General features: G+C 69.4%; 48 protein-coding genes and 5 pseudogenes. 24 read left to right on the forward strand and 29 right to left on the reverse strand.

Annotation, left to right across the window (positions count from 1 at the left end):
* Positions 1-216: 216 nt before the first annotated feature.
* Positions 217-1,515, forward strand: coding sequence for a HEAT repeat domain-containing protein (locus NGF19_RS27665; RefSeq protein ID WP_252428304.1), 1,299 nt, complete (start codon positions 217-219; stop codon positions 1,513-1,515).
* 264 nt (positions 1,516-1,779) lie between these two features.
* Here NGF19_RS27665 and NGF19_RS27670 read toward each other — a convergent pair whose 3' ends face one another.
* Positions 1,780-2,232, reverse strand: coding sequence for a hypothetical protein (locus NGF19_RS27670; protein ID WP_252428305.1), 453 nt, complete (start codon positions 2,230-2,232; stop codon positions 1,780-1,782).
* Between the two features lie 678 nt (positions 2,233-2,910).
* On the opposite strand from NGF19_RS27670, the gene NGF19_RS27675 reads away from it, so the two are divergent.
* The gene (locus tag NGF19_RS27675) at positions 2,911-3,603 is read left to right on the forward strand and encodes a maleylpyruvate isomerase family mycothiol-dependent enzyme (RefSeq protein WP_252428306.1); all 693 of its coding nucleotides are present in this window, start codon (positions 2,911-2,913) and stop codon (positions 3,601-3,603) included.
* 497 nt (positions 3,604-4,100) lie between these two features.
* On the opposite strand, the gene NGF19_RS27680 is transcribed toward NGF19_RS27675, so the two are convergent.
* Together NGF19_RS27680 and NGF19_RS27685 are read right to left on the reverse strand one after the other, a co-directional pair.
* Positions 4,101-5,060 (reverse strand): NAD-dependent epimerase/dehydratase family protein, encoded by a 960-nt coding sequence (locus tag NGF19_RS27680; protein WP_372505939.1) that lies wholly within the window; start codon positions 5,058-5,060, stop codon positions 4,101-4,103.
* 400 nt (positions 5,061-5,460) lie between these two features.
* Positions 5,461-6,108: a TetR/AcrR family transcriptional regulator gene (locus tag NGF19_RS27685; RefSeq protein ID WP_252428308.1), complete on the reverse strand. Its 648-nt coding sequence runs from the start codon at positions 6,106-6,108 to the stop codon at positions 5,461-5,463.
* Positions 6,109-6,261: 153 nt separating this feature from the next.
* Here NGF19_RS27685 and abc-f point away from each other — a divergent pair, with 153 nt between their 5' ends.
* The 4 genes from abc-f to NGF19_RS31215 all read left to right on the forward strand — a co-directional run bounded on the left by abc-f (position 6,262) and on the right by NGF19_RS31215 (position 10,772).
* The gene (abc-f, locus tag NGF19_RS27690) at positions 6,262-7,881 is read left to right on the forward strand and encodes a ribosomal protection-like ABC-F family protein (RefSeq protein WP_252428309.1); all 1,620 of its coding nucleotides are present in this window, start codon (positions 6,262-6,264) and stop codon (positions 7,879-7,881) included.
* A gap of 150 nt (positions 7,882-8,031) precedes the next feature.
* Positions 8,032-8,685: a CatB-related O-acetyltransferase gene (locus NGF19_RS27695; protein WP_372505941.1), complete on the forward strand. Its 654-nt coding sequence runs from the start codon at positions 8,032-8,034 to the stop codon at positions 8,683-8,685.
* Positions 8,686-8,778: 93 nt separating this feature from the next.
* Entirely contained in the window at positions 8,779-10,077 is a 1,299-nt protein-coding gene (locus tag NGF19_RS27700) for an erythromycin esterase family protein (RefSeq protein ID WP_252428310.1), read from the forward strand.
* Between the two features lie 500 nt (positions 10,078-10,577).
* A complete protein-coding gene (locus tag NGF19_RS31215; RefSeq protein WP_372505950.1) occupies positions 10,578-10,772 on the forward strand; it encodes a hypothetical protein in 195 nt (64 codons plus the stop codon).
* A gap of 10 nt (positions 10,773-10,782) precedes the next feature.
* Here the strand turns inward: NGF19_RS31215 and NGF19_RS27705 are convergent, their stop codons facing one another.
* The 3 genes from NGF19_RS27705 to NGF19_RS31220 are packed head-to-tail and all read right to left on the reverse strand — an operon-like array spanning position 10,783 to position 11,385.
* Entirely contained in the window at positions 10,783-10,998 is a 216-nt protein-coding gene (locus NGF19_RS27705) for a DUF2625 family protein (protein WP_252428311.1), read from the reverse strand.
* Positions 10,979-11,236 (reverse strand): hypothetical protein, encoded by a 258-nt coding sequence (locus tag NGF19_RS27710; protein WP_252428312.1) that lies wholly within the window; start codon positions 11,234-11,236, stop codon positions 10,979-10,981. The genes NGF19_RS27705 and NGF19_RS27710 overlap by 20 nt, the downstream gene beginning before the upstream one ends.
* Complete coding sequence (locus NGF19_RS31220; RefSeq protein WP_372505952.1) at positions 11,191-11,385, reverse strand: transposase family protein; 195 nt, start codon at positions 11,383-11,385, stop codon at positions 11,191-11,193. Before NGF19_RS31220 ends, NGF19_RS27710 begins: the two co-directional genes overlap by 46 nt.
* A gap of 270 nt (positions 11,386-11,655) precedes the next feature.
* Here NGF19_RS31220 and NGF19_RS27715 point away from each other — a divergent pair, with 270 nt between their 5' ends.
* Entirely contained in the window at positions 11,656-12,279 is a 624-nt protein-coding gene (locus NGF19_RS27715) for a DinB family protein (protein WP_252428313.1), read from the forward strand.
* A gap of 482 nt (positions 12,280-12,761) precedes the next feature.
* On the opposite strand, the gene NGF19_RS27725 is transcribed toward NGF19_RS27715, so the two are convergent.
* The 3 genes from NGF19_RS27725 to NGF19_RS27735 form a co-directional block, all read right to left on the reverse strand.
* The gene (locus NGF19_RS27725; RefSeq protein ID WP_252428314.1) at positions 12,762-13,517 is read right to left on the reverse strand and encodes an MgtC/SapB family protein; all 756 of its coding nucleotides are present in this window, start codon (positions 13,515-13,517) and stop codon (positions 12,762-12,764) included.
* A 507-nt stretch (positions 13,518-14,024) separates the two neighbouring features.
* On the reverse strand, positions 14,025-14,690 hold the full coding sequence (locus tag NGF19_RS27730) for a response regulator transcription factor (RefSeq protein WP_252428315.1): 666 nt from the start codon (positions 14,688-14,690) through the stop codon (positions 14,025-14,027).
* Entirely contained in the window at positions 14,687-15,571 is an 885-nt protein-coding gene (locus NGF19_RS27735; RefSeq protein WP_252428316.1) for a sensor histidine kinase, read from the reverse strand. Before NGF19_RS27735 ends, NGF19_RS27730 begins: the two co-directional genes overlap by 4 nt.
* 135 nt (positions 15,572-15,706) lie before the next feature.
* On the opposite strand from NGF19_RS27735, the gene NGF19_RS27740 reads away from it, so the two are divergent.
* From NGF19_RS27740 to NGF19_RS27750, 3 genes are read left to right on the forward strand one after another with little or no spacing between them, the layout of a single operon-like run.
* On the forward strand, positions 15,707-16,414 hold the full coding sequence (locus NGF19_RS27740; RefSeq protein WP_252428317.1) for an ABC transporter ATP-binding protein: 708 nt from the start codon (positions 15,707-15,709) through the stop codon (positions 16,412-16,414).
* Positions 16,411-17,154: a hypothetical protein gene (locus NGF19_RS27745; RefSeq protein WP_252428318.1), complete on the forward strand. Its 744-nt coding sequence runs from the start codon at positions 16,411-16,413 to the stop codon at positions 17,152-17,154. Before NGF19_RS27740 ends, NGF19_RS27745 begins: the two co-directional genes overlap by 4 nt.
* On the forward strand, positions 17,151-17,762 hold the full coding sequence (locus NGF19_RS27750; protein ID WP_252428319.1) for a hypothetical protein: 612 nt from the start codon (positions 17,151-17,153) through the stop codon (positions 17,760-17,762). Before NGF19_RS27745 ends, NGF19_RS27750 begins: the two co-directional genes overlap by 4 nt.
* A 133-nt stretch (positions 17,763-17,895) precedes the next feature.
* Here the strand turns inward: NGF19_RS27750 and NGF19_RS27755 are convergent, their stop codons facing one another.
* Both NGF19_RS27755 and NGF19_RS27760 read right to left on the reverse strand, forming a co-directional pair.
* A complete protein-coding gene (locus NGF19_RS27755) occupies positions 17,896-18,207 on the reverse strand; it encodes a hypothetical protein (protein ID WP_372505943.1) in 312 nt (103 codons plus the stop codon).
* A gap of 426 nt (positions 18,208-18,633) precedes the next feature.
* Positions 18,634-19,845, reverse strand: coding sequence for an MFS transporter (locus NGF19_RS27760; protein WP_252428321.1), 1,212 nt, complete (start codon positions 19,843-19,845; stop codon positions 18,634-18,636).
* A 74-nt stretch (positions 19,846-19,919) separates the two neighbouring features.
* Here NGF19_RS27760 and NGF19_RS27765 point away from each other — a divergent pair, with 74 nt between their 5' ends.
* On the forward strand, positions 19,920-20,489 hold the full coding sequence (locus tag NGF19_RS27765; RefSeq protein ID WP_252428322.1) for a CGNR zinc finger domain-containing protein: 570 nt from the start codon (positions 19,920-19,922) through the stop codon (positions 20,487-20,489).
* A 148-nt stretch (positions 20,490-20,637) separates the two neighbouring features.
* On the opposite strand, the gene NGF19_RS27770 is transcribed toward NGF19_RS27765, so the two are convergent.
* On the reverse strand, positions 20,638-20,829 hold the full coding sequence (locus NGF19_RS27770; protein ID WP_252428323.1) for a hypothetical protein: 192 nt from the start codon (positions 20,827-20,829) through the stop codon (positions 20,638-20,640).
* A 207-nt stretch (positions 20,830-21,036) separates the two neighbouring features.
* Complete coding sequence (locus tag NGF19_RS27775) at positions 21,037-21,360, reverse strand: putative quinol monooxygenase (protein ID WP_252428324.1); 324 nt, start codon at positions 21,358-21,360, stop codon at positions 21,037-21,039.
* Positions 21,361-21,452: 92 nt separating this feature from the next.
* On the opposite strand from NGF19_RS27775, the pseudogene NGF19_RS31225 reads away from it, so the two are divergent.
* Positions 21,453-22,003 (forward strand): annotated as a pseudogene (locus NGF19_RS31225) (imine reductase family protein).
* A 375-nt stretch (positions 22,004-22,378) separates the two neighbouring features.
* Here the strand turns inward: NGF19_RS31225 and NGF19_RS27785 are convergent.
* Positions 22,379-23,929: a M20/M25/M40 family metallo-hydrolase gene (locus NGF19_RS27785; RefSeq protein ID WP_252428325.1), complete on the reverse strand. Its 1,551-nt coding sequence runs from the start codon at positions 23,927-23,929 to the stop codon at positions 22,379-22,381.
* 393 nt (positions 23,930-24,322) lie between these two features.
* Here NGF19_RS27785 and NGF19_RS31230 point away from each other — a divergent pair, with 393 nt between their 5' ends.
* Positions 24,323-24,571, forward strand: coding sequence for a hypothetical protein (locus tag NGF19_RS31230; RefSeq protein WP_372505944.1), 249 nt, complete (start codon positions 24,323-24,325; stop codon positions 24,569-24,571).
* 64 nt (positions 24,572-24,635) lie between these two features.
* Here the strand turns inward: NGF19_RS31230 and NGF19_RS27790 are convergent, their stop codons facing one another.
* Complete coding sequence (locus tag NGF19_RS27790) at positions 24,636-25,400, reverse strand: transposase family protein (RefSeq protein WP_252428326.1); 765 nt, start codon at positions 25,398-25,400, stop codon at positions 24,636-24,638.
* Between the two features lie 655 nt (positions 25,401-26,055).
* Positions 26,056-26,910 (reverse strand): class I SAM-dependent methyltransferase, encoded by an 855-nt coding sequence (locus NGF19_RS27795; RefSeq protein WP_252428327.1) that lies wholly within the window; start codon positions 26,908-26,910, stop codon positions 26,056-26,058.
* Positions 26,911-26,972: 62 nt separating this feature from the next.
* Here NGF19_RS27795 and NGF19_RS27800 point away from each other — a divergent pair, with 62 nt between their 5' ends.
* The 5 genes from NGF19_RS27800 (at position 26,973) to NGF19_RS27820 (ending at position 31,483) form a co-directional block, all read left to right on the forward strand.
* Positions 26,973-27,608 carry a TetR/AcrR family transcriptional regulator gene (locus tag NGF19_RS27800; protein ID WP_252428328.1) on the forward strand — a complete coding sequence of 212 codons (636 nt, stop codon included), beginning with the start codon at positions 26,973-26,975 and terminating at the stop codon, positions 27,606-27,608.
* 204 nt (positions 27,609-27,812) lie between these two features.
* The gene (locus NGF19_RS27805; protein ID WP_252428329.1) at positions 27,813-28,445 is read left to right on the forward strand and encodes an HAD family hydrolase; all 633 of its coding nucleotides are present in this window, start codon (positions 27,813-27,815) and stop codon (positions 28,443-28,445) included.
* A complete protein-coding gene (locus NGF19_RS27810) occupies positions 28,409-29,644 on the forward strand; it encodes a PAS domain-containing protein (RefSeq protein WP_252428330.1) in 1,236 nt (411 codons plus the stop codon). Before NGF19_RS27805 ends, NGF19_RS27810 begins: the two co-directional genes overlap by 37 nt.
* 555 nt (positions 29,645-30,199) lie before the next feature.
* The gene (locus NGF19_RS27815) at positions 30,200-30,436 is read left to right on the forward strand and encodes a CsbD family protein (RefSeq protein WP_252428331.1); all 237 of its coding nucleotides are present in this window, start codon (positions 30,200-30,202) and stop codon (positions 30,434-30,436) included.
* 891 nt (positions 30,437-31,327) lie between these two features.
* Complete coding sequence (locus NGF19_RS27820; RefSeq protein ID WP_252428346.1) at positions 31,328-31,483, forward strand: DUF6131 family protein; 156 nt, start codon at positions 31,328-31,330, stop codon at positions 31,481-31,483.
* Between the two features lie 486 nt (positions 31,484-31,969).
* On the opposite strand, the pseudogene NGF19_RS27825 reads toward NGF19_RS27820, so the two are convergent.
* Together NGF19_RS27825 and NGF19_RS27830 are read right to left on the reverse strand one after the other, a co-directional pair.
* A pseudogene (locus tag NGF19_RS27825) lies at positions 31,970-32,289 on the reverse strand (IS110 family transposase); the annotation flags it as partial.
* 211 nt (positions 32,290-32,500) lie between these two features.
* Positions 32,501-32,767 (reverse strand): annotated as a pseudogene (locus NGF19_RS27830) (gfo/Idh/MocA family oxidoreductase); the annotation flags it as partial.
* A 93-nt stretch (positions 32,768-32,860) separates the two neighbouring features.
* Here NGF19_RS27830 and NGF19_RS27835 point away from each other — a divergent pair.
* Positions 32,861-33,142, forward strand: coding sequence for a hypothetical protein (locus NGF19_RS27835; protein ID WP_252428332.1), 282 nt, complete (start codon positions 32,861-32,863; stop codon positions 33,140-33,142).
* Between the two features lie 51 nt (positions 33,143-33,193).
* On the opposite strand, the gene NGF19_RS27840 is transcribed toward NGF19_RS27835, so the two are convergent.
* Together NGF19_RS27840 and NGF19_RS27845 are read right to left on the reverse strand one after the other, a co-directional pair.
* A complete protein-coding gene (locus NGF19_RS27840; RefSeq protein WP_252428333.1) occupies positions 33,194-33,958 on the reverse strand; it encodes an SDR family oxidoreductase in 765 nt (254 codons plus the stop codon).
* Between the two features lie 437 nt (positions 33,959-34,395).
* On the reverse strand, positions 34,396-34,680 hold the full coding sequence (locus tag NGF19_RS27845; RefSeq protein ID WP_252428334.1) for a response regulator transcription factor: 285 nt from the start codon (positions 34,678-34,680) through the stop codon (positions 34,396-34,398).
* 26 nt (positions 34,681-34,706) lie between these two features.
* Between NGF19_RS27845 and NGF19_RS27850 the strand changes: the two genes are divergently transcribed.
* Positions 34,707-35,108 carry a hypothetical protein gene (locus NGF19_RS27850; protein ID WP_252428335.1) on the forward strand — a complete coding sequence of 134 codons (402 nt, stop codon included), beginning with the start codon at positions 34,707-34,709 and terminating at the stop codon, positions 35,106-35,108.
* A 111-nt stretch (positions 35,109-35,219) separates the two neighbouring features.
* Here the strand turns inward: NGF19_RS27850 and NGF19_RS27855 are convergent, their stop codons facing one another.
* A complete protein-coding gene (locus tag NGF19_RS27855; RefSeq protein WP_252428347.1) occupies positions 35,220-36,518 on the reverse strand; it encodes a M20 metallopeptidase family protein in 1,299 nt (432 codons plus the stop codon).
* A 1,060-nt stretch (positions 36,519-37,578) separates the two neighbouring features.
* On the opposite strand from NGF19_RS27855, the gene NGF19_RS27860 reads away from it, so the two are divergent.
* The 3 genes and pseudogenes from NGF19_RS27860 to NGF19_RS27870 all read left to right on the forward strand — a co-directional run bounded on the left by NGF19_RS27860 (position 37,579) and on the right by NGF19_RS27870 (position 40,106).
* Positions 37,579-38,601 carry an NAD(P)H-dependent flavin oxidoreductase gene (locus tag NGF19_RS27860; RefSeq protein WP_252428336.1) on the forward strand — a complete coding sequence of 341 codons (1,023 nt, stop codon included), beginning with the start codon at positions 37,579-37,581 and terminating at the stop codon, positions 38,599-38,601.
* Between the two features lie 64 nt (positions 38,602-38,665).
* Positions 38,666-38,815: pseudogene (locus tag NGF19_RS27865) on the forward strand (RNA-guided endonuclease TnpB family protein); the annotation flags it as partial.
* Positions 38,816-39,344: 529 nt separating this feature from the next.
* Positions 39,345-40,106, forward strand: a complete 762-nt coding sequence (locus tag NGF19_RS27870; protein WP_252428337.1) for a pirin family protein — start codon at positions 39,345-39,347, stop codon at positions 40,104-40,106.
* 217 nt (positions 40,107-40,323) lie between these two features.
* On the opposite strand, the gene NGF19_RS27875 is transcribed toward NGF19_RS27870, so the two are convergent.
* The 3 genes from NGF19_RS27875 to NGF19_RS27885 form a co-directional block, all read right to left on the reverse strand.
* Positions 40,324-41,139, reverse strand: coding sequence for an SAM-dependent methyltransferase (locus NGF19_RS27875; protein WP_252428338.1), 816 nt, complete (start codon positions 41,137-41,139; stop codon positions 40,324-40,326).
* Between the two features lie 88 nt (positions 41,140-41,227).
* Positions 41,228-41,479 (reverse strand): DUF397 domain-containing protein, encoded by a 252-nt coding sequence (locus tag NGF19_RS27880; protein WP_252428339.1) that lies wholly within the window; start codon positions 41,477-41,479, stop codon positions 41,228-41,230.
* A complete protein-coding gene (locus tag NGF19_RS27885; protein WP_252428340.1) occupies positions 41,476-42,342 on the reverse strand; it encodes a Sco1979 family transcriptional regulator in 867 nt (288 codons plus the stop codon). The genes NGF19_RS27880 and NGF19_RS27885 overlap by 4 nt, the downstream gene beginning before the upstream one ends.
* A 316-nt stretch (positions 42,343-42,658) precedes the next feature.
* Here NGF19_RS27885 and NGF19_RS27890 point away from each other — a divergent pair, with 316 nt between their 5' ends.
* The gene (locus NGF19_RS27890; RefSeq protein WP_252428341.1) at positions 42,659-43,117 is read left to right on the forward strand and encodes an ATP-binding protein; all 459 of its coding nucleotides are present in this window, start codon (positions 42,659-42,661) and stop codon (positions 43,115-43,117) included.
* Between the two features lie 495 nt (positions 43,118-43,612).
* Here the strand turns inward: NGF19_RS27890 and NGF19_RS31055 are convergent, their stop codons facing one another.
* The 5 genes and pseudogenes from NGF19_RS31055 to NGF19_RS27910 form a co-directional block, all read right to left on the reverse strand.
* Positions 43,613-45,544, reverse strand: a complete 1,932-nt coding sequence (locus NGF19_RS31055) for a FlgD immunoglobulin-like domain containing protein (protein WP_252428342.1) — start codon at positions 45,542-45,544, stop codon at positions 43,613-43,615.
* On the reverse strand, positions 45,534-46,007 hold the full coding sequence (locus NGF19_RS27900) for a hypothetical protein (protein ID WP_252428343.1): 474 nt from the start codon (positions 46,005-46,007) through the stop codon (positions 45,534-45,536). Before NGF19_RS27900 ends, NGF19_RS31055 begins: the two co-directional genes overlap by 11 nt.
* 139 nt (positions 46,008-46,146) lie before the next feature.
* Positions 46,147-46,815, reverse strand: a complete 669-nt coding sequence (locus NGF19_RS27905; RefSeq protein WP_252428344.1) for an alpha/beta fold hydrolase — start codon at positions 46,813-46,815, stop codon at positions 46,147-46,149.
* On the reverse strand, positions 46,787-46,978 hold the full coding sequence (locus NGF19_RS31240; protein WP_372505949.1) for an alpha/beta fold hydrolase: 192 nt from the start codon (positions 46,976-46,978) through the stop codon (positions 46,787-46,789). The genes NGF19_RS27905 and NGF19_RS31240 overlap by 29 nt, the downstream gene beginning before the upstream one ends.
* A gap of 19 nt (positions 46,979-46,997) precedes the next feature.
* A pseudogene (locus NGF19_RS27910) lies at positions 46,998-47,981 on the reverse strand (thiolase family protein); the annotation flags it as partial.

Raw genomic sequence — 47,981 nt, forward strand, 5'->3', positions numbered from 1 at the left:
CTCCCGCCACTGCCCACGGGTCTTGAACCGCCAGGTCATGCCCTCGGACTGCTGCCGCAGCCGCTCGGAATACGGGCGGTACGCGCCGATCGGCAGGTACAGCCCGATCGGCGGCATCTTGTGCGCCTACGACGGCGCCGTGCCGGCCAGGGGCGGTGTCAGTGGGGGAGTGGTGCTGGGCCGCGGGTGTCTCGGGCCTCGGCTATCGTCGGCCGAATGGATCAAGAAGCGCTGATCGCCGAACTCGAACGCGTCGCGGACGACAAGGAGTTGACGACGCAGACCGCGCACCGCCTGGCCGAGCCAGGCGGTGCTGCCGCGCCCGAACTGGTCGCGGCGCTGGGCACGGTGAGCCGACAGGCGATGCGAGGCGTAAGCGATGCCCTGCACCTGATAGGACCCGCTGCCTTCGACGCCGTGGTGGCAGCCCGCGCCAGGGCAGCGGAGGTGCCCGAACGGCGGGAACTGGGCCAGGTACTGCGCGGCTTCGACGAACGCTGCCTTCCGCAATACGTGGCAGCCCTGTCGCACCCCACGAAGGAGATACGGTACGAGGCGCTGGGAGGCCTGCAGAACCTCGGCGAGGCCGCCGCCTGCACCATCACGGACGTCATCCCGCTCCTGAAGAACCAGGACGGCTACACGAGTCTTCAGGCAGAGACGACGGTCCGGGCCATCGGCCGCCAGACGGTCCCCCTCCTGCGGGACATCCGCCGCCGCGGCCCCGCCCACCTGCGCAGGCCCGCACTGAGAGCCCTGCTCCTCATCGGTGGCGAAGCCGAACTCGACGAACGGGACCAGCACACCCTGGAACGACTCGTCCGCCTGAAGACCGCCCAGGACGCACCCCAACGCCTCCCCGACCAGCGCTGGCTCGCCGTCCCCGGCGCCACCTACGAACGCCTCTTCGACGCCCTGGGCCTCCACGACAGAAGACCCTGCACGATCTCCATGGGACTCTCTGCCATGGAACACGACGAAACCCTGGTAAAAGGAACCGACGGTAACTACCGCTCGGTATACCGGGTGTTCATCACACCTGAACTCGACGGCTGGCGCCTCGTCTACGCCGACACACCACTGTGGAAGATGCACTGGGGCGTCGACGAACTCATCTCCCGTATCAGCGCCGCCTGCGGCGAGGCCCACTACTTCCTCCAGGACGACCACACCGACTCCACGATCTGGGCACTCGCCCTCAACGGCACGGTACGCCGCAGCTACACGCGCTACGGGAATCCGGAGTGGAGGGGCGAACCCCTGGACTGGGAGAGGCCACTCAACGAGGGCCCGGGCGAGGACGACCCGGACTTCGACCTCGACTTTGACGTTGATTTCGACGACGGTTCGGAACCGAACGCGACCCAGGAGTCCAGCATCGACCGGGTCGCCGGGATACTGTCCACCGACCCGGCCGCGGTCGGAGCCCACACCATCATGCGCGGCCATGGCTGGCTCGCCATCACAGAAGAGGGCATCGGCCACGGGCCGTTCAGCAGCGTACTGGACATCTAGGACTTGTCCGGCCGGTCATGCTCGGCCTCAGGGCGGTCGTTGGACGGCATGCACTCCAGCCTGCCGTGACGCGGCACAGTTCGCGTGAGTGTGTGCACTCTCTTGGCGTGTGCAGCCTCAACCGTTACCGGCCTCGTTCATGTCGGGTTGCCCAGTGTGGTCATCACGCACCTCGAACACTTCGATGCTGGTGGCTCCGAAGTCACGCAGATGCTCCTTGCGCTCGTTGAACTCCCGCTCGTGAAGGCCGCGACCAGCAGCAACTCAGTTCATCCGCTTCAGATCCCGGGTGCTCATGCCGAACAGCACGTTCGGCTGCGCGTACTTGAAGGTGTAGCCAGTGAGAAGAGCGGCGGCGATGCACTCGCCATTGGTGACGTACCTGCCGGTCACCCGCTCCATCACGTGTTTCACGGTGTAGCTGCTGACGGTGGGCGTCTTGATCGGCGTGATGCTCTCGCGCAGCCACGCGGCCGTTTCCATCACCATGGCCACGCGCCCGACCAACTCCTCGCGACCGGCGGCGAGTTCAGTCCGGCGCTGCTCGGCCGTCTTGCGTCGAGGGTCGAAGACGCCGATACCGAAGGAGGTGAGCTGCGGATGCTGCTGCATCACCTCGTCCAAGGCAACGATCTGTCGACGGGCCACCAGATACGTGGCTCCGGTGGCTGCCTGGAGGGCGCGAATCTCAGCCTTGCGGCGACGGTCCGTGGTCATCGTGTGCTCCATTTCGCGGGACGCCCCACGTCCACCCCGCCGCGGATACTCGAATGACCTGGCGGAACACTGCTGCGCGATTCGGGGAACCTTGTCTTCGCCGTCAGGGTGGACGTGGGCCACCATGACTCGGAGCCGGCAGGCGCAATCTGCCATGCACAGTATACGCCCCAACCCAGCCCAGCCCCTCCAACTGTCCATCTTCGCAAGCTTGTTGGCTTGGTTTGGGTGTCCGCCGTGTCGGCCGCTTCCAGACCCGACCCACCAGGCTTCGGACACGCCACTGCTCAGGTGCCCGGCGAGAGCCGCGCGGGACTCGATCCTCGGCGGGGTCCGGATCGCGCAGGGGCGCATTCCGCCAGGTAGGTCGGGGAGTTGGAAGGAGTACCGGCAGAGCACGTTGATGTGGTGACACACGAACGGGAAGCAGCGGGTGTTGAACAGCACGAGCGCATACCCGGAGTGCCCGGCACGTTCTCAGAGGACGGCCGGATGAGACCCCTGTCGGATATCGGTAACCGCACCGCAGACGGACGGCAAGATCTGAACATCCCGTGGCCCCAGGGGAGTTCGCGCCGCAGCTCACCCCTGGAGAGACAGCCGACTGGTGATCTGAGGGGCGAGGGTGCAAGCAGGGTGTGTGCGCGTCGGACACGGGAAGCTGGGTAATGTGAGCCCATGGCTTCGCTTCCCTACCTCCAGTTGCTGCGCCAGGAGTCTGCTGCATTCAGCGCCTGTCTCGAGCACGACCTGAGTGTGCCCGTGCCCCACTGCGGGGACTGGACGCTTCGCGACCTGGCCGAGCACATGGGCCAGGGCAACCGCTGGGCTGCCGCGGCGGTCACCGACCAGCGCAGCGACTACGAGGCTCCGCCCGCACCGCGCGTCGATACCGAGGTGCGGCGTTGGTTCGACGCTTCGGCAGACGAGTTGCTGGCCGTGCTGGACACCGATCCGGCCGTCGAGGCGTGGACCTTCTACCCGCCACACACCGTGGGCTTCTGGCAGCGGCGACGCGCTCAGGAGACGCTGATCCACCGGTGGGACGCGCAGAACGCCATGGGAGAGGCTCTCCCCCTTGGACCGGAGCTCGCGGCAGATGGCGTGGCGGAGGTCTTCGACACCATGGCTCCGCGTCAGATCGCACGCGGGCGGGCTGAACCACCGCGCCATGCACTTCGGTTCCGCGCCACGGACATCGGCCAGTCCTGGACTTACGGTCCAGGCGAGCCTGTGGCCGAGATCTCCGGCACGGCGGAGCGACTACTGCTCTTGCTCTGGGGCCGACTGTCCGCCGACGACCCGACAGTCTCGTGGTCCGGAGACCGCGCGGCGGGAGCCGCGACTCTCTCCGGCCCGCTGACACCTTGACGGGGGTTGGTACTGGTTGGGCCGCCTTGTTCAACTCCTCAGTGCGCGGCAACGGGGTCGACGTGCACCCGCGCTGCGGCGAGCACCGCTAGGCGGCCGTCTCCTGGCGGGCTCTCGTATTCAACTTCCCTGAATCGCCGAGGAGTTCGACCGGTTGGAGACACTGAGTGACCTCCAGCAGCGTACGGCTCCAGGGCCCGTTTGCCCTCCGTCATCGACCACGGCCGGGTGCCTTCGACTCCGCTGACAGATTCACGGATGCCGCCGCTCTGGTGCAGGAACTGACACCAGTGCCTCCACGATCACGAGATCATCCGTGGGAGGCGCGTTGATCACGTGAGGGTGTCAACTCCGGGCGGTAGGCCGGCCGACACGCCTATTGCCGAGCGGCGAAACCTGGGCACCGAGAAGAGCGGGGACCGATCCCGGGTGGGCTGCTTGTGGCATTGCCCGCCCGGGACCGTCCCGTTCTCAATGTGGGATCACACCGTGCCAGTTCATGTCAGCTCGCTCAGCAGCCGCTGCTCCTCCGCTGCGGTGAGTCCTTCGTCGTCGACGGCCGGTCCACCGCGGGCGGTGTCCCAGGCGAGTGTGTCGGCAATGGTCTCGGCGAGTGGACGGTGTGTCAGACCGGCGGCCAGGGCGCGAGAGATGTCCACGCGGTTGATCGCTCCGCAGTCGGGGTCACCGATCCACAGGGGGACGCCCATCCACGGGTCGACGCCGGCCCTGAGCAGCTTCTCGGTGCTGACCCGGACCGGTTCCGCACCGGGGTTCACCAGTGCCTGGCAGGCGGCGAAGAACTCGCCGAACGGCAGGGTGCGGCCCGTGGTGTTGTAGACGCCGCCGCGCTGTCCCGTGATGCACCGCAGGATCCAGGCCGCGACATCGCGGACGTCGATGAACTGGGCTGCGTCGGCCGGGTCGCCGGGCAGCAGTACCCGGCCGCCCCGCTGGAAGCGCCGTGGCCAGTAGGGGAAGCGGTCGGTCGGGTCGTGCGGTCCGTCGATCATGCCGGGGCGGATGATGCCGGCGCGGTCGCCGTACGCGTCGAGAACGATCCGTTCGCAGGCGGCTTTGCGGGCACCGTAGAGCTGGTGTGGCGGCAGGTCTTCGCTGAGGACGAGCAGGGTGCCGTCCTCGTTCTGCACGGTCGCCTGGTCGGCGAGAACGGACAAGGAGGAGACGAAGACGTACCGGCCCACGCGCTCGCCCAGGGCCGTGACTGAACGGCGGACCACCTCGGGCTCGTAGCCCGCGACATCGACCACGGCGTCCCAGCAGCGGTCACCGAGCGCGGACAGGTCGGTGGTGCGGTCGCCGATGACGGTCTCGGCCTCGGTGAAGAGCTCGGGCGCGGTCCGGCCGCGGTTGAACAGCGTCACGTGGTGCCCCTCGGCCAGTGCGGCCTCGACAAGGGTGCGGCCCAGGAAACGCGTGCCACCCAGTACGAGCAAGCTCAGTGGGCGGGGGTCATGCTTTGCATGGTTGACGAACTCCGGAGTTGTGAAGCGGTCCGGGCCGCCGGCGGCAGAAGCCGGCTCAGTCGGCGACCCGGTCAGGGACGTGACGGAACTCGCTCCCGGCAGCCATAACCTCGCCCCTCGGTGACGCGTTGACATGGCACTGCTCTGGCGCAGGCGAACCTAGCAGAAGACGATCACGGGCGTCGACAGCAGTGAGGCACCACATGTCCGGTCCAGGGCAAGCGAGATCACGGTCTACGGCCGCAGTACCGGGCCACCGCGCGCTGGCGATGCCTCCCACACCCTCCCGCCGCCCCCAGGAGTGCCGCACCAAGTACAGAGATATGTGCACCACCACCGCTCACGCAGCGCGGAGCCGATGAAGTCTCGCTCAGGCACCGCGTGTTGACGGGGGCTCGGTGAAGGCGCCGGCGGCTGCGGCGAGGGCGGCGGTTCTGGCCGCCTGGCCGGGCATGTGGGGGTCGGGGGTCGTGCGGAGGAGCACGAGTTGGTGGTACAGCGGTGCGGTGGCCGCGACGAGCAGTCGCCTGGCGTCGGTACGCGGTGGTAGTTCGCCGCGCCGGACAGCCCGGCTGACGATGACCTCGCAGCGTGCGTACCGGTCCTCCCAGAGTCGCTGTTGGGCCTGGGCGGCCTTCTCGGAGCGGAACGAGGCGGCGATCAGCGCTGTCACGACCGACGGCCGTGCGGTCAGGGCTGCGTGGATCTCCTGGTTCAGTGCTGCCAGGTCACTCTCCAGTGAGCCGGTGTCCGGTGGCTGCCAGTCGTCGTCGGACGCCGCGTCGAAGACGTCGGCGAGCAGGCCACCGACATCTCCCCAGCGCCGGTACACCGTGGTGCGGTGCACGCCCGCGCGGGCGGCGACGGCGTCGGTGGTGAGCCCGTCATAACCGTGCTCGCCGAGCTCGGCGACGACCGCGTCGAGCACCTGCTGACGGATACGGGCGGTGCGGCCACCGGGCCGGCGGCGGGTCGGTGGCGGACGGGTGCCTTCCGGTCCTAGGTCTGCGGCAGTCACGGAATTCCTTTGCTCGGGGTGTCGTCGTTATGGCAGGCTGTTTAAAGCAACGATTGTCGCACTAGTGGAGTGATCGATGGCTCTCCCAAGCGTTCGCCTGGCCGCGCGACCTTCGACGGCCGCCTCGTTCTCGAATCGCTTTGGAGCTCCCGTATGCCTACACAGATCACTGCGCTCGCCGTCAGCAAGTCCTTCAACGGCAGGCTCGTTCTCGACTCGGTGACCTGCTCGCTCGCCGTGGGCGAGCGCACCGGCATCATCGGTGAGAACGGATCGGGCAAGACCACCTTGCTGCGCCTGCTGGCCGGGCGTGAACGGCCCGATCAGGGCGAGGTCGTCGTCCAGGCGGCCGGCGGGGTCGGCTATCTCGCCCAGGACGAGCAACTGCCGTCGCAGGCGACGGTCCAGCAGGTCATCGACCGGGGGCTGAGCGATCTGCGTGCGGTCGAGCAGCGCATGCGCCGGCTGGAGACCGCCATGGCCGACGGTGACGAAGCGGGCATGGACGAGTACGGCGAGCTGATGACGGTCTTCGAACTGCGTGGCGGCTATGACGCCGACGCCCGCGTGGAACGCGCTCTGCACGGACTGGGCCTGGGGCTGGTGGGCCGTGACCGTACGGTGGGCAGCCTGTCCGGTGGAGAACGGGTCAGGTTACGACTGGCGGCCTGCCTGGCGGCGGCGCCCGAGGTGCTCCTGCTGGACGAGCCGACCAACCATCTCGACGACAGTGCCCTGAGCTGGCTGGAAGAACACCTCCGCGCACGGCGGGGCACCACCGTGGCGGTCTCCCACGACCGGGTCTTCCTCGAACGGATTGCCACCAGCCTGTTGGAGGTGGACGCCGATACGCATCGCGTCGTGCGGTACGGCAACGGCTACGCCGGTTACCTCGCCGAGCAGGCGGCTGCCCGGCAGCGCTGGGCCCAGGAGTACGACCAGTGGCGGGCCGACGTCGACCGGCTCCGCGAGGCCGCCGCGACCACCGCCCGCCAGGTGGCCCCGGGCCGTCCGATGAAGGACGGCAACAAGTTGGCCTACGACCGGGCGGGCGGGCGCGTGCAGCAATCGCTGGCCAGCCGGGTACGCAACGCCGAGGAACGCCTGCGCCGCCTCCTGGCCGACCCGGTCCCGCCTCCGCCGGAGCCGCTGCGCTTCACCCCCGTCCTGCGGACCCGCCGCCTGCAAGGCGTCGTACTCGACGCCGCCGACATCGCCGTCACGGACCGGCTCGCCCCCACCGGCCTGTCCGTCACGGCGGGCGAACGCCTGCTGATCACAGGGCCGAACGGAGCGGGCAAGAGTACGCTGCTGCGTGTCCTGGCCGGGGACGTCACTCCCGACAGCGGGAGCGTCACCTGCCGCGGCAGGATCGGCTACCTCCCCCAGGAACCACGACCCGGGCAACCGGCCGAGACCGTGCTGGCCGCCTTCGCCCGCGGCCGGACAGGAGAGGCCGCCGAACACGCCGAACAACTGCTGTCCCTCGGCCTGTTCGACCACGACCAGCTCACGATGCCGGTGGGCCGACTGTCCACCGGGCAGTTGCAGCGTCTGGCCCTGGCACGACTGCTCAGTGCGCCATCGGACATCCTGTTGCTCGACGAACCCACCAACCATCTCTCGCCCGCCCTCGTCGAGGAGCTGGAAACCGCTCTGACCGGGTACGACGGCACGCTCGTCATCGTCAGCCATGACCGTCGGCTGCGTCGGCACTGGCAGGGCGCCCAACTCGCCTTGCAGACGACTGAGACGGCCGCCGCCACGTGCTGAGGTCCACCGGACCCGCAGACATCCCGCAGACATCCCGGAGACGTGCCGTAGACATTCGTTAGACATTCCGTAGACGTGCCGTAGACATTCCGCAGGAAGGACGAATTCGTGCTGCCGCCTGTTCCCGCCGATCCGACCGTGGTGCACCCGATGCCAGAACAGCCGCGGGTGGTGCTGCTGAAACCACTGATCACCTCGCCTCTGATCGAGGTCGGAGACTTCTCCTACTACGACGACCCCGATGACCCGACCGCCTTCGAGACCCGCAACGTGCTGTACCACTACGGGCCGGAGAAGCTGGTCATCGGGAAGTTCTGCGCGCTGGGCGAGGGCGTGCGGTTCATCATGAACGGCGCCAACCACCGCATGGACGGCCCCTCCACATTCCCCTTCCCGATTATGGGCGGCTCCTGGTCCGAGCACTTCGATCTCATCACCGGCCTGACCGGACGAGGCGACACCGTGGTGGGCCATGACGTCTGGTTCGGCTACCGGTCCATGGTGATGCCCGGGGTCCGCATCGGCCACGGCGCTATCATCGCTTCCGGCTCCGTCGTCGTCGACGACGTCCCCGACTACGGCATCGTCGGCGGCAACCCCGCCCGGCTCATCCGCCGCCGCTACAGCGATGCCGACATCGACCGCCTCCTCGCCCTGGCCTGGTGGGACTGGCCGCTCCAGCACATCACCGAACACATCCGCACGATCATGTCCGGCAGCATCGACGACCTGGAGAACGCGGCGCCCAGGCACGTCGAGAAGACACCTCCGGCCCCAACACCCCTCAGCGACACGGGCCGTTGAACGAACCCGGTCCAGAACTCCCCGCGCGCCAACCCGCTCTCCTGTCCCCGATCCCCGATCCCCGATCCCGGCACCGAGAATCGAGCTGTCAGCATGCCTGCTTCACCCCACCACAACCCGTTCGCCGACTGGCTCCGCACCCACGCCGTCCCCTTGGACCACCTCGATCCCGAGGCACCACTCGACGATCTGGAGCCGTTGCGCGCCATCATCGGCGACGCACGTGTCGTCGCGATCGGTGAGAGTTCCCACTTCATCAATGAGTTCGCAGCCATGCGCGAGCGCATCCTGCGGTTCCTGGCCGAGCGCTGCGGATTCACCGTCCTGGCCTTCGAGTACGGCTTCAGCGAGGGCTTCGCCCTTGACGCGTGGGCCCAGGGCGAGGGGACGGACGACGACCTGTCCGCGCACCTCGCCGGGACGGTACCCGTGGGAGTCGACGAGCCGCTGCGCTGGATACGCCGGCACAACCGCACCGCCTCAACGCCCGTGCGGTTCGCGGGCGTCGACATCCCGGCGGCCGGTGGGTCCTTGCTTCCCGCCCTGGCCCCGGTCGCCGACTACCTGCGCCGGATCGACCCCGAAACCCTGCCGCTCATTCAGGAGGCGATGCGGATCGCGGAATCGTTCGCAGGTGGCTCCGGGGCCGTCGCCGCGCCCGCGTGGGCCCGCCTGGCCACCGCCGAACAGGACGCCCTCAGCGCGACCCTGACGCGCCTGCTCATCCGGTTCCGCTCCGTCGAACCGCTGTACGTCTCCCGTGGCGACCAGCGCAGTTACGACATTGCCGTGCGCCGACTCGAAGGCGCCTGCCGCGCCGACTACACCTTCCGCGCCATGGCCGACCTCTTCGCAGGCAAGGGGCTGACCGCAGACACCTCGGCCCGTGATGTCTACATGGCCGAGTCGGTCCTGTGGCACCTGGACCGCTTCGAACCCGGGACCCGCGTCGTACTGGCGGCTCACAACGCCCATATCCAGAAGACACCGGTGTCCTTCGACGGCCACCTCACGGGACTCCCCATGGGACAGCACCTGCACCGCGCGCTCGGTGATGAGTACGTCGCCCTCGGCCTGGCAAGCACCACCGGACATACCGCGGACATGCCCCGCGACGAGAACACACCCTTCGGCTTCACCATCGACGCCACCGCGCTGGAGCCGGCCGAGCCGGGAAGCATCGAAGCCGCCTTCGCCGACGCCGAACTCGGGCTCAGCATCGCCGATCTCCACCAGGCACGTCCGCGGGCAGCCCAAGAGAACGCCGACCTTGCCCCGGGCCCCGACCGCATCCGGATCCAGAGCGCCTACCTCCACACCCCCATCCTCGAGGCGTTCGACGCCATCCTCCACACCCCGACCTCCACCGTTGCCGACCTCAAGAACATGTGAGACAGGGCAATGACCCGGGCGGTGAGGCCGAGTAATCAGCCCCGGACCCACACCCTCACCGTCCCGGGTACCGAGCCCGCCGCCGACTGATCGGCAACGTGTCACCATGGCCAGCCCTGGCGCCCGCACGTCGACCTCTTCATCGGCCCCGGTCTGAGCCGCCGCCCATCGCACACCGGGAGGCCCGCTCGCACGCGGTGTGGAGGGGGCGGCACGCTGCGAAGAACCACCGCGAAGTGGGCGACCAGCAGGGCCGCTTCGAGGAAGGGGCGCTACATCGTGGGGCGGGAGCAGCATGATCCGGGCCAGGGAGAAGGACAGGAGCGCCGCGACGCAGGTCCCAGATCCACAAGACACACCGGGAAGTCATCGGCGAACGAGCCGGCCGGGACCACGGGCCCTCAAGTCCCTTCCCCCGACTCCGCATTTGGTGGCCGAGCGGCACCTGCGGGCCGGTCGGCAAGGACTGCCTGGTCGCCTTGGGCGGCAACCTCTACTCAGTGCCCGCTCGCCAGGTCCGTCCCCGCCGGCTCGTCGAGATCCGGGCCACGAAGTCGCAGGTCGTGCTGCACTCCACCGTTGCCGATGCCCGCGGCGAGACCCTGCTGGCCATGCATCCGCGGGCGATCGGCCGCAGGGTCCGCGTCGTCGAAGGATGGATCTCACTCGTTTCTGATCGGGATTGTGGACAGTGATGCGGTCCGGCTACACGGACCCCAGGAAGCCCGGACCGGGCAGTCCCATCTGGGCGCAGAAGTCCCCGTTCAAGCCGAGGAGTTCCGCCATCGGTACCGGCTTTCGGCTCGTGGCCGCGAGATCCGCTTGGGATTCCTTCGACCAGAGAAACGGGAAGACGGAGATCCCTTGGCCTGGCGTCAGCCGGGATGCCTCGCCCTGCCAGTCATGCCAGCGCAGCCCCACGTAGAACTCCGAGGACGCGGATCTGTCCGACGGGTTCTTCCGGTGCGGCGCGGACCAGACGTAACAGGGTGTCCTTGGCGACGTGCAGGCCCAGCACTTCAGCGAGCCGGGCTCCCGCGCGGCCGGCCAGCGCGAGAGCGATCGAGGTCAACTGCTCACGCACCGGTGGCGTGTAGCGGGCATACGCGCTGGTCAGTGCTTGGCGAACGTCACCGCCTGGCACGATGGGTTCGGGCACTTGAACCGTCGAACCAGCAGCTCGATCACCACGTCGGCGCCACCGGCCGCGGCATCCGCGAGCCGTCGTATGTACCGGCCGTGCACCCGGCTCGACGCACTGTCGCAGTGCGGACAATCCGCACCGGCCGAGTGGGCCCGCACATGCATCGTGACCACTCAGCCGTGACCTGTTCGACCAACTCCACCACGACATTGGCCAGATGAGGGAACAAAACCTCGAATCTCGGCGAAGGACACGCGAGCCATGATCACAGCCGCCGCTGACACCGGCAGCATCACGAGATCAGCGCCAGAGCCGAGTTTCGTGGTTGTGGCGGGTCAGGGTGGTGGCCATGGCCGGGGCTCGGCTCTGCCGGTCGTTGCGGTCCATGTACGGAACCTTGAGGCCATGAGTAGCCCATGGCAGGCTCATGCCGCATGATCGATGAATTCGCGAAGGACAACCTGCACGGGAGACTGCGGCGGGACCGCGAGGCGCTGCTCTGGAAACTCGACGGCTTGTCCGAATACGACGTCCGTCGGCCGTTGACGGCGACCGGGACCAACCTCCTCGGCCTGGTCAAGCACGTGGCCAGCGTCGAGGCCAGGTACTTCGGCGAGGTCTTCGACCGTCCTTCCCCGGAACCGTTGCCTCGGTGGCAGGACTCCAACGGAAGCGATCTGTGGGCGACCGAGGACGAGACCCGCGATCAGATCATCGGGTTCTACCGGCGCACATGGGAGCACTCGGACGCGACGATCAACGAGCTTCCCCTCGACGCCCCAGGCCACGTGTCGTGGTGGTCGGAGGGCTATGCCGACACGAACTTGTTCGCTGTCATGGTTCATGTTCTTGGCGAGACCGTCCGGCATGCCGGGCACGCCGATATCCTGCGCGAGGGTCTCGATGGCCGGACCGGGTTGCGCGCGGAATTCGAGAAGCAGATCGACGAGGAAGCCCGTGCGGCCTACTGCGCGAGGATCGAGCAGGCCGCCAGGTCAGCCGTATCGATCAGGGCTTGGAAGTCACGCAGATCGGCGGCAGGTGAGGCTGGTCGGTAAGAGAGACCGGCATGGTTTCGCGGTTATGGCATGGCAATGCCCTGTGATCATCGGAGAGTCCTGTGCCTGCGCTGCCATCGTGGTCAGTTGCGTGTGAGACTCCGCGGACGACGGGTTCGTAAAGAGATTCGGGGCGTGACGGCAAGGGCGCCCTCTGGCCGGCCGAGACCGGCATCACGGTGCTCACCGGCTCACCCCGGCCACCGATGCGCGCATGCCTCGACTGGACCGAGCGCCGTCCCTACCTGGCCGAAGCAGTGGGCACCGCCCTGTGCGCCCACGCACTCCCCACCGGATGGATGACGCGCATCGGCACCACCCGCGCACTCCTCGTGACGCCCGCCAAACGCAAGGCATGGCACGACCGTACCGCCTCGGCCTGCCGTCAACTGTTGTCCGGTGCGGCACCAAGCACGAGCGCAATGCTCGTACTGATCACGGGCCGTACCCACACCCTGGATCAAGTCGGGTCGGCGGGGCTTTCAGTAGGGGCCTTCGGGTTCGGGGCCTCCGAGGCGGAGGACTCCGTCGAGTTCGGCGAGTTCGGCCAGGAGGTGGTGCACGTTGCCGGTGCCTTCGATGAACAGGTGTACCTCGGTGGTGCCGGCGTCGAGCGCGGTCTCTTCGGTGCCTTCCTGCCAGGGTGCGCGGTCGATCCGGACGTTGAGTACGCGGAATCCTTCGGTGGTGCAGCGTTCCAGGATGCGGGGGAGGGCTCCGTAGCCGGGCAGGTAGGACAGTTGCAGATCGGTCTGTTCGGGGGCGGAGATGGCCGGGAAGCGGCGGGTGAGCAGCGGGTAGCCGCGCACGATGAGGAAGTGTGCTGCGGCGACGGCGAGGGCGAGCAGCCACAGCCCGCCGCCGCATGCCATTCCAACGGCCGCGGTCAGCCAGATCGTCGCGGCTGTGGTCAGCCCGCGCACGATGTCCCGCCGTACGAAGATCAGCCCGCCGCCGATGAAACCGATGCCGGTGACGATCTGCGCCGCCACCCGGGAAGGGTCAAGGACGACGTTCGGCAGGCCCAGCACATTGGCGAAGCCGTGCTGGGAGACCTCCATGAACAGCGCCGCGCCGACGCCTACCAGCGCGTGGGTGCGCAGACCGGCGCTCTTTTGCTGGAACGCCCGCTCCAGGCCGATCAGGGTCGACAGCAGCAGGGCCAGGCCGAGCTCGGCGAGTTGCCGCAGGCCCTGGCCGCTGCTCGGGTTCCACAGCTGCGATGCACTCGAATGCACAGTCCCCTCCCGTCAGTTCCTCGCACGGCTCGCGGCGCTGACCGGCGACCAGCCACGGCCGCCTGATGCCATGTCAACCCGCTGCTCGCCATCGTAGGGGGGCCATACCCGGAACAGCCTGACAAGGGACGTTCCTCACCCCTGGGATCTGGACGCGTCCACCCGGCAAGATTGTGAAACGGCCCGAAACACGAACCGGACACGTCCGCCTGGAACAGCAGCGAGGACGAGTTTGCCGCCTTGCCGATCACGCGGCACCGCTTCCACGGCGACTGGAATTGCATCCTCCACCCCCAGCACCCGCTGGTCGCGACGCACACCGCTGCGCCGCGGCGGACGACGAGCCATTCCTGGAAGCCGGAGTGGTGACACGACTCGACCTGGCCCCTCCTCGTCCGCCAGGGGTCTTCCGGGACTACCAGTCGGTTGGCCCGCGTGCCGGGCCGAGGCGCGCCGCGCGGCCCCCGGGCCCGGCCGTCGCTCGGCGCAAGGGGCCGGTCTGGAGCGTCACGGCACGACGAGTCCGCCCCGGTACGCGGCGATCACCAACTGGGCCCGGTCGCGTGCCTGCAGCTTGGCCAGCAGATTGCCGATGTGGGTCTTCACGGTCTTCACGGACAGCACGAGGTCCTGGGCGATCTCGTCGTTGGAGCGCCCCTGGGCGACGAGCAGCAGGATGTCGGTCTCGCGCGGCGTCAGGTGCCCGAGCCCTGCGGTGCACGGAGGTCCTGGCGGAGGCCGATCGAGATAGTGCTCGACCAGGCGCGTCAGAATGCTCGGCGCGAACAGCGAGTCACCGGCGTGTGTGCGGCGCACCGCGTCCAGGAGTTCGGCGGGCCGCGCGTCCTTGAGGAGGAAGCCGCTGGCTCCTGCCCGCAGCGCCGAGTAGACGTACTCGTCGAGCTCGAACATGGACAGCACGAGCACCCGCGTGCCCGCCAGACCCGGCTCGGCGGAGATGCGCCGGGTTGCCTCGATGCCGTCGCCGCCGGGCATGCGGATGTCCATCAGGACCACATCGGGCCGTTGGGCCACCGTCTGCACGAAGGCGTCCTCGCCGGTGGTGGCCTCGGCCACGACCGTCAGGCCCTGGCCGGAGTTGATCAGCAGCGCCAGGCTCTCCCGGAACAGGTGCTGGTCGTCGGCGACGAGTACGCGTACGGCGCCGCTCATCGGGCCATCTCCCGCGGGAAGCGGGCCTCTACGCGAAAGCCGGGGCCACAGGGTGCGGCGGTCAGGGCGCCGCCGACGGCCTGCACCCGGTCGCGCAGCACGCTCAGTCCGTGCCCCGCACCGGTGCCTGCCCGCCGACCCGGCACCGGTCCTTCGTCCTCGACCCTGACCAGCAGGTCATCGCCGTCGGCGCGGACCGTGAGCGTCGTGATGGTGGGGCCGGCGTGCCGCAGCGCGTTGTGCAGCGCCTCGCGGGCCACCGCGCAGGTGGCCAGCTGGACCCCGGCGGAGACCCGGGCGGGCTCGACGCAGTCGAGGCGCACTCGCACGGTCAGACCGGTGCGTTCGGCCGCCGCGACGATGGCGGGCAGATCGGCGAAACTCTCGGCGGGCCGCAGCGGAGCGGCATCGCCGGTGGCGGCGGGCTCGCGGAGCACGGTGAGCATACGACGCAACTCGGTGGTGGTCTGCCGGCTGACATCCTCGATATCACCGAGCGCAGTGGCCAGTTCCTCCCGCTCCTGGCCGGTCGCCTGGGCGGTGGCGGCCCGTACGGTGATCAACCCGATCCCGTGCGAGACCAAGTCGTGCAAGTCACGGGCGATGCGCAGGCGTTCGGCCTGGGCCGCCCGCTCGGCCGCCCAGGTGGTCAGGCGCCGCTCGTACTCCGTGCGCTGGGTCCGGGTGCGAGCCATCGCCCAGACCGAGACGGCGACCGCGGCACAAGGCACCAAGACCAGGGTGATCTGCGCCCCACGCGCCGACGAGCCGACGGCGACCAGGCTCAGGAGCAGGACGACCACCACCGCCGTGGCGAGGGCGCCCGTACGGGATGTCCACCGTGGGCGCTCGTGGGATATCTCGGGGCGTTCGCGAGTCATGGGCCCTCGATCTTAGGCGGTCGCCGGCGAGCAGTCCTCGGACCCAGGTCCGAAAGACCTGGGTCGCAGCCGAGGTCGCGGATCTCGGTTCCGGGTCCGATCCGCCGTGCCTTCCCTGCGTGATGACGTACCGCCATGATTACTTTCGACTCGGTGGTCAAACGCCGCGGGGAACGCCACGTCCTGGCCGGCATCAGCTGTGAGGCCCGCCCCGGCCGCGTCACCGGATTCCTCGGAGCGAACGGCGCCGGCAAGTCCTCGGCCCTGCGCATCCTGCTCGGCCTGGACCGCGCCACCTCGGGCAGGGCCCTGATCGACGGCGTCCCCTACGCCCGCCTGCGCGACCCGATGCGCACGGTCGGCGCCGTACTCGACGGGTCGGGCGCCCACCGTTGCCGCACCGGCCGTGCCCACCTGCGCTGGCTGGCGCACGCGGCGGGGATTCCCCTCGCCCGCGTCGCGGAGGTGATGGCGGACGTCGGGCTCACCGAGGCCGCCGGGCAGCGCGTCGGCTCGTACTCCCTGGGCATGGGCCGCCGGCTCGGCGTGGCCGCGGCACTCCTCGGCGACCCGCCGGTCCTGGTTCTGGACGAGCCGGTCAACGGCCTGGATCCGCAGGGCATCCGCTGGATGCGTACCATGGTCCGCTCGCGGGCCGCCCAGGGCCACACGGTGCTCCTCTCCAGCCATCTCATGGCCGAACTGGAAGAGACCGTCGACGACATCGTGATCATCGACCGTGGCCGCATCGTCGCCCAGGGCACGCTCACGGAGGTCACCGGCGCCCACCGCACCCTGGAGTCCGCCTTCTTCCACCTCACCCGGACGGAGGACGGACGGTGACCACAGCGTTCAGGGCCCTGCGCGCGGAGGGGCACAAGCTGCTCACCCTGCCGTCGGCGCGGCTCGCCATCGCGCTCGGTGTCCTGCTTCCGGCCGGGATCGCCGCGCTCAACGCCCGCTCGCCGCACTGGTCCGGCGGGGTCGACGCCGGATTCACCGAGCTCGGCGTGGGCGGCGCGATCGGTGCCATCCTGCTCGGCGTCGTCGCCGTCAGCAGCGAATACACCACCGAAGGCGAGGAATCCGCGGCGACACGGCAGATCGCCGCCACTCTGACCGCCACACCGGCACGGCTCGTGGCCCTGGCCGCGAAGCTGACCGCCGTCGGCCTGCTCGCACTCGCACTCGCGGCGGCGGCCGGCGTGGCGACCTTCACCGCCGTACATCTCGTACGAGGCGAGCCGGCTTCGGCCGTCACAGCGGGACGGGTTCTCGGGGTGCAGGTCTACCTGTTGTGCACGGCCTGGCTGGCCCTGGCCCTCACCGTCCTGACCCGCAACGGCGTCGTGCCGATGGCCGTGATGATCGCCAACGCGTCGGTGATGTCGGTGACGTATCTGCTGTCCAAGGTCACGGACGCGGCGCACTACTTCCCTGATGCGGCCGGCCCACACATGTTCCTGCGCGGCGTGGCCACGGGAGCGCACGTCGCGCCGGTCACGGCAGGGCTCGTCATGGTGGCCTGGGTGACGGCGGTCCTCGCCCCGGCCGCCGTGGTGTTCTGCCGGAGGGACGCGTGAGGCTGCCACTGGCGTACCGTGCCGAGCTGTCCAAGCTCCTGAGTCTGCCTGCCGTGTGGATCACCCTGGCCGTGCTCTTCGCCCTCTCGCCCGCACTCGGCGCGGTCGCCGGACCGCGATCCGCCCCGTACACCGGCATCGGCTTCCTGGTACTCGGCGTCCTCGCGGTGACCTCGGAACACGACGGAGGACAGGCCCGGACCACCGCGATGGCGACGCCCCGGCGCCTGCCGCACCGCATCGCGTCAACGGCCGCCCTGCTCACCCTGGCGTTCCCGGCCGCGGCCGGCTGTGCCTCCGCCACACACCTGGCATCCGGACACCCGACCGCCGCGACCACGCTTCCCGCCCTGACCGGGGGACTGACCCTGGCCGCCCTCCTGGCCTCGGCGGCCGGCCTCCTGCTGCGCCACGCACACGGCACGGTCGCCCTGCTCGTCGGGTACTTCACGTTCGTCGGGCCCGTGCTGCGCGCGCGGTTCACCGGCGTGGCGGATGTGCTGCCCGACCTCGCCCCGGTGTCGGCGCGGCCCTTGCCGGTCATGCTGGCGTGGACGCTGGCCGCCCTGGCCGCCGCGTTCGTGACGTACCGGCACCGGGACATCTGACAGCACAAGCCACCGGGTGCCCCCCTGCGCGGCCACCGACGTTCGCAGGGACCACGCGACCGCCCCCATAGGTCCTGGGTGAGCTCGGGCCCCGCGGCGGGCGTTGGGTGTCACATGCTCGGTGCTCACCGGCTCAGGTGGTGAAGATCCGCTGGTGGAGGGTCCGTTCGACGGCATCGGCGGTGGCCTGCTCGCGCGGCGGGTGAGTGCCGAGACGCAGGTCCTTGACGAGGTCGGCGTCGGGGCGTCGTTCGGCCGTCTGCGGACCAGTGACCAGGAGGGGTACGCCGTGGGCGAGGGCTTCCATCACGCTGCCCATGCCGCCGTGGGTGATGAACACGGGGGGCGTGGCGCAGGTTGTCGAGGCGGGGCAGGGAGGTGTGAACCTCGACGTGGCCGGGGACCGGTCCCAGACTCGGGGCCGAGGATGGTGCCGATGGACCACTCTCTCCGCCCCGACGGCGAGCAGACGTTGCGCGGAGGGCTAGTTGATCCAGCGAGCCCGGGTCGTACCAGCCGTCAATCGCACCGCGCCACAGCCTTCGCAGCAGCACAAGTCGCGCAAGCTGCGCAGCAGGGTCCGGCGTCGTTCCTGCCCCCGAGGCCGGGTGGACGGAGGTGAACAGGACGCCGTCGGCACGGTTCACCACGCCGAGGGCGGGGCGGTAGACGCCGTTGATGGCGAGGGGTTGTACGCGCCCGTCCACCGGTCCGGACCCGCCTGCATGTTCCAGGTCGCCGCCACATGGCTGTCAGGGTTCGCGGACCGGTATTGGAGCAGTCGGCCAGGGGGGGTCACGATGGCGGTGGCTCCACGCCGACCCTTGCCGCTCTCTGACAGTGCCGGTCTGTGGACCGGCCGGGACCGCCTCTACGCAGGGTCCGAAACCCGGTGGCGTACCGCCTTTGCGACCGTGCCGGGACCGGGCGACCGCGGCGTCACCCGGAGGTGGAGCGTGGCGAGCGCAAGGCAGAGCGCGGCCATCGTGGACCACAGCGTGGTCGTTCCCGCGCGGGCCAGCAGTTGGGTGCCGAGGAGGGGAGCGAGCGTCGCGGCGATTCCCCAGCCGGTGCCGAAGACGGCCAGGTAACGGCCGCTTCCACCAGGCGGTGCGAGGTCGGTGACGAGCGCGTAGACGCGCCCCATGACCAGGAGGTCGCCGAGGCTCCACACAACCGCCGAGGCGAGCAGCGCCGGCAGGGTGCCCGAGAGGGCGTAGCCGACCAGCCCGGCGGCCAGGAGGAGATGGGCGAGGGCGAGCGCAACCGGCGTCGTGAGCCGACTCGTCCAGGGCAGCCGGATCAGCGGTTGGGCGAGCACGGTGGTGGCCGCGGTGGCGGTGAACAGCAGCCCGGCGTCGGCGGCGGGCAGGCCCTGCCGTGCGAGCGCGAGCGGCAGGGTCATCACGGTCTGCTGGTTGATCAGGGCGTAGGCGGTTCCGGTGGCCAGAACGTTCAGCAGACGCCGGTCTCGCAACGGGCGTACGGCGCTGTCGTCTTGTCTCGCTCCGGGCGGTGCCGGACGGTCGTGGGGAAGGGCCGAGCGGATCAGCAGGGCGCAGGCCAGGCAGGTCGCGGCGTCGGTGACGAAGAGCCAGCGCAGGTCCCAGCGCCCGAGCAGGGCGGCGAGCAGCCCGCCGCCCATGGCGCCCGCCGCCAGTGCGGCGCTGAACAAGCTGAACGCGCGCACCCGTTGCGGCTCCGGCACGGATTCGCCGATGATCGCCTGACTCGGCGGCTCGTGGAGCTCGAAGGCCAGCCCGAGCACCACCGCCCCGGCGACCGCGCAGGTGAGCGACGGGGAAGCAGCGATCGCGAGTTGGGCCACGGCGCATCCGCAGAGCCCGAGCACGATGGTCGTACGCGGGCCGATCCGGTCGGCCAGTCCGCCTCCGGCCAGCCGGGAGGGGATCGTCGTGAGCCCGAAGACGGCGGTGACCAGCCCGGCGGTGGTCAGGCTCGCCCCGTGATCGGTACAGATCAGCGCGGTGAGGAAGGGGAGCGAGAAGGCGCCGAGTTGGTTCACGACTCGGGCGAGCAGCAGCAGGCGGACCGTGAGGGGCAGTGGTTCCAGGCGCGACACACCGCCTCCTGTCACCGGTGAAGTGTGTAATGTCAGTGACGGGAAGCGTAGGAGAATGGAAGGTAACCGGTCAAGTGTTGTTCGACAGTCACATGAGAGCCCTGCTCGATGCTTCGGTGGCGCTCGTCAACGCGCTGACCGACGGCGAGGCACGCGGTCGCCCCTACATCGCTCCCGAGGGCGCCGAGCGGGTCGGCGCGGTCCGCGCGGCACTCTCCGCCGGAGCAGACCTGGAACCCGGCGAGGCCGACTACTTGGCCGACACCGCCCGCGCCCTGCGGACCGTGTTCGAAGCCGTGGCTGCCGACAACCTCGACGGCGCGGCCCCCGCCCTCAACACGTTGCTGCGCGAGACCGGTGCCCGCCCCCAACTCGACCGGGCTCCCGGAGAACCGTGGCAGGTCCACTTCCATGGTGCCGACGACTCCTATGCCGTCGGTTGGAGCGCCGGCTGCGCCACCGGCCTCGCCATGGCCCTCGGCGGGGACTACGCCGGACGCCTCGGAGTCTGCGCGGCACCGCGCTGCGACCGGGTCTATGTGGACACCTCCCGCAACGCCGGCCGCCAGTTCTGCTCGACGGCCTGCCAGAACCGGGTCAAGGCAGCGGCGTTCCGTGCGCGGCGCGCGAGCGACGACACATGAGCCCGGGGCGGCATCGAAGATCGGCAGGCCTGCGGGGCAGGCGACCTCGTGTGGCCGGGGCAGGGGCTGAGGCCGGGGCCGGGGGCAAGGTCGGGGCCAGTTGCCGGTGCGTCCCGGACCGACCGGCAGGAACGGCTTGTCCGTCGGCTCAACGGTCCCTGATTCCCTTGCGGTTGAGCAGGATCGATCGCGTCGCGGACCCTGGTCGCAGGTGCTGATTGAGGAAGAAGAGCGAACTCATCGTGTCGATCCGGTTGAAGAGCTTCGGCTCGTTGGCGAGGACGACGACGGCGATCCTGATGGCTGCCTGCCACTTCACATGCATTGGCCTGGTGGGCACCCGCCGCGCCGCCGAGATCGTTTGCCCACTGGGTCGCCGATCACGCCGACGCGTTCGAGCAAGGCGCGATCCCGGCAACCTGATCGCCGCCTGAGGCGCTGCCCGGGTGACCGCGGAAGCTGCCGCGCATGAGAGCAGGACCTCCCGGCGGCTCGGGTGTTTCCACCAACAAGCTGTCCGGGAGGCCCTGTTGACTCCTCTGGTGCGTCAGTCGATGGCGAGCTCGCCCATCGCGCTCCAGCCGTCCGCTCCCTCGATGGTGGTGCTCACGATGTCGGGGGTGTGGCGCAGCAGGGGGCGCATCGCTTCGAGGCCGGCGCGGAAGTGGTCGGAGTTGACGTGCGCCTCGCCGGTGCCGTCCTGGAAGGCCTCGACAAGAACGTAGGTGTGGGGGTCCTCGAGGCTGCGGGACCACTCGAACCACAGGTTGCCGGGTTCGGCGCGGGTGGCCTGGGTGAAGGCTTCGACGTGCTTCGGCCACTCTTCGACATGCTCGGGCTTTACGGGGAACTTGACAACGATGAAGATCATCCGTCGATGATAGGCCATCCAGGCTGATTTGCCGCGAGACGGGGCATACCTGGGGGCGGTCGGACCGGTATGCGTGGGAATCGGTGGCCGGGATGTTCATCTGTGGGAGGCCCCGGTCACGTCACCGATGCGTGATCGGGCTCGGCCCGATGGGCCGAGCGATGCCCCGCAGCCTCCTCACCGCAGGCCACCCGGTCACCGTCTGGAACCGCACCGTCGGCCGGGCCGACGGCGTCGTCACCGACGGAGCAACGCTCGCGGCGACTCCGGTGGAGCGGTCGAATAGAGCGGCCGTAGCCAGGTGATGGAGCGCGGGCTGACGCACGCCACCGCGATGCTGGGCACCGCAGGAATGAAGGCCAGGGAAGCGCTGCCGGAGCTGCTCTCCTCCGCCGGCTCGATCGGCGACATCCTCAGGGCAGGGGAAGAGAACCCCGGCACCGCGCTTGACGCCCGAGGACACCCCGGCGACCTCAGCACAGTCACCATGATGGGCGCGACGGCCGACCACATCGTCGAGACCAGCGCATCACTCGGCCTCGACCTCGCGCTCCCTCTGGCCGTGCAGGCCCACTACCGGCGTGCGATCGAGAGCGGACACGGCAGCCCTCGATCTCTGCCGTGCGCTTGGCTCTCCCGGTGATCTTGGCCGACACCAGGTTCCCAGGCCTCCCTCACTCGATCCGCGCCAGGGGCTCGTCAAAGAGAGACTTGACCACATGATCTCCGAGTGGGGTCATGACGGCAGCCACCACGGCGCCGACGATTGCCACGACGCAGGCCGGTGTCGTCGCGCTGTTGCGTCTGCCTCACCTGCCTGCGCGCGGTCATGGCTCGGGTACCGGGGACGATGGGGAGTTGCCGCTGCTGCTTGTCGTCACGGGAACCTCCTGGCGGCCAGCGACCAGCGACCAGCGACCAGCGACCACGGGCCGGTCGAAGGCGCCTACGCAGCCGCGGCTCGGTCCTCGTTCTCACCGGCGGGCACGCGGTCGCATGCCCGCCGGTGAGCGACCCGTCAGCTCAGGAAGCGGGAGAACATCCGGTACATGAACGTGGTCCCCTGTCGCAGCGCCTCGACGTAGATCCGCTCGTCGTTTCCGTGCATGGTGATGAGCTGGTCGTTGTCGAGTACGTACGGGTAGACCCCGTATCCGGGGATGCCGCGCTCGCGCCATGGCGCCAGGCTGGTGCCCGCTTCGAACAGGGCCGGCGCGAACACCGCGCCGGGGTAGGCCTCGCGGGAGGCGCCGGCCAGCGCGCGGAACAGGGGAGTGTCGATGTCGGCCGGCGGCGTCGCCCATGTCTTGTCGAGCTCGTCGAGGTACTCCTCCTCGGTCTTGCCTTCCGGGGCGGCGAGCGTGACGTGGATGCCGCGGCGGGCCGTCATCTCGCGGATCTGGGCGAGGAACTCGCGGGGCTTCTGCCCGCCGGGGATGCCACGGCAGTTGAGCCGGACATGTGCCGAGGACGGGATCACGTTCTCCTTGTAGCCGGAGTCCTCGATGACGAACGCATGCGTCGTGCGCAGCAGGGCGCGGTGCAGCCACGGGTAGGAGGACTTCGAGACGACGACGCTCGCGGCCCGTTCCCGTGCGTTCTGGTTGCGTGCGGAGAGCATGAGCTTGATGGCGCGGGCGAACTCCGCGTCGTCGGTCGCCTTAGCGAGCGCCGTGAAGTACTCGCGCGTCACCTCGGTGAGGTGTACCGGCGCGAGCCAACCGTCCAGTTCGGTGACCGCCCGGGACAGCGTCACGATCGCGGCGTCGGGGTTGGGCTTGGAGGAGTGGGTGGCGGTGCCGTCGGCGGTCAGGTCCAGATTGAAGTAGACCTTGTCCTGCCGGGTGGCAGTGATGAGCATCGGGGTGGTCTTGTCCTTCTGTGCCAGGAACCAGCCGCCCTCGGTGAGGACCATGCCGGCGTCGACCTTGTCCCAGTGGTGGGCCGCCAGCCACTTCGACCCGTACGAGCCGGCCTCCTCGTCACAGTCGGTGAGCACGATGATGTCGCGCTCGAACCGGGACCCCTCGGATATGTGCCGTAACAGGGCACTGATCGTCGCGGAGTTCGCCCCTTTCATGTCGAGAGCGCCGCGGCCGTACACCTCCCCGTTGCGCACCGTGCCGGAGAACGGATCGACGGACCACTTCTCCCGTTCGACCGGCACCACGTCGGAGTGGCCGAGCATCAGCAGCGGCGCGGCGGAGCTGGTTCCGGGGATTCGCGCGATCAGGTGCACGTTGTCCGGCTGCGGAGTGTCGATGATCTCCGCGGGCACGCCCGCGTTCTCCCATACCGCCTTGAGCATCTCCGCGTGCGGGCGCGTGTTCGCGCCGGTCCCGTGGTTCTGTGAGTCGTAGGACAGCATCCGCAGGAGCAGATTGAGCGGGTCCTTGTCCGCTTCCGGCACCGCGGTCGCTGCCGCCGCCGGACTCAGGGCGGTGCCGGTGAACAGGCCGATGCCCACGAGACCGGTGGCGCCGAGGGCGGCGGCGCCGACTCCGCCAAGGAAGGCGCGTCTGCCGAGGGGGGTGCGGGTCACCGCGGTCACGTCACGTGAATCGTTCATGCTTTCCTCCTTGTTGCGCGGGTGGTGATGGACGTTCGAGCGTCGCGATCACGCTGGTTCAGGGTCAATCGGTGAGGGGCGGCGGAGTCGATGAGCGGTATCTAATCTGCGACGAACGGCACTCCCGAACCTGTGGCCGCTGCCCCGTGGTCTTCACCACCACGCGACAGAACAACTGATCGGCATCGGTTCGGCGACACGACCTGACCCCCACACTCCGCCGAGTGACGGCGCCGACGCCCCTTCAGTATCTGCACCCCGTACGGTGGTGCCCCCGGAGACGTTCCGCGGGGTACCCTCCCCACCCTCCCGCACGAGCCACCGCGGCGCGCCTTCGGGCTGAAGCGCCACTGGGATCGCCTGCTCGAGAAATACGGCGACGCCTGCACCGCGATGGTGAACAAGTTCGGCAAGAGCAAAGCCCAAAGCGCGATCAAGGACTTCTCCCGCGTTCTCGGCCACCCGTCCTCCCACGGTGAGCGCATCACGAAGGTGCTACGGCGAGGCCGGAGAGATCCGGCAGAGATACGAGAACGAGCCGGATGTGAAGACGGTCATGGACACTGCCACGGAGGCGAGGGCCCGACCCGCGGAACCGGTGGACACACGGCGGCGGTCATCCTGTATCCAAGGCCAGGCTGACAGAGCGATCCCGCTGCACACGCGGGTCTCCGACGGTGCGAACATCACTGAGCCGTTTCCATCCTCACTCTGGGCTGGTCAGATGAAGGGTGAGGACGGCCTGGACGAGTTTGGTGGTCCGGGTGGTCGAGCCGCCCAGTTTGCGCAGGAGCCGCCAGGACTTGAGGGTGGCGATGGCCTGCTCGACGAGTGCTCGGATCTTCGCGTGAGACTGGTTCACCGCCTTCCGGCCTGCGGAAAGGGTCTCCCATCGGCCCCAGCACGGGATGCGGACCGTGCCACCGGCGCCCCGGTCGCCCTTGTCTGCCCAGCACCTGATGCCGGCCTCGGCGAGAGCGTCGACGATGCCGTGTTCACGGGCTGCACGGACATCGTGCACGGCGCCGGGCAACGCCGGTGAAGCCCACAGCAGCCGACCGAAGGGGGCGGCAATGACCTGCACATTCATCCCGTGCTTCTTGTGCTTGCCAGAGTAGAACGGGCGGTCCGCGGCGATGCGGTCGATCGGCAAGAGTGTGCCGTCCAGCATCACGAATGCCTTCATCGACGCGGCCCGCACCGCGTCGGCCAGGCTGGGGGCGAGGGCAGCCAAGAGCTCGACAGCCTCAGTGACGTAGCGGTAGGCCGTCGTGGTTCCGACGCCGAACCCCGCTGCCAGTTGGGCATGCCTATGGCCCACCCGCAGATGGGCGAGCGTGAGCAGGGCCTGGCGGCCGGCGCTCGGACGCCGCCAACGTGAGCCGATCTCGCGGCGGTGCCGCCGCACCTGCTGGGTGAGGAAGCGCAGGGCAGAACTGGACACGTCGACGCCCGACGGGCAAACAAGCACGTGAAGCCCCTGGTGGAGACAGTTCTCTTGGTCGAAAACCCATCTACCAGGGGCTTCACCACTTTGCCACCCCAACTGCCAAGCCACAACGGCAGGTTGGAGAAGGCTCAGTAGCTGAGTGTGTGTGCCGGGGTGGCGGCGAGGCCCGTGCCTGCGATGACGGCGACGGTGAGGACGGCAGCCCTGATTCTCTTCATTCCGGATCTTTCTGTGCTTGCGCGGGTACTGTGCCCGGTCGTCCCGGACAGGGCACGGGCCGGATCGAACAGAAGTCCCCACCCTCTAGTGCCCCGGCAGGCAACGTTTGCCCGTTAGGAGCGGCGTCCGGTGCGTGCTCTCGGTGTGCCGGACGGAAGTCCTCGTACTGGACGTACGTGGGCTTTCGTCCGGTGCGGCGAGAGTACGTGCCGGGCGTCGCGACGGGGCGAGTGTTGCCTGCCGGGGCACTAGCAAGCGACTCATGTCCTGCTGACGTCCTGCTCCCGGCAGCTCAGGCCACTGCCCCGGTGCGCAATCGGTGGATGAGGCCGTTGATCACCTGACGGGTGGTCCCTCCACGGGCCGCACCGATCATTGCTCACCGGTACCAGTGGCTTCCGCAGCGTCCACTCCTCGTCCGTCAGACCCCCCTGCTGAGCATGTCTGGAACATGGCGTCACTTGCTCGAAGAAATACGCTCACGAACGGCTGTGACGATCCAGACTGCACCCGGGATGCAGACACCGTCTGCGGTCTCGAACTCCGTGAGCGCGTCGTGCACTTCGGCATGGATACGGGTGATGGTTGTCGGGTCGACATCGCGCAGGTTGTAGCGCGTCGGGCCCATGGAGAAGAGGAAGTCGGCGGCATCGTCCGCGTCGGCGCCAAGGGTCATGGGCGCCTCGGATGGAGCCACCTCGATGTCGGTGAACCCGCTGTCGGCGAGCACCTGGCGGATGCGCGCGGGGTCGAGGAGTGACCCCATACCCCTGGAAGCGGGGGATGCCTCGCGCAGGAACGGCGAGAGTGCGGCGGTCGCACGGGCGTAGGCGCTGTCCGGACCTGCGGGCTGTGGCCCGAGGAACGCGACGCGGCCGGCCGGCACGAGCGCACGCCTGAGATGGGTGAAGGCTGCGACATGGTCGGCGAAGAACATGACACCGCCACGGCTGATGAGGACATCGAACCCGGAGACGGGAAACGGATGCACCTGTGCGTCGCCCTGCTCGAAGGCGACGTTGTCGAGACCTTCCGCCGCAGCGTCACGACGGGCGCGTTCCAGCATCGGCGCGGACAGGTCGATTCCCACGGCCTGTCCGTTGTACGCCCGTTGCCCCGCAAGGCGTGTTGTCTGGCCGGTGCCGCAGCCGATGTCGAGGACCCGGTCCTGGGCCTTGATGCCCGCGGCGGCGAACAGAGGTGCGTTGAACGCGCCCATCATCCCGTTGTAGCGCTCGGGGTGTTCGGCCCAGTGGATGCCCTCCCAGTCGTTCCATGCCTCTGCCTGCTGACGGTTGGCGATGGTGTGCACGGCTCATCCTTTCGCTCTTAGAGTCGACCTCTAGAGTTCACCTCTAGATATAGACTCCAGTCATGGGTGAAGGCAAGGGGAAACAGGGCAACAAGGCCCATGAGACGCGGCGACGGATCATCGACGCGGCTGCCGCGCTCTTCGTCGAGCAGGGCTACGGCGCGACCAAGCTGCAGGAGATCGCCGACCGGGCGGGCGTGGCGGTGCAGACGATCTACTTCGTCTTTCGCAACAAGCCCTCGCTGCTCAAAGAACTTGTCGATGTCGCGATCGCGGGCGACGACGAGCCCATGCCGACGATGGACCGGCCCTGGTTCGCGGAGGTCATGAACGCGCCTACCGCCGAGGCCGCGCTGTCCGCGTTGATCGGCGGCACTCGCAGAACACTTGAACGCGTCGCGGCCATCACCGAGATGGTCCGCGCCGCGACAGCGACCAACCCGGAGATCCGAGAGTTGTGGCCGGATCAGACAGACCCGCGGTACACGGTCATCTCTACAGCTGCGGAGTCCCTGACGAAGAAGCCGGGCGCCCACCCCGCCATCGACGCCGACGAGGCGGCGGACGTCATCTACGCCGTCCTCAGTCCAGAGCTCTTCCTGCTCCTCACGCGCGACCGCGCGTGGCCAGCAGACAAGTGGGAGCAATGGGCCTACCACACCCTCGGCTCTCAGCTGTCGGTCGACAACGGGCTCTGATCAACTCAGCCCTTGAGAAGCCGTATCTCTATCGATCACGAGGACGGTTCTGATCGAACCAGGGGCGGTTCACCGTAGGGTGCCCCGTAGTCTTGCTTGTCACGCACCTGACATGAGTCGCATCCGTGCGATGCGCCGAAGAGAGAGGTACTGAACACCATGGACAGACCGCCTTTCCGGGGCTTTTGCCGTACCGCTCTTGCGATGCTGGGCGCTGCGGTGGCGTCGGTCACGCCGGGCACCGCGGCGAGCGCGGCCGTGCCGACGGACACGTCTCACGCCGCTTCGACCGTGGCGCGAACGGCAGCCGCGCGCGGTTGCGCCGTCGTCTATTTCGACCTGGGCGAGACCCTGGTGCACACGGACGAGGACGCCCGCACCGGCTACATGCCCGGCGCGGCCGCCTATCTGCGCAAGCTGCGGGAGCGGCACGTCAAGGTCGGGCTGATCACCAACGTGCCGTCCTCCTGGGGCGAGACGGACGCCGAGCGTGCCGCCGCCCTGAAGAATGAGGTCGACGGCGCTTGGAGGGGCTCCGTCCCCTTCGCCTGGGGGGACTTCGGCGACCGGGTTCTCACTCCGCGCACCGAGGCGGAGCGCAAGCCGGCGACCGTCCTCTGGGAGCGTGCCAAGACGCAGGCGCAGGGCTGCCGGCTCGTCTACGAGGCGGAGACGGCCGAGGAGACCGACGTCGCGGCCTCGCTCGGTTACGTGGCCTACCAGACGGGTCGGCCCTCTCGCCCCGCCTACCTCCCGACCGGCGTGATCGAACGGCTGGCGCACGGCTCGAGCAACTCCCCGTGTTCTGGTGGGAGGCCGACGAGCAGTCGCGCGTGACGGAGTGTGGCGGCGGTGCCTTCGCCGACCTGTCCACCGCGCAGCGCTTCCTCGACCGCGCGCGCGAGGAGATGTCCGCTCCGGGACGCTCCCTCGAACAGGGTCACCTCCTGGTCCAGTTCGACAACCGGACCTTCCACGTACGTTGGCCCCCGGGCGAGAGCCCGGACCACGGCCGTACCCGCGGGTTCGCGGTGGAGATCGGCGCGCAGCCCGCGAGCGACCGTCGGTACGCCGCCTTCGCGGAATTCGCCGACTTCGCCCCGGCCGCGGCCTTCCTCCGCGACCGCGACGGCCGCTACTTATGGGCCAACCACTCCTATGCCCACCTCTACGGCACCACACCGGAGCGGATCATCGGCAGCCGTATCGAGGACCTCGACACCCCGTCCGACGCCGCCCAGTTCCGCGCCCTGGACCAGGAGATACTCAGCCGAGGCAAGCCGGTGCGCCACCACCTGAGCTATCACCGCACCGACGGCGGCACGGGGCAGGCGGCCGGCCATCGCTTCCCCGTCCAGGAGGGCGGCCAGACCTGCGTGGCCGGAATCTATGTCGATATCACCGAGCACGCTCGGGCGATGGACGAGCGTCGAGAAGCCGAGGAGAACCTGAAGGCACTGCGCGATCACAGCGGTCTGCCCTGCGCGCTGCTCTCGGTCGACGGCCGTATCGAACAGGCGGGCACGGCTACCGCCGAACTGTTCCGGACACGCCTGTCCGACCTCATCGGCCGCCGCGCCCACACCTTGCTCGCCGCCACACCCGACCTTCGCCTCCTGCGTCACGCGTGGGAGGGGCTGATCAGTCGCCGCATCAGACGGGCTGAGACCTCCGCCGTGCTCATCGATGCCCAGGGACGCCAGCGCCGCACGCGGCTCCACCTGGCCACGGTGAGTGGGCCCGCCGGCCGCGTCGCGCACGTGTGGGCCGTCGTCACCCACCAGAGCATCGCCTACGAGGCCCACCCCCCGCTCACCGCCGCGCAGATCCGCATACTGTCCCTCCTCGCAGGAGGCAGCACCAACGGCGAGATCGCCGTCTCGCTGGGGCTCTCCCGGCAGACGGTCGACTACCACCTCAGCCGGCTCCGGGCCCTGCTGGGCGCCGCGACCAGGCCCGCCCTCGTCGCCCGTGCCTACATCCTCGGCATCCTCGGCCCCCGCGCCTGGCCCCCGCACGCGGCTACGGCCTCATGAACTTCTGCCTACGACAACGGTGGCCAGGGCCACCCGCCCAGGGTGGTGCCGGCGGCGAGGATCTTCCCTTGTGCTTCCCGTACAGGCTCTTCGTCTTCTCGACGAAGGAGCACCAGCGCCCCGCATCGGATCCGCACCGATCACGCCTGTTCGAGAGCACGTTCTCGGCCGGCATCCGGACTCGACCGCACCCGGCTCGCCAAGTCCTCGTCTCACAGCCGTACCGGCCGCACCCGGATACACGTCACCTACCACACCTTCGACGGCCCCTACGCGGACCTCACCCCCGTGGACACCTTCACCCTCGAACGCCCCGCAAGGACGACGCCCGGAACCAACGGAGGCGATGAGGCGACCACGCGGACCGGAAGCCCCGCCCGCGTCCGCGCGGGCTCGCCGTCGTGTCGCGAGGCGGACGGGTCCCGCGGTGCTCGTCGGCCTCCACTCCCGCGTACCCCCGAGGGGGACTCGCCTTCACATCCGGGTTTGATGCCGGTGCACCAAGGTAGTCGGGGGGTAATCAAAGCCGAAGTGGTCGGTCGAGGAGCTGATCCCATGTCTGGTCAGGGAAAGAAGATCCGGGGCAAGGCCCAGGAAGCGATGGGCAGAGCCAGGGAAAAGGCTGGACGCGCCACTGGCGACGAGGAACAGCGCCTCAAGGGCACGGGCGAGCGCGTTGCGGGCAAGACCCGCCAGGCGGCCGGTGAGGCAGGCCAGACGGTGCGCGGTACAGCGGAAGAGGTGAAGGGCAAGGCGGAAGAGACCAAGGGACGGATCCGCAAGAACATGTGACGTGACCTTCCTTGTGACGCCACGTCCGACCGGCCGCCGGTCGGACGTGGCGCTGGGGAACTTTCGGCATGCGCTGTGAGCCTTCGACGGATGCGTCCTTGAAGCACGCCATCGGTCAGCATGTTCACCGCTGTACGAAGCTGTGCGGCCCTGGATCCGAAAATCGTCCCGACGCATGCCTGAACGGGACGGCTGAACGTGTTCGCCGTTGCTGTGACGCGGTGCTCGCGGCCGTCTGCGGCGACAACATCGGCTTCGTCATCGGGCCGATATGGCCGCCGCCTCGTTTCGCGTTTCGGCCGCCACGTGCTGCTGACACCGGCGCGCGTCGCCAAGAGCGAGGCATTCTTCACCCGGCACGGTGGCAGGTCATAACCGTCGGGCGCTTCATCGAGGGCCTGCGCCAGGCCAACGGCATCATCGCCGGACTCAGCGAGATGCCCTGGCGCCGATTCCTCGCATTCAGCACCCTTGGCGCAGCGCTCTGGGTGGGAACCCCGGGTGACCCTCGGAGTCCTCGCCGGCGACCACATCGGCACCCTGTATCCAGCCCTTCAACGCTACGAGCTGTACCTGTTCGCCACAGCGGCGATCGTTGTGGCCGTCCTGGTGGTGCGCCGCCTGATACGCCGCCGTAACACTTCGACATCGCCGTCGTCGCCCGCCCCGGACGACCAGGACGCCTCGACTCCTTGCTCCCCTCAGAAACACCGGCGACCTGGAGACGGCCCTCGGTCGTGAGCCAGGACGCCCAGCTGCCCGCCGCTGCCGCCGTCACCCGGAACCAGCGCTTCTGGGGCGATCCACGTCTCAGGCTGCGGGCACGCGTGGCCAAGGGGGCTCGCGAGGGGCACAGTGGACGTGTATCTGCCTGAGAGATCGGAGGACACGGTGATCTCCATCGGCATCATTCTCCTCATCGTCGGTTTCGTGACCGGCATCGGCATCCTGTGGACCATTGGGATCGTCCTGCTCGTCGTCGGCCTGGCCTTGTGGCTCCTCGGCGCCGTTGGTCATGCCGTGGGCGGACGGCGACACTACTGGTGAACCTACGACCGCTGCCGTGACTGCTGCTGTGCGCTCGGCAGCGTGCTGCACACGCCGATATCCGCGCCTCGACCGAGGGGTACCGCGCGCGGGACACGTCCCGCGCTGCTTCGCCGGACCCGCCAGGCACAAGGGCCGCCAGGTCGACGTAGCCGCTTGTACACAGCTATGACATGCCCGACAACCGGCTCCGATACGAGCAGGCCGCGGTGACCAGAGCGAAGGCGAGGAGCCCATGGCGCCGGGGGGCGCGCCCCCCGGCGCCATCATGGCTGAAAGCCGTCCCTCGTCCGTCGCCACCAAGGTCAGGCCGGTCATCAGGATCGCTGGGAGGGCGAGCAACTCCCGCCACGGGAAGGGCCCGAAGAGCGCACTCATGGTCCCGGCGAGCGTGGAGATTCCGGCGTCGAAGGCGAACCGGAACAGCAGCTCCCCGAGGCGCACCCGCCCGGCGGCGCACATCCCTTAACCGGTGCCGCACGCCAAGCGGCAACCGGTCTTGGCCTCGCCCGGGTGCAGGTCGGCGGCCCGGCGCATCGACAGCCCGGGCAGGTCGGCCACCTGACAGCCCGCCGCGCGGGCCACCGTCAACGGCAGCGCACCGATGTTGGCGTCCTGGTCCACGACCACCAGAACAGTGCCGAACTTCGCCACCAGCTTGCTGAACAGCTCCAGCAGTTTCGGCTCGGTGTTGGCAGCCGCTTGTCGTGCACGGTTCTGCCATCCGCGGTCCGGCCGTGGGCGTGGTGGAACTCCTTGCCCAGGTCCAGGCCGAGGAAGAGACCTGTCGCGGTCGTGTCGACCATGTGCGCGTGCCCCTCGCCTCTTGTGTCCCCAACTCCCGGCCGTCCCTGCGGCACCACACGCCGGCAACCACGTCACGCAGACATCCCCGCCCTCAGCGGTCCGGCATTGCGCCGGACCAGGCGGTCGTCAGGCCCCTCATCAGCGGTCAAGTGGTGCCCCGAGGCCTGGCGGCAACACCCCCCCAGATCATGCGCGCGACAGGGGGGAAACTTCAAAGCCGTCCTCGCCCTTCGTGTACGTCGCGGGCGCAGGCCGGCCCGCGTCCGACACCTTCTTCGCGGCGCTCGCTGTCTTGTCCTTGACCGGATCACACAGGGCGACGATCTGGACGCCGGGCATCGCCAGGAACAGGTCGATCATGCCGCCGCCGCGGTTGCCGAGCCCGACCATGCCGACCCACTTCGTTGAGATCGCCGATCGCCCGTGAGCGGCCACTACCATGGGTGCGGCTGCGACAGTACAACCGTCGCGACCAGGGCGGCCAAGAACGGGATGCAACCGATCCAGACCATGGTGAACCGGTCAGGTTTGACCAAGAGGCCGTCGCGTCCTGGGATCTTTGGAGCACTTGTGGACCTGTTGACGCTCCTCGACGAAGCCGTGGCCGCCCTCAAGGCTCCTCTGGGTGAGGAGGAACAGGAACAGGGCTGGACCGATGATCTCCGGCGAGAGGTCCAGGCGGAGATCTCGCTCAGCCGCTCGGCTCTGCGTCGCCATGGCGCGGGCACGGTACGACATCTGCGCCCGCGCTTCGATGAGTGGATGGAGTGGGAGGGCGTGCGGACGGGGCGACTTCGAAGCCTGGTGACCGACGTGCAACGGTGTTTCGTGGACGCGCAGAGGGCAGCGTAGGATGCCCGCCGACGCCCGGATGCTGCGCGGCAGCGTAGTCAGGTCGGGCGATCAGTCGGCGAATCCGCCATTGCTCTTCAGTAGCTGTCCGTTGATCCACTGGCCCTGCGGTGAGCACAGGAACTCCACGAGGTGAGCGGTGTCCTGCGGGCTGCCCAGACGGCCCAGCGGCGTCTGGCGGAGTACATGCTCCCGAAGGTCGTCGGACATCCAACCCGTGTCGATCGGCCCCGGGTTGATCACGTTGGCGGTGATCCCGAGGTGGGCGAGTTCGTGGGCAGCGGCCAGGGTGATGCGGTCCAGTGCACCCTTGCTCGCCCCGTAGGGCAGGTTGCCGACGGTGTGGTCACTGGTCAGGCCGATCACACGTCCGGTTCCCGGAGCCCCGTGGAAACGCCGGCCGTACTCGCGGACAAGCAGCCAGGTGGCACGCGCGTTCACCGCGAAGTGGCGGTCGAAACTCTCCAAGGTGGTGTCGAGCAGGCCGGAGTCGACCGACTCGCAGTGGCACATCACCAAGGCGGTGATGGCGCCGAGGCGGCTCTCGGCCTCGTCGAAGACGCGCTCCGGGGCTCCCGGATCGGCGAGGTCCGCCTCCACGGCCACCGTTTCGGCGCCCCGTTCCGCCAGGCCCTTGGCGATGGTGTCCGCCGCGTCGGCCTCGACGCCCCAGGCCATGCGCGCGTCGTAGGGCGTCCAATAGGTGAAGGCGACGTTCCAGCCCGCCTGGGCCAACTGGCGAGCGATACCCGCACCGATCCCGATGGAACGACCGACGCCGGTCACCAACGCAACCGGCCTGATGGTGTCGGACAAGGGCTTCTCCGTTCATGGGCCTGGCAGCGCAGGAGTTCGTGGATGGCCTGGTCGGTGCCGCCGTGCCGTCCGGTGGCGAAACAGCGGTCGGAAGACGCTCGGTGAGGATCACCACCAGTCGTGCCCTGTCAACGCCCCGATCAGCACGCCGGGAACGGTGGCCAGCGCACTCGACGGCCATCACATGCGTAGTACCCGGCCGATCCGTGGTGAACGGATGCCCGGCCGGCATCTCGCCGAATGCCGTCAGCTGCCCCTCGAACCGAGCGGCCTCCGCCTGCGCCCTGCGCCGCCGCTCACCCCGCGAAATCACCTGGTCATCCTCCTCCTGAGGATCGCTCAGCGCCAGCGGGTTCGCCCGCCCCGGACCACACCGATCCCCAGAGCTGCGCATCCACAACGGACATCAACGCACGAACGGTCCTCAGAGGCCGCCGTCACTGCGACCGCGCGCGCCTCGACCCGGCGGGTTCGGCGCGTTGCTCGTACGCCCACACCGCCAGTTGTGTGCGCGAGGCGGACCCCGGTCTGCGCAGGATGCGTTCGACGTGGTTCTCCGTGGTGCGCTGGGCGATCGTCAGGCGCGCCGCGATGTCCTTGTTGCTGAGGCCCTCGGTGACCAGCTCCGCGACCTGGCTCTCGCGCCGCGTCAGCCCCGGCCGCCGCGCCGACTCCGCGGCCTCGGCCGCGTCGTCCAGTACGTAGGCCATCGCCTCGTCCACGGTGGCGCGCGCACCGCGGCGAAATCATGGTCGGTTCTGCACTGTTCCTGATCGTCGGGTTCATCGCGGGAGCGGGGGGCGCGGTCGCGTCAGCGATCTACTACCTCAGCTCAGGTGTCCAACTGTCCGCCCCGGAAAACAAGTTCGGAGACTCCCTGTCCCAACACATGCCCGACATCATCGAGATCGGGCTCGTATTCTGGCTCACACTCGGACTGTTGGCCGCACTCACCAGGGGGATCCCTCGTCGGTACCTGGTCTTCGTCCTGTGCTCCTACGGCAAACTGCCCTGGCGACTCCGTGCGTTCCTGGACTGGGCCTGTACCGCAGGAGTGCTGCGGCTGTCGGGTAACGCCTACCAGTTTCGCCACCGCGAAATCCAGCGGTGGCTCGTCAGCCACCATTCCCCCACCGACGACCGAGCATAGGACGCAGAGCGATCCGTTCCGGCAGCCGCGTGGTGAACGGGCCGCTCGGCAGGGCCGAGCAGCTCGAGGCTCCCAGAACGGCGAACGCGCGTTCGTGGTGCGCTCGCGGCGTCACACCCGGCGGGCCAACCTGGTAGTTCCCTGTACTCCGTGGGCGCGTTGCGCGATCCAGCCGGCCATCGCCCGTACGCCGACGCCGATGGCGCGCTCGTCCGGGGAGAAGTCGGGATAGTGCGGGTAGCTCGTGGTGATGGATGCTCCAGGAGCGCGGACGCCGAGAAACGTGTACGTACCGGGGATCCGGTCCAGGTAGAGGGCGAAGTCCTCGCCGCTGAAGGGCGGGAAGGCGGTCTGAAGCTCGATGACCGTGTCACGGCCGACGGTGCGGCGCAGGTGACGGGCGAGCAGGTCGCCGTCGTGCTCCGGGCAGACCAGGGCCGGGAACGGCTCGGCGGGGAAGCGCGTCACGGTCCCCGCGTACGCCATGCTCGCTCGGCGGATGTCCCCACGGACCTCCACGTACCGCTCCGGCGGCCAGCAGCGATAGGACACCTTTACCATGGCCTCCTGGGGCGTGGCCCGGAGGGCTACGAACCGCGCCAGCGGACCGTCGGGCGTCTTGGAGTCGGCGATGATGCGCTCCAGGTCCGCCGCGGTCTGCGGCAGTGCCACAGTGGCGAGCGCGCCGATGTCGGCGCTCAGGCGCCGCGCGGTATCGAGCGCGTCCGACCCGGAGAGGGTCACCTCCGCCTTGTCCTGGCCCGGCATCCCGTAGCCCGACGTCACGGCGAACCTGCCGACCGGGAAAGGGCCGCAGTGCAGCGCATGGATCTCCTCGATACCCATACGCTCCAACACGCCCGCGTCGATCAGCGCGCGGGCGCCGGACAGGGCCTCCTCGGCAGGCTGGAAGAGGAAGACCACCGTTCCGCTCAACCGCTGCCGCAGCCGCGCCAGGACCCGAGCGACGCCGATACCCACCGCGGTGTGGACGTCATGGCCACAGACGTGGGCCGGCGCGGGACCTGTCCCGACGATATCCGAGGGCGGAACCGCGTCCATGTCGGCCCGGTAGGCAACGGTCCGGCCCGGACGCGTACCCCGCAGGACACCGACGACGCCGTGACCGCCCACCCCGGTGGTCACGGTCAGCCCCGCCGCCCGCAGCTCCCGGGCCACCACAGCGGCCGTACGCTGCTCCAGCCCCGGGGCTTCGGGGTGCCGGTGGATGTCCCGCCGCAACTCGATCAACGCGCGCTCCAGACACGCCACTTCCGCGGCCACCGCCGCCTGTCTCACCGGCCCTCCCCATCCTCCGGCCACGGCCGTGTCTGCGCCTGCGAACATCGTTCCCGCACCGGCCGCCGCTGCCCCGGCCAGTAACGTGCGGCGCCCGAGAGCGCGTTCCATGGGACGACTCACTGGTTCCTCCTTCGGCTCACGTTGTTGTCCGGGAAACACGATCGCCGCACATTGCTGCCGCTGCCCATCCGGTCGGCCACCATGGGGGAGTGGGGGTAGCCTCCCGCCCGAATCTCTGGTTCTGCCGACGTCGCAGCTCACCGAGGTGACCCCGCGCCGCGAGAACTAGCCGTCCACCCGCCGCCGTTGATGGCCGAACTGGTCCGGGTACTGGAGACACGGATCCTCGACCGCTTGGAGATCCTGCTGGCCTCCGGCGAGCTGCTCGGACCGGTCAGGGCCCGGCTGCGCGTGGAGGCCGAGGCCTGGGCCGCTCAACTGCTGAGCGCCGACCGGGAGCAGGCCACCCTGACCGCGGCTCGGCTCATCCGGGTGCTGTTCCCCGGCTACGCACCCTTCGACCTGCCCACCTCGTGGTGGCGTACGGCACTGGGGCGGGCCGTGGCCCGCACGACCGGGCACCCCACGCGGCGGCCGTGTCGGAGAGAATCCCGTGCCACCCCAAGAAGTGATCATCGACGATCGCCCGGTACATCTGGCCGTCCGCGACCACGGCGGCAGCGGATCTCCCGTGCTGCTGCTCCACAGCCTCGGCGGCACCCTCTTGCACGGGGACAGGGTCGCACCGCCGCCCACCGGGCCGTCTCCATGAACCTGCGCAGTCACGGACTGTCCGGCGACGGGCCGTGGGAGTGGGACGGTCCTGGACGATGCGCAGGCGGTCATCGCCCACTTCGGCCTGCACGCGCCCCCCGTGATGGTCGGCCACCCCCTCGGTGGCATGGTCGGGGTGCGACGGGCGCTGCGCCATCCGGACAGCCCCGGCATCGGATCGCCTCGGCGACGGCTTCTCCAACCGTTTCGATCAGGAACTCGCCGATGCCTTTCGCCACCTTACGGACATCCGTGGCGCTTCTCCGTCCTCACGTACGACCACGCTGCACAGCGCACTCTGGACTTCACGCCGACACCCCGGCGACAGTTGCACTGCGACACTGTTGCCCCGCCTGCGCAGCAGGCGGCCAAGCCCGCCGGACCGGAGGTTGACATGGGAGTCCTGACTACAGCCGTGTGCACACAGCTCGGCATCGAACACCCGGTCGTCCAGGCGCCCATCGGGTCTGCCGCCACGCCCGAGTTGGCCGCGGCGGTGTCCGCGGCGGGCGGACTCGGCTCCCTCGCCCTCACCTGGACGTCGCCGCCCGCCGCGAGGACCGTGATCCGCAGGGTGCGGGAGCTGACGGACCGTCCCTTCGCTGTCAACCTCGTCCTCGACTTCGAGGTCGGGGAACTGCTGCGGCTCTGCCTCGACGAGCGGGTCCCGGTCATCTCCACGTTCTGGGGCGACCCAACGCCGGTGGTTCCCCAGGTCCATGCGTCCGGCGCGCTCCACCTGCACACCGTGGGTTCCGTCGACGAGGCCGACACGGCACTGGCGGCCGGGGTGGACGGCATCGTCGCGCAGGGCTGGGAGGCAGGCGGACACGTCCGCGGCAAGGTGTCCACCATGGCGTTGGTCCCCGCCGTGGTCGACCGGGCCGGTCCGGTGCCGGTGCTCGCGGCCGGCGGCATCGCCGACGGACGGGGTCTGGCCGCCGCCCTTGCGCTCGGGGCCCAGGGCGCCTGGATGGGTACCCGCTTCCTGGCCGCACGGGAGGCCGCGAGCCACCGGGTGTACCGCGAGGCGCTGCTCGGATCGGCTGCGCAGGACGCCTCCTACACCCGCTGCTTCGACGGGGGCTGGCCGCACGCCCCGCACCGCGCCCTGCGCAACTCCACGATGGCGGACTGGGAGGCGGCGGGCTCTCCCTCGGCACCGGATCGGCCCGGCGAGGGCACGGTGCTGGCTACCGACGGCGCGGGCGGTGTCCACCACCGGTACGACGACACCGTCCCCCTCGCCGGGATGTCCGGCGACCTGGAGGCCCTCGCCCTGTACGCCGGCCAGTCGGTCGGCCTGGTGAACGACGTGGCCGGCGCGGCAGAGATCGTCACGGATGTCGTCGCACAAGCCCATCGGCTCGTGCGTGCGCCCGACGGCCGCTATCGGCAACGAGGCGGGGCGAGTTGAGTTCTGGAAGGCGACCCTTGACGCGTACGCCCCCGGCGAGGCCATCGCCGGGGCGGGGCCCGGGTGCGGTGTCACCCATGACCGCGACGAGAACGCGGCGAAGAACCCCCTGGCCGCCGGGCCGACGGTGTCGGCCTGTGGAGCCAGTGCAATACCTCAACGGAGCACTCCGGGCGGGCAGTCGGCGATGAAGGGGCGCGGCAGGGCCAGAGAGCTTCCGGCCGTCTTCACCCGGATGTGGGTCCGCGCTCTGCCCGAGACGGCTGTGATCGGCCGCACCCGGGCGTCCGTCAGGGGCGTTCGTGCCCCGTTGCCGTTGTGAGCATCCCTCGGCCCGCCGCGCCGTAGCGGACCAATGCCCATGCCAGGACACCCGGCGCGGCGCCGCCGTCTCGGCACCGCCCGCCAGGCGTCGCTCCGCACCCACGGCGGCCGGCCGCCTACGAGGGGCCGGACTCCCAGTGCTGCCCGCCGGTGACCACGACGGTGGAGTCCACCGCGGTGCCCCCTTGCCGCTCCGTTGACGTGGCGTCGTCACCGGCGCACCACCGCGAATCGTTACCGACGCACACCGCGAAAGCGTCGCCCGTGACTACTTGCATGATCGTCCGTGCGGTCGGGGAATACCCCCGCCTTCCGTTATTGTTGAACGGTCAACCAAAAGGCTTGGATCGCAAGCACCGACCTCAGGGCTCAGAACCGCGGGCCTCAGAGGGCCGGCGTCGGCCAGAAAGGACAGCACCATGGCTTCGACCCTCGACATCCGTCGCGCTGACGACCGCTTCCACACCCGGGCCGGGTGGCTGGACTCCCACCACTCCTTCTCGTTCTCCCACCACTGGAACCCCGACAACACCCACTTCGGGCTGCTGCTGGTGACCAACGACGACGTCGTCGCGCCGGGTACCGGCTTCGATACCCATCCGCACCGCGACATGGAGATCGTCACCTGGGTGCTCGAGGGCAGTCTCGTCCACCAGGACTCCGAGGGGCACAACGGCGTGATCTACCCGGGTCTGGCGCAGCGGATGAGTGCCGGGGCCGGCATCCTGCACAGCGAGAAGAACGACTCGTGGACCCTGACCGGCCAGCCCGAGCACCAGGTCCCGGTCCACTTCCTCCAGATGTGGGTGATCCCCGACGAGGCCGGCCTCCGTCCGGGCTACGAACAACTCGACATCAACGAGGAGCTCGCTCGTGGGGGCTGGACCACCCTGGCCTCCGGTATGCCCCAGCACGCCGACCAGCAGGCGATCGGTATCCGTCAGAAGCACGCCGCCCTGCACGTCAGCCGTATGCGCCCCGGCGAGACACTCCAGATCGTCACTGCTCCGTTCGCCCACCTCTTCGTCGCCCGGGGCAGCGCCGAGCTGGAAGGGGCTGGTCCGCTGTCCACCGGGGATGCGGGACGCATCACGCACGCGGAGGGCCAGCGCATCACCGCCGGTCCTGACGGTGCGGAGATCCTGATGTGGGAAATGACCGCAGCTGTTGCGATGCGCTGACCCGCGGACCTGCTGACCGGCGGCACTGGCAGACCCCACTCCGGCGCGGACCCGGCCGAGTCACTCCGCGACGGTTGCGGGAAGCCTGGCGTGGTGGGTGGCCCGCTCATCGGACGGGGGCTTGCACCTACGGCAGCGTCCTGGTCGACGTAGAGGCGGGCCAAGGCGTGGACGTGCTGCCCGACCGCACGTCCGAGACGTTCGCGGGACAGAACAGCTAGCGCTTTATGCCCACGCCCGCCAGCAGGCTGATCTGGGCGTCCGTGGGCTCCGTCCCGTCGGCGGGTTCGGCGGGACGCCAGCGGTGGCAGCAGACGATGCCGGGGTCGATCAGGTCGAGTCCGTCGAAGAAGCGGCTGACGTCGCTGTGCGATCGGAACTGCACCGGAGACCCGGACCTGGTGTACACCTCCGCGACCTTGTTCCAGGTGACGGGGTCGAAGTCGGGCGTGCAGTGGTTCATGGCCAGGGCACTGCCCACCGGGAGCGGGTCGAGCAGTCGGCGGATGATGGCGTACGGGTCGTGCGGGTCGGTGATGAAGTGCATCAGGGCATTGAGGGAGAGCGCGATGGGCCGGTCGAAGTCCAGGACCTCCGAGTCCTGCACGGCGCTCATCAGCGCGTCGGGGTCCCTGACGTCGGCCTCGACGTAGGCCGTGCGTCCCTGCGTCGTGCTGCGCATGAGGCGTTCGGCGTACATGAGGACGAGCGGGTCGTTGTCGGCGTACACGACGCGGGCGTCGGCCGCGACGGACTGGGCGACCTGGTGCAGGTTGGGCTCGGTCGGGATGCCCGTGCCGATGTCGAGCCACTGGCGGATGCCGTGCTCCTGCGCCAGGACCCGCGTGGCCCGGTGCATGAACGCCCGGTTCTCGCGGGCGGTCACGTAGAGACCGGGGTGGGCCTCGGCGGCGACCAGGGCCGCCTTCTTGTCGATCTCGAAGTGGTCCTTGCCGCCCAGGAAGTAGTCGTACATCCGGGCCGAGTGCGCCTTGCTCGTGTCGAGACCCCGGCGGGCCTGCCTGGTGCTCATGTTCTCCCCTTCACACGTGTGTCTGTCGGCCCGCAGGCCGGGTACGGGACCGGAACCGGTGTCGTCGCCCTGTGTGCCCGCTGATGCTTCACCTGGCGACCAAGTGATCGGCAAGACCCTGTTTGACCCCGCGGACGAACGCGGCGATCTCCTCCGGCGTGTAGATCAGCGCGGGCCCGGCCGGGTCGGTCGACTGCCGTATGGCCACGCGACCGTCGGCGAGCCGTTTCGTCTCCACGCACTGACCGCCGTTCGGCCCGCTCCAGGGGCGCTCCCAGCCCTGCTCCCCGAGGTCGAGGGCCGGCATGCCGTTGTAGACGCCTTCGTCGTTGATCGTCATGAGTACTCCTTGCGCATGCGGTTCAAGAGCGCTCTGCTGTCCTCGGACGACGTCAGGAGCGCCATACGGGAATGCGCCTCGAGGTGGGCGACGACGTCCGCGCGCTGGTCCAGGTAGACGGAGGCGGACAAGAGCTCGCTGTAGACGATGTCGGGCAGCTCGGGTTCCTCGAACCGGAAATACGTGAACGGGGCACACGCCCCGACGTGCGCACCAGCGGCGAAGGGCACGACGTCGAGGCTGACGTGCGCGAGCTCGGACACGTCAAGGAGCCGCTCGATCTGCTCCCGCATCACGTCAGGACCGCCCACCGCCCGGTGCAGGACGGCTTCCTCCATGACCACCCACAGCGTGGGGGCGTCCTCCCGCTCCAGCAGGCTCTGACGGCGCAGTCGCAGCTCCACGCGGCGCGCGAGGTCCTCCTCGCTGCCGTTCGGCAACCCGCCGCGCAGCACGGCGCGTGCGTAGTCGGGAGTCTGCAGCAGCCCGGTGACGTACTGGGGCTCGTACGTGCGCAGGGTCTTGGCGCCGGTCTCCAGGCTGACGTAGGCGGTGAACCAGCCAGGGACGGCGTCGCGATAGGAGTGCCACCAGCCGGGCTCGTTGGCCTGCTCGGCCAGGTCGACGAACTCCTCGATCTCCTGGCGGTTCGCGCCGAAGGTCTCCAGGAGCTTCTCCACGTAGAGAGGCTTCAGCGCGACCTCGGCCTTCTCCAGGCGGCGGATCGTCAGGGGTGTTACGCGCAGTGCTTTCGCCGCGTCCTCCAGCGAGGCGCCGGCACCTACCCGCATGTCCTGAAGCCGACGGCCGAGGATCATGCGCAGGACTGTGGGCGCGCTGGTGCCGGAACGGGCCTCGCTCACGCCCAGCCTCCTAATGGATCGTCAATTCACACATTCTGACAGTGACTTGATGACGACGCCAGGGTGATACCCGCGCTGCTGAAATTATCAGGGAGTCGGTTGCAGCGTGATTGTGATCCCGCGCATAGTTGACTTGTGAGTGGTCACGTCGCAGCTCTGGCGCAGCATCTGGCCCGGACGGGAAGCATGATGACGATGCCGTCGTCGGCACCCTGCCGCAGGGCGCCTGCCTCGGCATACACCTCTCACCGCTCGCGCGGCTGCCCGCACCACCGCACGGCGTCCGCTCCCCGGAAGGCACTGGAAGGCGACATCCGTGACTCTGCCCACGCCATCGGCCCCGGCCTCGACCCCCGCCTTACCCACATCCATGCCGTGCCAGGAGTACTGGTTCGACCTGCCCGCCCTACGCACCAGCGCGAGATCCGCTCGCGACACCGTACGCGCCCGACTCTGTGACTGGCAGGTCCCCGGCGACACGTGCTGCGACGCGGTGCTGCTGGTCTCCGAGCTCACCACGAACGCCGTGCTCCACACCGACAGCGGTCGTCTTCTGTGCGGCCTCACGCTGACCGGCGACGAGCGGCGCCTGCGGATCGAGCTCCACGACGACGGCCGCACGCCGGTCCGCCCGCCCGAGTGCCGCGTCGGTCCCGACGAGGAGAGCGGGCGGGGCCTGCTCCTCGTCCAGCAACTCGCGGACCGCTGGGGATCCGCGCGCTCGACGAGGGCCGAAGGCAAGGTCGTCTGGGCAGAGCTGGCGACCTCCCCCTGACGCCCCGCCCACCGGCCGCCCCCGCACACCCCTGCTCCACTGCCCCTCACACGGCGAGGAATCTCTTCTCCTCGATCCCCCGCAGGAGGCGCCCAATGACCCCCCACGGCGAAACCGCCTCTCCCGTCGTGCTGTACGTATGCGCCGACCGAGCCCTCAGCGCGTCCGGAGCCGCCACGCAGCGCGCGCAGACAGAAGGCCACGCGTTCGCCCAGGAGTGCGGCCTGACGATCGCCGAGCCCGACCCGGCGCGGCAAGCAGGGTGGTTGTCTGCCGGAAGTTTGTTTCGACGGCGAGGCAGTGGTACTTCTCCGGGCAGGGCCGCACACGGCCGTGACACCGATCGGGTGTCGGTGACACGGCCGCGCCGGACGTCGGCTCAGGACCCGTGCACCGGGCGGGGCCGCCGAAGGTGACGGAGCGATCCGGTGCCCGGGAGTACTGCCGACAACGGGTACGTCGAGCGGTGATCCGGCCTGATCCGAACGAAAGACCCTAGAGAGCGTCCTCCCTTCGCGAGGCGAGCGAGTCGCGGTGGTGCGCCGCCCCGTAACCGCTTTCGGCAGCAAGGTGGTTGGACGAGACCGGTGTTGCCTCGGCGTCCGCACCCGTCACGGTGATCGCACCGCTGAGCTTCAGCTGCGCGCCTTGCCCGTCCTGTGGAGCCGCCGTCAGCTCCCAGGTGTACGGCCCGTTGGGTGAGAACTTCCCGTCCGAGCGCCTGCCGTCCCATGCCGCGGTGAGCTCCGCGCCGTGCTGTACGGCGTCCAGTGTGCGGACGACGGTGCCGCCCGCGTCCTTGATCACGATCCGCGCACCCGGAGCCGCCGGCTTGGACAACTGCCAGGAGCCGTCCCAGCGGGCGTCCTTGGGCGACCGGAGGTCGACGGCCGTCTCGGGGTGGGTCTCGATCTCGGCGAGCGCGGAGGTGGGCACGCCGGAGCCGACCGCACGCATGGCGCCGGGCTTACCACGTCCGGGGACGTAGGCCACTCCGCCGCCGAAGCGGTCGACGGCGAAGTAGCCGCGGGCCAGGAAACCGGTGATGTCGGCCAGCGCGCGGGTCGTCACACTGTCGACGGTGTGGAAGTCGACGAGCTGGAGCTTGCCCGCGGTCTCGTCGTGCAGAACGACGAAGCCGTCGCCGAGTTCGCCCCCCTTGGGGACATCGATCATGCGCTGCATGGTGCGGTCCCAGACGCCGGACCCCGCGGGGTCGCCGTGGGCCTCGCACGTCCAGTACACCCAGCGGCCCACGGCCTGAAGGTCGGTCGGCGTACATTCCTTGCCGAGCGAGAAGGACTCGGTCTTACCCGACTTCAGGTCGGTGGCCTTGACGGTGCCCTTGGTGTCACCGGGTGTCCAGAACGTCGTACCCCAGACGGCGGCAGCCGAGGCCGCGCGTGTCAGCAGCACCTTGTCGTCGCCGGACTTCTCGCGATCGATGACGTACTGCTGGTACTGCCCGAAGCCGGACACGTATCCGTACCCGAAGACCACGTACCGGCCGGAGGCGTCGACGACCTGCCCGCCGCCCGGCACGGTGAGGACCGCGGCGTCATCGGGATTCGAACGGACCTCGATCCCGGAGGCGTGCGTGTAGGTGAAGGTGCCGTCGCCCAGCGCGTACGCGTCGTTGCCCGCGGAGCCACCTGTGCCGTCCGTGCTCAGCGCCGGCTCGGCCACCAGGCTGCGGGTACCGGCCGACGGGGTGTCACCGAGCTCGATGTGCCGCTTGTACAGTGACGGCAGGTAGTTGGTGTCCGTCTCCTGCACCGCCAGGTCCCCGGCCGCCAGCGTCACCGCTCCGTACGTACCCGGCTTCGGTGCCACGGCCCGCACCGCGCTCACACCCAGGTTGCCATCGGCCCGCACACTCACCTTGCGCACGGCCCAGTCGCCCGCCGAACTGCCGCCCGCGACCAGGACGCCGCCGTCGGGCGTCGGGTTCAGCCCGTACGTACCGCCCAGGCGGGCGTGCGGCAGCAGCGTCTTCGTCTCGCCCCCGCCGATCGGCGCGGCGAGCAGCGGCTCGCCGCGGTCCTTCGGCGCGTCGCTGTTGCGGTACGACTCGGTCTGCCGCAGCGAGACGACCCAGTCGCCCACCAGCGCGACGAACGACCGCTGCTCGTACGCCGATGCCACGTCGACCGTGGTCTCCGCGCCACCCAGGGCGTCCCGGCGCAGCAGGTGCACCTTCTGGTCGCCGTACGCCGGATCGAACCACCCGGCGTACGTCTCGGAGAACACCACCTGTGTGAAGCTGCTTCCCCACGAGTCCTTGAGCACGCCGTTGATCTTCCCGGTCGCCAGGTCGACCAGCCCGACCTGGCCCGTCGGGTCACCGGAGACGAAGATCGCCAGCAGGTCGGCATTCGCGCCGAGCACCTTGTACGACGCCGCGCGTACACCGTTCTCACCGGTCACCGGGGTGCAGCAGATGCAGCGAATCGACGTCACCGCCGGCCGTCCAGGTCGCCGTCACCACGGTCTCGCCGAAGGTGCCGAGGTACGTCTGCCCCTCGGGGAGAGTGAACCGGGCCGACGTACCGGCCTTCATGTCCTTCAGCTCGACCGACCGGTCCGCCCCGGTGGAGACCCCGACCACGTCGGAGGCGTGGCCGCCGATGCGTTCGGCGGAGGTGTCGGCCGGGTCCTTGCCGACGGCCTGCGGGTCGCCGGTGACGGGACTCCAGCGGTAGGGCGTGAAGTCGCCGCTGTCCAGCTCTGTCCGGTTGAGGTCACCGACGGTGCCTGCCGACTCCAGGTTGTAGGAGCGGGGCAGATAGCGGTCCGGGGCGTTGATCGTCAGGGACGCAGGGGCGGTCGTCGCGGCATGGGCGCTGGTGAGGAGGAAGGGCAGGGATCCGCCGGTGGCCGAAAGGGCCATGGTCGTGGCGAGCGCGCCTCGGATGAGTAGTCGTGTTCGGTTCGGTCTGTGGCGTAAGGCCCCGGGACACCTCCAAGTGATCTCCAAAAGGCGCGTCAGGCTAGCACAGGAGTCGCACAATATTCGAACCTATTTGCGATTACGGGGTGGGGGCGCGAGTCTCCTTCGGTCGGGAGAGGGGACGACAGAGGGGCGCGGACAGGTGGGCGGTGAGGGCGGCCTGTAGTGCCTCGGGCTGCTCGATGGCCAGATGCCCGCAGTCGATGACCTTCAAGGTGGCCTGGGGTATGCCTTCGGCGAGTTCTTCGGCGTGTTCCAGTGGAGTCGCCACATCGTGGGAGCCGCCGACCACCAGGGTGGGCGCGGCAATGCCGGCCAGCTCGGCGCGCAGGTCGTATGCGGCCAGGGCGTCGCAGCAGGCCGCGTACCCCGCCCGGTCGGCCTCGGCGAGGTTGCCGAGCAGCCCGCGGCCGAAGGGGGTGCTCGCCGAAGAGGGGGTGGCGAACCAGCGGCCCGGACTGGTCGCCAGGAGCGGAGCGGTGCCCTCACGTCGGACGAGTTCCGCTCGCTCGCGCCAGGGCCCTGGTTGCCCGAAGTGGGCGGAGGAACAGACCAGGGCCAAGGATGCGACACGCTCGGGACGGAAGGCCGCGAGGTGGATCCCGATGGCTCCGCTCAGGGAGATGCCCGCGTAGTGAAAGCGGTCCCAGCCATGGTGGTCCGCGAGGTCGAGCACCAAAGACGCGAGGTCCTCGACCGTGGTACGACCCGGTGCGGGATCACGCAGCAGGCCGGTGGGGGGAGCCACCGTGTCCAGGCAGGTCGAAGCGCAGCACCCGGAAACGGCGGGTCAAGGCAGGCAACGAGGGTTCCCAGACCGCCGTGGACGTACCCAGGGACGGCCCGAGGACCAGAGGTGGTGCATCGGCCGTACCGACCACGTGGTGGTGCAGCAGGCGGGGCGTGGACATGGTGCCTCCTGGGTCAGGCTCAGCGGTCGAGGACGAGGGCGAGGCCCTGACCCACGCCGACGCAGAGGGTGGCGACGCCCGTGCCCCTGCCCTTGCGGGCGAGTTGGTGAGCGACGGTGCCGGCAAGGCGAGCACCGGAGGCGCCGAGGGGATGTCCGAAGGCGATGGCGCCGCCCTGCGGATTGAGAATGGCGGGATCGAACTCGGGCCACTCCGCCACGCAGCCGAGTACCTGGGCGGCGAAGGCTTCGTTCAGTTCGAGGACGTCCAGGTCGGCGAACGTCTTGCCGGCCTTGGCCAGGGCACGGTTGGTGGCCTCGACGGGGGCGAGCCCGAAGTACTGCGGGTCGATCGCCGACACCCCCGTGGCCCGGATGCGGGCGAGGGGCTCACGGCCGGTGGCCCGCAGGCCTTCCCCGTCGACGAGGAGCAGGGCGGCGGCGCCGTCGCTGAGAGGGGAGGCGTTGCCTGCGGTGACCGTACCGTTTGCCGTGCGGAAGGACGGCTCGAGACGGGCCATGGCCTCCAACGAAGCGTCCGGGCGCACGCTTTCGTCGGCGGCGACGATGACCGGCTCGCCCCTGCGCCGCGGGACGGGCACCGGCACGAGCTCGGCGTCGTACAGGCCCTGTTCCCGGGCGGCGGTGGCCTTTTGGTGGCTGCGCAGGGCGAACTCGTCCTGCTGCTCGCGGCTTGCCTTGTGCTTGTCAGCGATGAGAGTTCCGCCGACTCACCGAGTGGGATGGTCCACTCAGGGTTCATGTTCGGGTTGACCATGCGCCAGCCCAGAGTGGTGGAGTACAGCTCCGTATGCCCGGCCGGGAACGGCTTGTCGCTCTTGGGCAGCACATAGGGGGCGCGGGTCATGGACTCCACGCCGCCCGCGACGGCGATGTGGGCGTCGCCGACGGCGATGGCGCGTGCGGCCTGAACGACCGCTTCCAGGCCGGAGGCGCACAGCCGGTTGACGGTCACCCCGGGTACGGACGTGGGCAGGCCGGCC

It is taken from the genome of Streptomyces macrolidinus (assembly GCF_023887685.1).
Lineage (GTDB): Bacteria > Actinomycetota > Actinomycetes > Streptomycetales > Streptomycetaceae > Streptomyces > Streptomyces macrolidinus.

Bases quoted from the DNA above. Each gene is read 5' to 3' on its own strand.
- NGF19_RS27665 (WP_252428304.1), top strand. From the start codon at position 217: ATGGATCAAGAAGCGCTGATCGCCGAACTCGAACGCGTCGCGGACGAC.
- NGF19_RS27740 (WP_252428317.1), top strand. From the start codon at position 15,707: ATGATTACTTTCGACTCGGTGGTCAAACGCCGCGGGGAACGCCACGTC.
- NGF19_RS27880 (WP_252428339.1), bottom strand. From the start codon at position 41,479: ATGACGATCAACGACGAAGGCGTCTACAACGGCATGCCGGCCCTCGAC.
- NGF19_RS27730 (WP_252428315.1), bottom strand. From the start codon at position 14,690: ATGAGCGGCGCCGTACGCGTACTCGTCGCCGACGACCAGCACCTGTTC.
- abc-f (WP_252428309.1), top strand. From the start codon at position 6,262: ATGCCTACACAGATCACTGCGCTCGCCGTCAGCAAGTCCTTCAACGGC.
- NGF19_RS27805 (WP_252428329.1), top strand. From the start codon at position 27,813: ATGCTGGGCGCTGCGGTGGCGTCGGTCACGCCGGGCACCGCGGCGAGC.
- NGF19_RS27695 (WP_372505941.1), top strand. From the start codon at position 8,032: ATGCCAGAACAGCCGCGGGTGGTGCTGCTGAAACCACTGATCACCTCG.
- NGF19_RS27735 (WP_252428316.1), bottom strand. From the start codon at position 15,571: ATGACTCGCGAACGCCCCGAGATATCCCACGAGCGCCCACGGTGGACA.
- NGF19_RS31230 (WP_372505944.1), top strand. From the start codon at position 24,323: ATGGTGAACAAGTTCGGCAAGAGCAAAGCCCAAAGCGCGATCAAGGAC.
- NGF19_RS27815 (WP_252428331.1), top strand. From the start codon at position 30,200: ATGTCTGGTCAGGGAAAGAAGATCCGGGGCAAGGCCCAGGAAGCGATG.
- NGF19_RS27715 (WP_252428313.1), top strand. From the start codon at position 11,656: ATGATCGATGAATTCGCGAAGGACAACCTGCACGGGAGACTGCGGCGG.
- NGF19_RS27800 (WP_252428328.1), top strand. From the start codon at position 26,973: ATGGGTGAAGGCAAGGGGAAACAGGGCAACAAGGCCCATGAGACGCGG.
- NGF19_RS27775 (WP_252428324.1), bottom strand. From the start codon at position 21,360: ATGATCTTCATCGTTGTCAAGTTCCCCGTAAAGCCCGAGCATGTCGAA.
- NGF19_RS27785 (WP_252428325.1), bottom strand. From the start codon at position 23,929: ATGAACGATTCACGTGACGTGACCGCGGTGACCCGCACCCCCCTCGGC.
- NGF19_RS27700 (WP_252428310.1), top strand. From the start codon at position 8,779: ATGCCTGCTTCACCCCACCACAACCCGTTCGCCGACTGGCTCCGCACC.
- NGF19_RS27855 (WP_252428347.1), bottom strand. From the start codon at position 36,518: ATGGAACGCGCTCTCGGGCGCCGCACGTTACTGGCCGGGGCAGCGGCG.
- NGF19_RS27900 (WP_252428343.1), bottom strand. From the start codon at position 46,007: ATGGCCCTTTCGGCCACCGGCGGATCCCTGCCCTTCCTCCTCACCAGC.
- NGF19_RS27675 (WP_252428306.1), top strand. From the start codon at position 2,911: ATGGCTTCGCTTCCCTACCTCCAGTTGCTGCGCCAGGAGTCTGCTGCA.
- NGF19_RS27670 (WP_252428305.1), bottom strand. From the start codon at position 2,232: ATGACCACGGACCGTCGCCGCAAGGCTGAGATTCGCGCCCTCCAGGCA.
- NGF19_RS27875 (WP_252428338.1), bottom strand. From the start codon at position 41,139: ATGAGCACCAGGCAGGCCCGCCGGGGTCTCGACACGAGCAAGGCGCAC.
- NGF19_RS27860 (WP_252428336.1), top strand. From the start codon at position 37,579: ATGGGAGTCCTGACTACAGCCGTGTGCACACAGCTCGGCATCGAACAC.
- NGF19_RS31220 (WP_372505952.1), bottom strand. From the start codon at position 11,385: ATGCATGTGCGGGCCCACTCGGCCGGTGCGGATTGTCCGCACTGCGAC.
- NGF19_RS27850 (WP_252428335.1), top strand. From the start codon at position 34,707: ATGGTCGGTTCTGCACTGTTCCTGATCGTCGGGTTCATCGCGGGAGCG.
- NGF19_RS27870 (WP_252428337.1), top strand. From the start codon at position 39,345: ATGGCTTCGACCCTCGACATCCGTCGCGCTGACGACCGCTTCCACACC.
- NGF19_RS31240 (WP_372505949.1), bottom strand. From the start codon at position 46,978: ATGTCCACGCCCCGCCTGCTGCACCACCACGTGGTCGGTACGGCCGAT.